48 protein-coding genes (2 of these 48 running past the window's edge) are annotated in these 57,671 nt (G+C 56.5%); 13 read left to right on the top strand and 35 right to left on the bottom strand.

Translation table 11 applies throughout. The features are described 5' to 3' along the window. Positions 1-734, top strand: partial view of a spore photoproduct lyase gene (splB, locus tag NNL35_RS21685; protein ID WP_006676724.1) — the 3' portion only. It extends 334 nt beyond the left edge of the window; only the last 734 of its 1,068 coding nucleotides appear in the window; its start codon lies beyond the left edge, outside the window; the stop codon is at positions 732-734. Between the two features lie 114 nt (positions 735-848). On the opposite strand, the gene NNL35_RS21690 is transcribed toward splB, so the two are convergent. The 4 genes from NNL35_RS21690 to NNL35_RS21705 form a co-directional block, all read right to left on the bottom strand. After that, positions 849-1,565, bottom strand: coding sequence for a cytochrome c biogenesis CcdA family protein (locus tag NNL35_RS21690; RefSeq protein ID WP_006676723.1), 717 nt, complete (start codon positions 1,563-1,565; stop codon positions 849-851). A gap of 80 nt (positions 1,566-1,645) precedes the next feature. Continuing rightward, complete coding sequence (locus NNL35_RS21695; RefSeq protein ID WP_006676722.1) at positions 1,646-2,449, bottom strand: metal ABC transporter permease; 804 nt, start codon at positions 2,447-2,449, stop codon at positions 1,646-1,648. 50 nt (positions 2,450-2,499) lie between these two features. Next, positions 2,500-3,246 (bottom strand): metal ABC transporter ATP-binding protein, encoded by a 747-nt coding sequence (locus NNL35_RS21700; protein ID WP_006676721.1) that lies wholly within the window; start codon positions 3,244-3,246, stop codon positions 2,500-2,502. 85 nt (positions 3,247-3,331) lie between these two features. Next, a complete protein-coding gene (locus tag NNL35_RS21705) occupies positions 3,332-4,336 on the bottom strand; it encodes a metal ABC transporter substrate-binding protein (protein WP_006676720.1) in 1,005 nt (334 codons plus the stop codon). Between the two features lie 209 nt (positions 4,337-4,545). Between NNL35_RS21705 and NNL35_RS21710 the strand changes: the two genes are divergently transcribed. Continuing rightward, the gene (locus tag NNL35_RS21710) at positions 4,546-5,358 is read left to right on the top strand and encodes an undecaprenyl-diphosphate phosphatase (protein WP_006676719.1); all 813 of its coding nucleotides are present in this window, start codon (positions 4,546-4,548) and stop codon (positions 5,356-5,358) included. A gap of 76 nt (positions 5,359-5,434) precedes the next feature. Here the strand turns inward: NNL35_RS21710 and NNL35_RS21715 are convergent, their stop codons facing one another. The 4 genes from NNL35_RS21715 to NNL35_RS21730 all read right to left on the bottom strand — a co-directional run bounded on the left by NNL35_RS21715 (position 5,435) and on the right by NNL35_RS21730 (position 9,214). Beyond that, positions 5,435-5,926: an 8-oxo-dGTP diphosphatase gene (locus NNL35_RS21715; protein ID WP_006676718.1), complete on the bottom strand. Its 492-nt coding sequence runs from the start codon at positions 5,924-5,926 to the stop codon at positions 5,435-5,437. A 134-nt stretch (positions 5,927-6,060) separates the two neighbouring features. Continuing rightward, the gene (gene metG, locus NNL35_RS21720) at positions 6,061-8,061 is read right to left on the bottom strand and encodes a methionine--tRNA ligase (RefSeq protein WP_006676717.1); all 2,001 of its coding nucleotides are present in this window, start codon (positions 8,059-8,061) and stop codon (positions 6,061-6,063) included. Positions 8,062-8,480: 419 nt separating this feature from the next. After that, positions 8,481-8,753 (bottom strand): membrane protein insertion efficiency factor YidD, encoded by a 273-nt coding sequence (yidD, locus tag NNL35_RS21725; RefSeq protein ID WP_006676716.1) that lies wholly within the window; start codon positions 8,751-8,753, stop codon positions 8,481-8,483. Further along, positions 8,750-9,214 carry a Fur family transcriptional regulator gene (locus NNL35_RS21730; RefSeq protein WP_006676715.1) on the bottom strand — a complete coding sequence of 155 codons (465 nt, stop codon included), beginning with the start codon at positions 9,212-9,214 and terminating at the stop codon, positions 8,750-8,752. Before NNL35_RS21730 ends, yidD begins: the two co-directional genes overlap by 4 nt. Positions 9,215-9,424: 210 nt before the next feature. Between NNL35_RS21730 and NNL35_RS21735 the strand changes: the two genes are divergently transcribed. After that, positions 9,425-9,994, top strand: coding sequence for a GNAT family N-acetyltransferase (locus tag NNL35_RS21735; protein WP_006676714.1), 570 nt, complete (start codon positions 9,425-9,427; stop codon positions 9,992-9,994). Positions 9,995-10,124: 130 nt separating this feature from the next. Here the strand turns inward: NNL35_RS21735 and NNL35_RS21740 are convergent, their stop codons facing one another. Then, the gene (locus NNL35_RS21740; RefSeq protein WP_006676713.1) at positions 10,125-11,105 is read right to left on the bottom strand and encodes an ABC transporter substrate-binding protein; all 981 of its coding nucleotides are present in this window, start codon (positions 11,103-11,105) and stop codon (positions 10,125-10,127) included. A gap of 231 nt (positions 11,106-11,336) precedes the next feature. Between NNL35_RS21740 and NNL35_RS21745 the strand changes: the two genes are divergently transcribed. Together NNL35_RS21745 and NNL35_RS21750 are read left to right on the top strand one after the other, a co-directional pair. Then, on the top strand, positions 11,337-12,356 hold the full coding sequence (locus NNL35_RS21745) for a FecCD family ABC transporter permease (RefSeq protein WP_040731118.1): 1,020 nt from the start codon (positions 11,337-11,339) through the stop codon (positions 12,354-12,356). Beyond that, positions 12,353-13,405, top strand: coding sequence for a FecCD family ABC transporter permease (locus NNL35_RS21750; RefSeq protein WP_006676711.1), 1,053 nt, complete (start codon positions 12,353-12,355; stop codon positions 13,403-13,405). The genes NNL35_RS21745 and NNL35_RS21750 overlap by 4 nt, the downstream gene beginning before the upstream one ends. 1,421 nt (positions 13,406-14,826) lie before the next feature. Here the strand turns inward: NNL35_RS21750 and NNL35_RS21755 are convergent. Then, on the bottom strand, positions 14,827-16,932 hold the full coding sequence (locus tag NNL35_RS21755) for a stalk domain-containing protein (protein WP_254553725.1): 2,106 nt from the start codon (positions 16,930-16,932) through the stop codon (positions 14,827-14,829). 349 nt (positions 16,933-17,281) lie between these two features. Between NNL35_RS21755 and NNL35_RS21760 the strand changes: the two genes are divergently transcribed. The 3 genes from NNL35_RS21760 (at position 17,282) to NNL35_RS21770 (ending at position 19,403) form a co-directional block, all read left to right on the top strand. Further along, on the top strand, positions 17,282-17,905 hold the full coding sequence (locus NNL35_RS21760; protein ID WP_006676014.1) for a YhbD family protein: 624 nt from the start codon (positions 17,282-17,284) through the stop codon (positions 17,903-17,905). 15 nt (positions 17,906-17,920) lie between these two features. Then, positions 17,921-18,595, top strand: coding sequence for a hypothetical protein (locus tag NNL35_RS21765; protein WP_006676013.1), 675 nt, complete (start codon positions 17,921-17,923; stop codon positions 18,593-18,595). A 76-nt stretch (positions 18,596-18,671) separates the two neighbouring features. Further along, entirely contained in the window at positions 18,672-19,403 is a 732-nt protein-coding gene (locus tag NNL35_RS21770) for a polymer-forming cytoskeletal protein (protein ID WP_006676012.1), read from the top strand. Here NNL35_RS21770 and NNL35_RS21775 read toward each other — a convergent pair. The 17 genes from NNL35_RS21775 to NNL35_RS21855 all read right to left on the bottom strand — a co-directional run bounded on the left by NNL35_RS21775 (position 19,390) and on the right by NNL35_RS21855 (position 41,786). Continuing rightward, positions 19,390-19,704, bottom strand: coding sequence for a beta propeller repeat protein (locus NNL35_RS21775; protein ID WP_006676011.1), 315 nt, complete (start codon positions 19,702-19,704; stop codon positions 19,390-19,392). The genes NNL35_RS21770 and NNL35_RS21775 overlap by 14 nt on opposite strands. A gap of 298 nt (positions 19,705-20,002) precedes the next feature. Further along, positions 20,003-20,908, bottom strand: a complete 906-nt coding sequence (locus NNL35_RS21780; protein WP_006676010.1) for a lipoate--protein ligase family protein — start codon at positions 20,906-20,908, stop codon at positions 20,003-20,005. A gap of 52 nt (positions 20,909-20,960) precedes the next feature. Continuing rightward, positions 20,961-21,215, bottom strand: a complete 255-nt coding sequence (locus NNL35_RS21785; protein WP_006676009.1) for a YciI family protein — start codon at positions 21,213-21,215, stop codon at positions 20,961-20,963. Between the two features lie 297 nt (positions 21,216-21,512). Beyond that, positions 21,513-23,429: an LTA synthase family protein gene (locus NNL35_RS21790; RefSeq protein WP_040730573.1), complete on the bottom strand. Its 1,917-nt coding sequence runs from the start codon at positions 23,427-23,429 to the stop codon at positions 21,513-21,515. A gap of 62 nt (positions 23,430-23,491) precedes the next feature. Continuing rightward, the gene (locus NNL35_RS21795; protein ID WP_006676007.1) at positions 23,492-24,784 is read right to left on the bottom strand and encodes a DUF6080 domain-containing protein; all 1,293 of its coding nucleotides are present in this window, start codon (positions 24,782-24,784) and stop codon (positions 23,492-23,494) included. Between the two features lie 40 nt (positions 24,785-24,824). Further along, on the bottom strand, positions 24,825-25,142 hold the full coding sequence (locus tag NNL35_RS21800) for an EamA family transporter (RefSeq protein ID WP_040730570.1): 318 nt from the start codon (positions 25,140-25,142) through the stop codon (positions 24,825-24,827). Next, the gene (locus NNL35_RS21805) at positions 25,132-25,461 is read right to left on the bottom strand and encodes an EamA family transporter (protein WP_006676005.1); all 330 of its coding nucleotides are present in this window, start codon (positions 25,459-25,461) and stop codon (positions 25,132-25,134) included. Before NNL35_RS21805 ends, NNL35_RS21800 begins: the two co-directional genes overlap by 11 nt. Then, positions 25,449-26,087 (bottom strand): HAD family hydrolase, encoded by a 639-nt coding sequence (locus NNL35_RS21810; protein ID WP_006676004.1) that lies wholly within the window; start codon positions 26,085-26,087, stop codon positions 25,449-25,451. The genes NNL35_RS21805 and NNL35_RS21810 overlap by 13 nt, the downstream gene beginning before the upstream one ends. Positions 26,088-26,112: 25 nt before the next feature. After that, positions 26,113-27,036: a decaprenyl-phosphate phosphoribosyltransferase gene (locus tag NNL35_RS21815; protein ID WP_006676003.1), complete on the bottom strand. Its 924-nt coding sequence runs from the start codon at positions 27,034-27,036 to the stop codon at positions 26,113-26,115. Between the two features lie 77 nt (positions 27,037-27,113). Next, positions 27,114-27,524: a hypothetical protein gene (locus NNL35_RS21820; protein WP_006676002.1), complete on the bottom strand. Its 411-nt coding sequence runs from the start codon at positions 27,522-27,524 to the stop codon at positions 27,114-27,116. 63 nt (positions 27,525-27,587) lie between these two features. Beyond that, the gene (locus tag NNL35_RS21825; RefSeq protein ID WP_006676001.1) at positions 27,588-30,692 is read right to left on the bottom strand and encodes a GAP1-N2 domain-containing protein; all 3,105 of its coding nucleotides are present in this window, start codon (positions 30,690-30,692) and stop codon (positions 27,588-27,590) included. Beyond that, entirely contained in the window at positions 30,689-31,951 is a 1,263-nt protein-coding gene (locus NNL35_RS21830; protein ID WP_006676000.1) for a TRAFAC clade GTPase domain-containing protein, read from the bottom strand. The genes NNL35_RS21825 and NNL35_RS21830 overlap by 4 nt, the downstream gene beginning before the upstream one ends. Positions 31,952-31,964: 13 nt before the next feature. After that, positions 31,965-32,603 carry a hypothetical protein gene (locus tag NNL35_RS21835; RefSeq protein WP_006675999.1) on the bottom strand — a complete coding sequence of 213 codons (639 nt, stop codon included), beginning with the start codon at positions 32,601-32,603 and terminating at the stop codon, positions 31,965-31,967. 19 nt (positions 32,604-32,622) lie between these two features. Continuing rightward, positions 32,623-33,903 (bottom strand): vWA domain-containing protein, encoded by a 1,281-nt coding sequence (locus NNL35_RS21840; RefSeq protein WP_006675998.1) that lies wholly within the window; start codon positions 33,901-33,903, stop codon positions 32,623-32,625. 240 nt (positions 33,904-34,143) lie between these two features. Further along, positions 34,144-36,585 carry a hypothetical protein gene (locus NNL35_RS21845; RefSeq protein ID WP_006675997.1) on the bottom strand — a complete coding sequence of 814 codons (2,442 nt, stop codon included), beginning with the start codon at positions 36,583-36,585 and terminating at the stop codon, positions 34,144-34,146. Position 36,586: 1 nt separating this feature from the next. Beyond that, entirely contained in the window at positions 36,587-39,976 is a 3,390-nt protein-coding gene (locus tag NNL35_RS21850) for a tubulin-like doman-containing protein (RefSeq protein WP_006675996.1), read from the bottom strand. Positions 39,977-40,031: 55 nt separating this feature from the next. After that, positions 40,032-41,786 carry a VWA domain-containing protein gene (locus NNL35_RS21855; protein ID WP_420832863.1) on the bottom strand — a complete coding sequence of 585 codons (1,755 nt, stop codon included), beginning with the start codon at positions 41,784-41,786 and terminating at the stop codon, positions 40,032-40,034. 416 nt (positions 41,787-42,202) lie between these two features. On the opposite strand from NNL35_RS21855, the gene NNL35_RS21860 reads away from it, so the two are divergent. The 3 genes from NNL35_RS21860 to NNL35_RS21870 are packed head-to-tail and all read left to right on the top strand — an operon-like array spanning position 42,203 to position 45,032. Continuing rightward, the gene (locus NNL35_RS21860) at positions 42,203-42,355 is read left to right on the top strand and encodes a hypothetical protein (RefSeq protein WP_006675994.1); all 153 of its coding nucleotides are present in this window, start codon (positions 42,203-42,205) and stop codon (positions 42,353-42,355) included. Beyond that, on the top strand, positions 42,352-43,293 hold the full coding sequence (locus NNL35_RS21865) for a hypothetical protein (protein ID WP_006675993.1): 942 nt from the start codon (positions 42,352-42,354) through the stop codon (positions 43,291-43,293). The genes NNL35_RS21860 and NNL35_RS21865 overlap by 4 nt, the downstream gene beginning before the upstream one ends. 5 nt (positions 43,294-43,298) lie before the next feature. Beyond that, positions 43,299-45,032: a hypothetical protein gene (locus NNL35_RS21870; RefSeq protein WP_138985616.1), complete on the top strand. Its 1,734-nt coding sequence runs from the start codon at positions 43,299-43,301 to the stop codon at positions 45,030-45,032. 169 nt (positions 45,033-45,201) lie between these two features. On the opposite strand, the gene NNL35_RS21875 is transcribed toward NNL35_RS21870, so the two are convergent. From NNL35_RS21875 to NNL35_RS21905, 7 genes are all read right to left on the bottom strand, one after another. Next, positions 45,202-46,596 carry a tryptophanase gene (locus NNL35_RS21875; protein WP_006675991.1) on the bottom strand — a complete coding sequence of 465 codons (1,395 nt, stop codon included), beginning with the start codon at positions 46,594-46,596 and terminating at the stop codon, positions 45,202-45,204. A gap of 184 nt (positions 46,597-46,780) precedes the next feature. Next, a complete protein-coding gene (locus tag NNL35_RS21880) occupies positions 46,781-47,632 on the bottom strand; it encodes an EcsC family protein (protein WP_006675990.1) in 852 nt (283 codons plus the stop codon). Between the two features lie 63 nt (positions 47,633-47,695). Next, entirely contained in the window at positions 47,696-48,196 is a 501-nt protein-coding gene (locus tag NNL35_RS21885) for a hypothetical protein (RefSeq protein WP_006675989.1), read from the bottom strand. Between the two features lie 199 nt (positions 48,197-48,395). Next, positions 48,396-50,018 (bottom strand): beta-N-acetylhexosaminidase, encoded by a 1,623-nt coding sequence (nagZ, locus tag NNL35_RS21890; RefSeq protein WP_006675988.1) that lies wholly within the window; start codon positions 50,016-50,018, stop codon positions 48,396-48,398. A 56-nt stretch (positions 50,019-50,074) separates the two neighbouring features. Beyond that, a complete protein-coding gene (locus NNL35_RS21895) occupies positions 50,075-51,673 on the bottom strand; it encodes a response regulator transcription factor (RefSeq protein WP_006675986.1) in 1,599 nt (532 codons plus the stop codon). Next, a complete protein-coding gene (locus tag NNL35_RS21900) occupies positions 51,670-53,505 on the bottom strand; it encodes a cache domain-containing sensor histidine kinase (RefSeq protein ID WP_040730589.1) in 1,836 nt (611 codons plus the stop codon). Before NNL35_RS21900 ends, NNL35_RS21895 begins: the two co-directional genes overlap by 4 nt. Positions 53,506-53,555: 50 nt before the next feature. Next, complete coding sequence (locus NNL35_RS21905; protein ID WP_006675984.1) at positions 53,556-54,899, bottom strand: ABC transporter substrate-binding protein; 1,344 nt, start codon at positions 54,897-54,899, stop codon at positions 53,556-53,558. Positions 54,900-55,639: 740 nt separating this feature from the next. Between NNL35_RS21905 and NNL35_RS21910 the strand changes: the two genes are divergently transcribed. Both NNL35_RS21910 and NNL35_RS21915 read left to right on the top strand, forming a co-directional pair. Further along, a complete protein-coding gene (locus tag NNL35_RS21910; protein ID WP_238535303.1) occupies positions 55,640-55,900 on the top strand; it encodes a type II toxin-antitoxin system HicA family toxin in 261 nt (86 codons plus the stop codon). A gap of 43 nt (positions 55,901-55,943) precedes the next feature. Beyond that, on the top strand, positions 55,944-56,342 hold the full coding sequence (locus tag NNL35_RS21915; RefSeq protein WP_006675982.1) for a type II toxin-antitoxin system HicB family antitoxin: 399 nt from the start codon (positions 55,944-55,946) through the stop codon (positions 56,340-56,342). A gap of 216 nt (positions 56,343-56,558) precedes the next feature. On the opposite strand, the gene NNL35_RS21920 is transcribed toward NNL35_RS21915, so the two are convergent. Next, positions 56,559-57,671: the 3' portion of an ABC transporter substrate-binding protein gene (locus NNL35_RS21920; RefSeq protein WP_006675981.1), read on the bottom strand. Its footprint extends 570 nt past the window's final position; 1,113 of the gene's 1,683 nt are visible here — the last part of the coding sequence; the start codon falls outside the window, past its right edge; its stop codon occupies positions 56,559-56,561.

Genomic DNA, 57,671 nt, shown 5'->3' on the forward strand with positions numbered 1-57,671 from the left:
ATCTTCAGACGACGCTTGGCGCCAAGCCCTATATCCGGGTATATGTCAACTCGGATGACATATGGGCAGCGGCCGTACGCTACATCGAAGAGCGGAAGCCGGAGATTACGCGCTTCGAAGCGTCCTGCACCTCGGATCCGCTGAGCATCGAGCATATTACCGGCAGCCTGTCCGACCTGATCGAGCGGATGGCCGATGAGCCGTTCGGGAAGCTCCGCTTCGTCACGAAGTACCATCACGTCGACCCGCTCCTCCCGCTCCGGCATGGCGGCCGCACCGATGTCCGCTTCAGCATTAACAGCGAATATGTCATTCGCCACTTCGAGCCGGCCACCTCGCGCTTCGAGGAGCGGATCGAGGCGGCCCGGCGCATCGCCGCAGCCGGTTATCCGCTTGGCTTCATCATCGCGCCGATTATGTGGCATGACGGCTGGGAGGAAGGGTATGACCAACTGCTCGCGACGTTGTCCGGCGCCTTGCCGCGGGAAGCGAGCGAGCGGATCACGTTCGAGCTGATTCAGCACCGCTTCACGAAGACGGCCAAAGCCGTCATCGAAAAGCGCTACCCGAAGAGCAAGCTGGAGATGAATATCGCGGAGCGCAAGTATAAGTGGGGCCGCTGGGGGCAAGGGAAATATGTCTACCCGGATGAGCGGGCGAACCGGCTGAAGGAATTCATCACCGGGCGCATCGATGAATACTTCCCTGCTTCCCGCGTGCTGTATTTTACGTAAGCCACGGATTCCGAGCGTGAACAACAACAAACCGGGCATGCCCTCTCCATCGGTGGAGAAAGCATGCCCGGTTCTCTGATGGGCAGCATCGCGATCCTTGTTAAGATGCCGCTCCTATGTAAGCCGCCTGAGCCATTCCGGCGTGATCTGCTGCAGCCAAATATTGATCTGGTTCAAATGATCGGTAAACAGCAGCACTCCCATGATGATCATCACCGCGCCGCCGAACTTCATCATGGCGTTCGAATAGCGGAGCAGCCAGCGCGTCGATCCAATGAAGAACGACAAAATAAAGAACGGCAGCCCGAAGCCGATACAGTAGGCGGTCGTCATCACGATGCCCAGGCTCGGCTCAGAAGCCGACAAGGTGAAGATCGCGCCGAGAATCGGGCCGACGCAGGGAGACCATCCAGCCGAGAAGCCCATCCCGAACAAAAACGATCCGAGGTAACCTCCCTTGCGCGACACATCGAACTTCCATTCCTTCATCAGCAGCTGCGGCCGGAAGACACCCATGATGACAAGGCCCATCGCAATAATGATAATCGCCGACACTTGACGGACCGTATCCCGATACTCGGCCAGGAATGATCCGAGGAAGGTCGCGCTTAACCCCAACGTATAAAAGACGACGCTGACCCCGAGAATGAAAAACAATGTATGCGTCATCGTCTTCCAACGAACGACCCGCTTGTTGCGCTCTTCTTTCAATTGATTGACGGACATGCCCGTAATAATTGAAAGGAACGTGGGATACAACGGTAAGCAGCATGGGGAAATAAATGAAATGACTCCTGCCCAAAAGGCAACCCAGACCGTTACATCCGACATGTTGACCGCCTCCTCCCTAGTTCACGCGCCGGGGCGGCGGAACGGCTTCATGCAGCGGAAGTGCCGCCATTCCGACAGACCTATACCTTTACCCCCCGGCGTATCACTAAGGTTAATATTAACATGGCAATCAATAGTAATACAATCGTCGCTCCGGGAGCCAGGTTCCACACGCCTGCCATCAGCAGCCCGGCGATGACGGCGGACTCCGACACGAGCACGGAGATGATGACCGCCTTCTTGAAGCTCTTGGCGAGGAGCAGGCTGGTCGCGACCGGAATCGTCAAGAGCGCCGATACGAGCAAGGCGCCGACGATCTTGATCGCAACGCTGATGACCAGCGCCGTCAGCACGGTTACGGCGATATTCAACCAGCGGACCGGAAGCCCGTTCACCGCGGCCGCATCCTCATCGAAGGTCAGCATGAACATTTCCTTGAAAAAAATAATCATAAAGACGACGACGATGACCGTCACGGCCCCGACAACCGTCAGATCCGTGCCGTTCAGCGTATAGATGCTGCCGAATAAATAATTGGTCACGTTCGCGTTGAAGCTTCGTCCCAGCGTAAAAAAGAGCGAGGCCAACGCGACGCCGCCCGACATGATGACGGCTATCGACAGCTCCGCATACGTCTTATACGCCTTGCGTAGCCGCTCGATCGCCACCGCTCCCAGCAGAGCGAAGACGACCCCCATCGCGAGCGGATAGATCCCGAGCAAAAAGCCGAGCGCCACCCCGGCAATCGTCACATGAGCCAAGGTATCCCCAATCATGGACAGCCGGCGCAGCACGAGAAACATCCCCATCAGCGGTCCGGTAACCCCGATGAGCAGACCGCCGATAAGGGCCCTCTGGAAAAACTCCGAAAATATAATATCCAATCTATACCGACCCCTTCACATCATTTGCTAGCAGCATGCCGCAGCGGCATTCAGACGATGACGCCATGCGTCAAACCCGGCTCCAGACATTCCGCCTCATGGGAATGCTTCACATAGAAGTGGAAATTCCCGCAGGAGCCTGCCGGCTCGTCGCCAAGCCACGAATTCACCAGGTCCAGATCGTGGGAGACCATGACGAAGGTCATCCGGTGATGCTCATGCAAATGCTGCAGCAGACTGAAAAACTCCTTCTGCGTGCCGGCATCGATGCCGACGGTCGGTTCGTCCAAAATCATCAAGTCCGGCTTGTTCACCATCGCCCGGGCCAAAAAGACGCGCTGCTGCTGCCCCCCGGACAGCTGTCCGATTTTTTTGTGAGCCAGATCCTCGATCCGCATCGCGGCCATCGCATCGACGCATTGGCTGATTTCCTGCTTCGACAGCCTGCGGAACAGGCGGCTCCGGTTGTACATCCCGGACTGCACCACCTCCATGACCGTGGCGGGGAACAGCGGATTGAACGAATTTTTTTGCGGAACATACCCTACACGTTCCCACTGCTTGAATCGCTGAATCGGCGTGCCGAACAGCCTCACTTCCCCGGCGGTAGGCCGAAGAAGGCCTACCATTAAGCGCAGCAGCGTCGTCTTGCCTGCCCCGTTCGCCCCGATGACCCCTACGAAGTCCCGTTCTCTCACCGTGAAGTTCACATTATCGAAGACCTTCTGCCCTTCATAGTCAAAACCGACATGATCCAACGTGATGACCTGCCCGTGGCAGGGATCGGTTACGTGCATTGTTCTAGTCATCTCTCTTCCTTATTCTCCCGGCCGGATCGCCGCCCGCGCCGGAATGTATCCTTCTTGCCCGAAAGTATCCTTCTTATTGTAACGCTAGAAGGAGATTTTGCAAGTTGCGCTCCATCAGGGTCACATAATTATCGCCCGCCGCTTCCTGCTCCTGCGTCAAGCCTTCGAGCGGATTCAAGACGAGCGTATCGACCTTCGCTTCCGAAGCCAGCGTCTGGGCCAATTGATCGGATACCAGTTCTTCGAAAAATACATATTTCAGCTGCTTCTCCTGCATCAGCTTCGATAGATTCAGCAGATCCTGCGCGCGCGGCTCCGCATCCGGGGAGATGCCCATAATGGCATGCTGGTGCAGATCGTAATCCCGCGCCAAGTATCCGAAGGCCTGATGCGACACGACGATATCGCGCTTCGCCACGTCCTTCAGCTTCGACGTATATTCCTGGTCGATCGAAGCCAGCTTCGCTTTCAACTGCTCATAGTTCTTCTCGTAGTCGGCGCGATGCTCCGGATCGGCATCCACAAGCGCGTTCTTCACATTCTCCACCATGATGAGTGCAGACTTGGGACTGATCCACGTATGCGGATCGATATCGCCATGGTCATGTCCATGCTCATCCTCATGGGCATGCTCGCCCTCGGCGTGCGCTTCTTCCCCGTGCTCCTCTTCCTCTTCACTCGCCTTTATCAGCGTGATTCCATTGCTGACCTCGACGGTCTTCACCTTCGAGCCGGCTTCAAGCCCCTTTTGGAAATCAGGCAGCCAGCCTTCGAATCCGGCTCCGTTCACGAGCAGCAATTGCGCGTTGGACGCATTTTGCAAATCCCGGCTCTTCGGTGTCCAATCATGCGGCTCGACTCCCGTCGGGATAAGATTGGTCACCTGTACATGGTCCCCTCCAATCTCGCTCGCCATGTAATAGATCGGATAGAAGCTTGTGATTACATTAACCTTGCCGTTGGCCGCTCCTTCCGCGGCCGAATCGTTATTCGCGCATGCATTCAGCAGCAGAAGACCGCAAGCGAGCAGCGCCAGCATGATGAACCGCAGCGACAGACGTCGTTTCCCAAGATTCATATTCCAACTCCCTTTCCTGTCCTTGTTCTTTCTATTTCGTAATTATTACTATTAAGATTATAGCAGGGTCGAAGCACATGTCAATCCCCTCTTTACGGAAAAAAAATAGTTTCATGTTTTGACATCTTTCTACACCGATCATAAGATGATAGAGGGTCATCTGGCATCTGAATCCCGCGGCAAACCTATTTTTATAAGGAGTGAAGAGTTTGGAATGGATAGACTGGCTGAAATACGCCATCCTTGGCCTGGTGCAAGGGGTTACGGAACCCATCCCGGTGTCTTCAAGCGGACATCTTGTTATCGTTGAGAAATTATTCGGCTTACATATCGAAGGGCTTGGATTTGAAGTATTCGTCAATTTCGCCTCTTTATTGGCTATTCTGCTCATTTACCGCCTAGATATTGCGCGGCTGGCCGTCAACACATGCCGCTTTCTGTTCCGCCGCGACCCGGCGGCGAAGGCCGACTTCATGTTCGTCGTCTATCTCGTGCTGGCGACCATCCCGGCCGGCGTCATCGGCGTCCTGTTCAAGGATGTGATCGCGGACACCTTCAAAGGACTGAAAATCATCGGCGTGACCCTGCTGGTAACCGCGCTTGCCCTGTGGCTTATTCGCAACCTGCGCGGCCGCAAAGGCGACAAAGACTTGTCGTTCGGCGAGACGTTCCTGGTCGGTCTGGCGCAATCGGTCGCCTTGATTCCCGGCATCAGCCGGTCCGGCGCGACCATCGTCGCCGCCATGGCCCTCGGATGGAAGCAGGAAACGGCGCTGCGTTTCTCCTTCTTCCTGTACATTCCCGTCAGCTTGGGCGGCATGATTCTCGAAGGGAAGGACATGCTGAAGGATCCGACGCTCGGGGAGTTCATCGGCCCGTATTTGCTGGCCTTCGTCTGTTCCCTCGTCGCCTCCTACTTCGCGCTCCGCTGGTTCATGGGGCTGATGGCGCGGGGCAATCTGAAATGGTTCTCCCTGTACTGCGTGGCAGCCGGCCTCTTCGTGCTGCTGTTCCTGAATTGATCCGTACGGACGAGCAATGTACGCAATACGCAAAAAGCTTGGCTTATCGCCAAGCTTTTTGTATTGTAGCTCGGGTTTAACCGAGCTGCTTCACCTTTTCTTCCAACCTAACTTTCGCATCTTCATCCCAGACGACAGAGATTTCAAATGTCCCCTCTTCGAAAAATAGAGGAAATCTGCGCTTGAACCAAGGCTGCATTGGCAATTCCAGCGCTTCTTGTATGTTAACCCAGACCAGCTCTCCTTCGGGCGGGTTTTGCAGCAGCTCCCCTTCATACCGCTTCGCGAGATAATTAAACACCATATACCGGTATTTCGTCTGCGGCACGACGTACTCATCAATTCCTTTAAAGATCAAATCCTCCGGTTTTACGCGCAGTCCGGTCTCCTCCCACAGCTCTCGCACCGTGCCTTCTGCAATGCTTTCAGGAATTTCAACCTTGCCCCCAGGACCAAGATAGCCTGGAAATCCAAGCTTATCGGGGCGATTCACCAGCAGCACCCGGTCTTCATCCTGCACAAGACACATCGTATATAACCCGCACTCCACCTTTTGCAATCCAGACATATTGCCCTCCCCATTGTCCCATGGATCATTTTCCCATCTTTCTTCAACTATACCACAAACAAACGTTCGTTAATACAAGCCCAAAAATGGCGTTCAAATTGATTTCCAATCTGAACGCCATTTTGCATGCTATCCTACTTCACGACCGCCCCATTCGGCATGCTGTCCGGCACGGTAGCGACCGTCAGCTGCCCGTCCTTGGACGCGGCCAGTATCATGCCTTGCGACAAGACGCCGCGCAGCTTGACCGGCTTCAGGTTCGCGACCACAATCACTTTGCGGCCGATAAGCTCCTCCGGCTTGTAATATTGCGCGATGCCGGAGACGACTTGACGCTGCTCGTAGCCGAGGTCAAGCTCCAGACGAAGCAATTTGTCCGCTTTTGGCACCGGCTCGCAATGCGTCACTTGACCGACGCGGAGCTCGACCTTGCCGAAATCGTCGATATTGATTTCTTCCTTGGCATCGGCAGGGGGCCCTGCCGGAGGCTGCGCTTCCGCCGGCGCAGACGCTGCCGCAGGCGCCTCGGCTGGAGCGGACGCGGCTGCCCCGCCGCTCATGCTCTCCGCGATGAATGCCGTCTCTGCGGCAGCCTCCAGGCGCGGGAAGATCGGCGCGGCCTTGACGACGAGTGTGCCTTCCGGAATGACGCCGAACGTGCGAGCCGCATCCCAGTCGGCGCATGTCTCAGGCTTCAATCCGAGCTGCTCCCAGATCAGGGCAGGCGCCTTTGTCAGGAACGGCTGCAGCAGAATCGAAGCGACGCGCAGGCTCTCCGCCAGATGCGTCATCACCGAAGCCAGTTCGTCGCGTCGCGCTTCGTCCTTCGCGAGCGCCCATGGCTGCGTCTCATCGATATATTTGTTCGTCCGGCTGATGAACTGCCAGATTGCGCTGAGCGCGACGGAGAACTCCATCTTCTCCATAGCCGCTTCCACCTTATCCACCGTCTGGCCTGCCATCGAAGCCAGTTCGCCGTCGAACGGAGTCACCTGCCCTTGGAATGCCGGAATGACGCCATCGAAATATTTTTCGATCATCGCCACGGTACGATTCAGCAAGTTGCCCAAATCATTCGCCAGATCATAATTGATGCGCTCTACGAAGCCTTCCGGCGTGAATGTGCCGTCGGAACCGAACGGCACCTCGCGCAGCAAATAGTAGCGCAGCGCGTCCAGGCCATAGCGGTCGATGAGCATGACCGGATCGACGACATTGCCTTTCGATTTGGACATTTTGCCGTCCTTCATCAGCAGCCAGCCGTGACCGAACACCTTCTTCGGCAGCGGGAGTCCGAGCGCCATCAGCATAATCGGCCAATATATCGTGTGGAAGCGGATAATCTCCTTCCCGACCAGATGCACATCGGCCGGCCAAAACTTCTCATACAGCTCCGAATTGTCGGAACCGTAGCCTAACGCCGTAATATAGTTCGTCAATGCATCGATCCAGACATAGACGACATGCTTCGGATCGCCGGCCACCTTGATGCCCCAGTCGAACGACGTGCGGGAGACCGCCAGATCCTCGAGGCCCGGCTTGATAAAGTTGTTGATCATCTCGTTCTTGCGCGATTCGGGCTGAATGAAGTCCGGGTGCTCCTCATAGTACGCCAGCAGTTGATCGACATACTTGCTCATGCGGAAGAAATAGCTCTCCTCCTTCACGAGTTCCACCGGACGTCCGCAGTCCGGACAGTTGCCGTTGTTCAATTGTCGCTCGGTGAAGAACGCCTCGCACGGCGTGCAGTACCAGCCTTCATAGGTTCCCTTGTAAATGTCGCCCTGCTGTACAAGCTGATCGAATATTTGCTGGACGACCTTCTTGTGGCGCTCCTCGGTCGTGCGGATGAAGTCGTCGTAGGAGATGTCCAGCTTCTTCCACAGCTCTTTAATCCCGACGACAATATCGTCCACAAATTGTTGCGGCGTCTTCCCTGCTTCCGCCGCCTTCCGCTCAATCTTCTGCCCATGCTCGTCCGTTCCCGTCAAGTAGCGGACATCGAAGCCGCGCAGCCGCTTGTAGCGGGCCATCGCATCGCCGGCTACCGTCGTATACGCATGCCCGATATGGAGCTTGTCGCTCGGGTAATAGATCGGGGTCGTAATGTAAAAGGTTTTGTTATTGTTGGCCATCATGCCCATCCTCCTTCATATTCGCTTGCAGCCGCTGGCAGTGAACCCCGGAATGCACGCAAAAAAGCTCTCATCCACTTGGGACGAGAGCTGAACTCACGCGGTACCACCCAAATTCCTGCCGCCTTCCCTTCCTCTTCCGCAGGGCAGTGGCGACAGCTTCATTGCGGCCGATTCAACCGGCCTGGAACATTCGTTATCGGGAATGAGCCGCCGCAGGCTTGCCTTCTCTCGCCATTCGCGTACAGAAGCTCGCAAGCGGATCCTCCGGGACCATGTTCGGAAGGGTTCACATACCGGTTCTCAGCAATCCCGGCTCTCTGCGATGCTCGTCGCTTCCTACTTATCCGTTCATCGGATGATATATGCCATATTGTCTCCAGCTTACCTCCAAATATATCCCAGCCCTCAGCCACATGTCAAGAGCGCTTAAGCGGAACCGGATCATAGCCGCCCGGATGGAACGGATGGCAGCGGCCGATCCGCTTGATCGCGAGCCAGCTCCCTTTGATCGGACCGTGAACCTCGAGCGCTTCCAGCGCATAGGCCGAACAGGTCGGATAGAAGCGGCACGTCGGAGGCTTCAACGGGGAGATGAATTTGCGGTAAAATCTCACCGGCCCCTGGAGCGTCCGCACCGCCCGCGATGGGCGTGAAGCGGCCTGCCGGCCCGGATCTTCGGGCGAGCTCATGGCCGGGCACCGTCCTTGTCCGCGCTGGCCCCCGCTTCGGAACCGGCTGCATGCGAACAGGCTTCGCAATAGCCGAAGACTTCGAATTTATGCTTGACGACCTGGAACTTCTCCGGCACATCGGTCAGCGGCATCGGACAAAAATGTATCGGATACGTCTTCTCGCACTGCAAGCAGATCATATGATGATGGTGGTGCGCCTCAGCGCAATGCACACGGAACTTGACTCCGTCCTCGAAGACGATCTGCTCCAGCACGCCCAATTCATTCATGACGCGGAGATTGCGGTATACCGTATCGAAGCTCAACCCCGAATACCGCTTCCCCATAAAATCATAGACATCCTTCGGTGTCAGGAAGCCGTCCGTATCGGCGAATAATTTGGCTAGCGTGCGACGCTGTTCCGTAATCCGCAGTCCTTGCGCCGCCATTTTGTCCAGTATTTGATCTGTGGTCAGCATCGGTGTCCCTCCCGTAGATTCCGAACCTCTCCTATAATAATGAGCTATTGTCCTTCCGTAGTCAAACATTCTCCCCGCAACCCGCCGCCCCTGTCAATCCCACCGCTCACCCGTCAGTCACTCCGTTCACTCTGTCAGTCACCCCGCTCAACCTTGTCAGTCACCCCACTTCTCCGGACATGGTACAATAAGCACCGAGGTGAATAGATGATGATTCAACTGCTCCGGTTCCGGCAGCAAGACGCTCCATCCGATGTGGCGGAACAGCTTATCTCATTGATGCGTCATGAATGGCCGCAAGCATTTGAAGACGAAGTCATACGCTGGCCGGACAATGCGGACACCAATCCGGTATCATTCGTATACGTATCCAATCTCAGCGTCATAAGCCACGTCGCCGTTCAGAACAAAACGCTTTATCATCAAGGCCAAGCATACCGCGCTTTCGGAATCAGCGAAGTCCTCACTCGCCCCTCCAGCCGGGGGCTTGGCTTCGGCACGAAGCTGATTCAGGAGGCGGCAGCCTATATCCAGACGCAGGATCCGGATATTTCCGTATTTACGTGCCAGCCCGAGCTGACGTCATTCTATACCCGGGGCGGTTGGGAACATATGGAGGGATCATGTCTGGTCGGCGGCACAAGAAGTAAGCCGTTCCGCAGCGATTCGCTGGGGCTGGCCGTCATGCTTCGCCTGCATTCGGCTGCAGCGCGGCAGCGGCGACAAGATTTCGAACAGGCGGATCTTTATCTTGAACTGGGCGAGAACATGTTGTGGTAACGCAATCGCTGGCCGGAATCTTCTTCTCCGCTGCCACACAACCGCTACCTCACAGCCACGCCTCTCAGCAAAAAAGGCTGCCCCTGCCATGCCTTCCGGCATGAGGGACAGCCTATATGAGTTGATGCGATTATTTCTCCAAATTGTACTGCTTGTACAAATCATCGAGCATCAGGTTCGCTGCGCGCACGCCGCCGGCCGTATTCCAGATCGCGTCATCGACGCGGAAGACCTGATTGTTCTTGACGACGTTCAGGTTTTGCCACAGCTTGTCCTTTGTCCATTCTTCCTCCAGCTTCGATGCTTCCTGGTTCCCTGTCTCATAGACGAAGTAGAACATCAAGTCGCCGTCCATTTCCGGAATCCGTTCCTTGGAGACGTCATCTGCGAAGGCGTCTTTTTGCTGGGCAGCCGGACGCTTGATGCCGATCTGGTCAAAAATAATACCCGAGAACGTCTGCTTGTAGTAAATGCGCACCTTGCCTGGCATGAACCGGACAATCGATACTTCCTTGTTGAGCTGATCGCCGGCCTTCGTCCGGAAATCTTCAACCCGCTTGTCGAAGTTCTGTATCAGCTGCTCGCCCTCCGTCTTCTTGTTGACGGCATCGGCCCACAGCAGCAAATTCTCTTTCCATTCTCCGCGCAATGTCTCGGAGAAAACCGTTGGGGCAATATCGCTTAGCTGCTGATAGAGCGCTTCATGGCGCATCTTCGTACCGAGAATGAGATCCGGCTGCAGGCTCAGAATCGCCTCCAGATTCGGCTGGCCTTCCTCGCCGAGGTCGACGACGCCTTCCATATCAGCCTTAATATGATTATACCAAGGATCTCCCGTCCAGGACTTCACCGCTCCGACCGGCTTGATGCCGAGCTCAAGCAGCGCTTCTGTTCCCTCGTTCGTCAGCACGACGACGCGCTTCGGATGCGTTGGAACATTCGAGGTCCCCATCGCATGGTTGACGGCGCGAGTCTGAGCCTCGCTCTCTCCTTCCGCCTTCCCGGCGCCTTTCGTCGCACCGCCTGCGCTCCCATTCGAATTGCCGCCGCAAGCCGACAGCACCAGACCAATCACGAGCACGAGAGACAGCAATGATGTCCACTTCTTCATCGAGTAAATGCCCCTTTCCCATTACCAGAGCCGCCAACCGGCTCTTCCTTAGAATCATTCCAAACATTCAAAAAACGTTCAAAATTAAGCAATAATTTATTGTTGCAATTGAATCGGCCAGTCCTGATAATGATTATCAGTCGCCGAACAAGCTAATCGTATAGAATGTGCTGCGATTTGTCAACAATTGATTTTTATATCATTTACGTCAAAGAAAGGAATACGCCGCGCATGAGAACTTCTTGGCTATCATCCTCGTCCGCCAAATGGATTGGCTGCATCGTTGGCATCTTCGTCCTGCTCGGATGCGTCTGGGCAAGCATCGTCTACGGCGTATTCGATACCAAGCTTCATCACGTATGGGAAGCGCTGACCGATTATCAGCACTATGCGACGAGCAATGAGCATATCGTCATCCGGGAAGTGCGAATTCCGCGGGCGCTCATTGCCGCTGCGGTCGGAGCCAGCCTCGGCATCTCTGGCGTCGTTCTGCAATCGCTGACCAAGAATCCGCTCGCCGATGCCGGGATTTTCGGAATCAACGCGAGCAGTTCCCTGTTTGTCGTGATCGGATTCATCTTTTTCCAGCTCAACTCGCTGCAATCCTTCACTTGGCTCGCGCTCGCCGGCGCCTGCGCCGGCTGCCTGTTCGTCTTCCTGCTCGGCTCGTCAGGCGGAAGACATATTCATCCGATTCGCATGACGCTGGCAGGCTCGGCCATCGCCGCGCTTAGCGGTTCGCTGACCAACGGGCTGCTCATCTCCAATCATCGGGCTATGGAGGAAGTACTGTTCTGGATTGCTGGATCAGTCGAAGGAAGAAAGCTGGAGGTTCTGCTTGACGTACTCCCGTACATGGCCGTCGCCTGGATCGGAGCCTGGGTGCTGGCCAAGCCGATGGATACACTGAACCTCGGGGATGATGTCGCGGTCAGCCTCGGACTGAAGGTCGCCTATATCAAGTGGGGGATGGGACTGCTCATCGTCATGCTTGCCGGATCTTCGGTCGCCGTAGCGGGACCGATCGGATTCCTCGGCCTCGTCGTCCCGCATATCGCCCGCAGCCTGGTCGGCATCGGCATGCGCTGGCTTGTCGTCTACAGCGGCTTGCTCGGCGCGATCGTGCTCCTGCTTGCGGATATCGGCGCCCGCTTCATCGCCGAACCGAAGGAGATTCCGATCGGCGTCATGACCGCGATCATCGGGGTACCGTTCTTCGTATACGCCGCGCGCAAGGGGGTTAGAGGATGAGACAGAATGGAACGCAACGGCAATTTCGCTCCGGCTCGGGCCGCGTCTCCTTCCTGATTGAACGGAAAGGATGGCTTACGCTGGCCCTGCTCTTCCTGCTGCTCCTTGCATGCATGATCGTCAGCGCCGGCATCGGCACGCTGCGCATCGCTCCGCTTGATGCGCTCCTGGCCACCTTCGGCTATGGGGAGCCCGTCCATGTGATGACCGTGCAGAAGCTGCGCATGCCGCGCATCGTGACGGGCGCCTTCGTCGGCGCTTCACTGGCGGCCTCCGGTGCCATCATGCAAGGGCTAATCCGCAATCCGCTCGCATCGCCGGATATTATCGGCATTACGGGCGGCGCATCGGTCGCCGCCACAGCGCTGCTGACGCTGGCACCGTCAGCCAGCATCGCCTGGCTGCCCCCGACGGCATTCGTTGGCGCGGCGCTCATGACCTTCATCGTCTATGGCCTCGCCTGGAAGCAGGGCGTGAAGCCAACGACGCTCGTGCTCATCGGGGTCGGCGTCGGCGCCGCCGCTCAGGCGGTCAATACGATGCTGGTCGTCATGAGCCCGATGTACGTTACCGCCAAAGCATACAATTGGCTGCTCGGCAGTGTATACGGCGCCGGTTGGCCGCAAGCCAAGCAAATATTGATCTGGTTCGCCGTAACTGGGCTCATCGCCTTCATCCTGTCCAGACGCATTAACCTGCTGCAGCTCGGGGACGATGTCGCCCAAGCCGCCGGCAGCAGCGTGCAGCGCGACCGCTTCCTCCTGCTCGGCACCGCGGCCGTCCTTGCCGGGGCCGGAGTGGCTATCGGCGGTCCTATCGGCTTCATCGCCCTGATGGCGCCGCATATCGCCCGCCGCTTCGCCGGCGTGACCTACGGTCTGCTCATCCCTACGAGCGCGCTTGTCGGCGCCATCCTTATCGTGATCGCCGATACGGCCGCCCGCACCGTGATGAGTCCGCTCGATATCCCGGTCGGCGTCTTCACCGCCGCCATCGGGGCTCCCTTCTTTATTATTTTGCTGCTCCGGCGGAAGCGGAGCGGCGACTAACCCCTCAACCTCTAACGGATGGCCCGCCCTGCGCGGGCCACCGAAGCCGGGGCGCAGGGTGGGCACATCTCTTTCTGACTCTTATGGTCGCTATCCCCATAACGCAGGTTGGACATATCCCCTTCTGACTCTTATGCTCAATATCCCCATGGCACAGGTTGGACAAGTCCACTCCTGGCTCTTATGGTCGCTATCCCCGTGGAGCAGGTTGGACATGTCCTCGTCACACTCTTACGTTCGCTATCCCCATAACGCAGGGTGGGCACGTCCCCTCCTGCCTCTTATGGTCGCTATCCCCGTGGCACAGGTTGGGCACATCCCCTTCTGACTCTTTATGTTCGCTATCCCCATGGCGCAGGTTAGGACAAGTCCACTCCTGGCTCTTATGGTCGCTATCCCCGTGGCGCGGGTTGGGCACATCCCCTTCTGACTCTTATGTTCGCTATCCCCGTGGAGCAGGTTGGACACGTCCTCGTCACACTCTTACGTTCGCTATCCCCATGGCGCAGGTTGAGACAAGTCCCACTTCTGGCTCTTATGTTCGCTATCCCCGTGGAGCAGGTTGGACACGTCCTCGTCACACTCTTACGTTCGCTATCCCCATGGCACAGGTTGGGCACATCCCCTTCTGACTCTTATGTTCGCTATCCCCGTGGAGCAGGTTGGACACGTCCTCGTCACACTCTTACGTTCGCTATCCCCATGGCACAGGTTGGGCACATCCCCTTCTGACTCTTATGTTCGCTATCCCCATGGGGCAGGTTGGACACGTCCTTGTTTTGCTCTTGAGCCAAAGTTCCCAAACTGTGAGGATACGGTTATAAGGAGTCAGCAAGGAACATTAACTGAGGTACCTGAAGCGTGTGGATTCTGGTCATAAGGAGTCGGACAGGAACATCATCCTAGACTCCTGAGGCATGGGGATATTGGTCATAAGGAGTCGGATAGGAACATCAACCGAGCCACCTGAGGCGTGGGGATATTGCTCATAAGGAGTCCAATAGGAACATCAACCGAGGCACCTGAAGCGTTGGGATTTTGGTCATAAGGAGTCGGATAGGAACATCAGTCGAGGCACCTGAGGCGTGGGGATATTGGTTATAAAGAGTCAGCAAGGAACATCAACCGAGGCACCTGAGGCGTGGGGATATTGTTATGAGGAGTCAGCAAGGAACATTAACAAAGACTCCTGAGGCGTGGGGATATTGGCCATAAGGAGTCGGACAGGAACATCAACCGAGGCACCTGAGGCGTGGGGATATCGGTTATAAGGAGTCAGCTAGAGACTTTAGCCGAGACTCCTGAGGGACGGGGATACTGGTCATAAGGAGTCAAGTCCAGTCTAGTCAACGCCAAAAAAGAGAGGGAACCGCAACGGTGCCCTCTCTTTTGATCGTTCTTATTAAGGATAGAATGATGGCTTATTCAGCTGGCTTTTCTTTTGGCAATGGGATGAAGAGCAGATTGACCGGCATATTGCTGCCCGCAGCCGGGGTGAACAGGATCTCTACCGTCTCCTCGTAAGCTCCGGTCCGGTAGACGACGCTTGCTTCCCCAGTACTGCTCAATCTTCCGTTATTCGGCGTCGTCACGGTCTGTCCGTTCACAAACAATCCACCTGAGTAGGAGCCGCCGCGCGAGTTGAAGGCGATCAGCGTACGCGGCGCCACATTTTCCAGCTTGACACGGTACAATACGCCGTAGTTGCCGGCGTTCACCTGGTTCTCATATGTCATCATATCCGAACCTTCAATGTAAGTGTCATTTGTCTTGTCGGCAAATACGAGACGGGACGCCACTTCCCCTAGCCGTTCGCCGATCGTGAGGACGCGATCCGCTTTGTTGAACGTGCCTCTGATATGCTTGCCGTCAGGCTTAAGCTCCTTCAGCTTTTTAAGTTCTGTCATAATATCCTTCGAAGCGTCCAGGGCGACGACCGAATATTCCAGCGTATTGTCGCCGAAGAAATCGGCATACATCGTATAGATGTCATCCGGTCTCATCGCGCGTTCATTCAATTCCGGTATGAGCACCCGGGTCTCGTTCGGCTGCAGCACGAGCTCATTGATTTCTCCCCCCTGCTCGAACGATTCCATATATCGAACTGAAGCGAGCTTCCCGGTCTGCTGCGGATAAGGGTTCGGGCCGGCATGGCCGTAATGCTCCACATAGACGGTTGCCGGATCGTCGGATACATTCTTCGCAAGCACGTAGAGCTGCATCTTCTTGTCCGTGCCATTCTTGTGATGCAGGAAAATACGCGCACCGCCTGCGACGCGATCTTTGTACACGATTCCTTCCTCAAGCACGGTCTCCGGAGAATTCGTGCGGTACAATGTCCGGTTCTCTTCCTTCACTTCCGGCTGGAGGAGCTTCATGTCCAATACGGAACGTGCGCCAAGCGGGAACACTTCGCCGTACCCTGTGTAAAGCAGGTTGAATTCATCGAAGGAGTACAGTATTTCATCCGAGATCATGATGGTCTGGGAGTACTCGTCCGTCAGACCGAACTTATTCGTAACCTTGAGCGTAATCGTCTGCGGACCCGGTTGGAAAAAAGCCGGCTCATTGTTGGTCCATACCCGTTCCGTGATGGAATCCTCTTTATCCGTGCTCAAGTCTTCGTAACGGATGTATTCCCCCATTTTGTAGTTGGTCTTAGGTGTCTGAAAGTTCGCCTTCGGCGGCTCCTTCGCCGGCTGGACCGTAATATTGACAGAGTACGGTTCGCTTATGTTGCCGCGCTCGTCGACGACCCGGAGTGTAATGGTGTAAACGCCCGGCGCATCATAATACTCCTGAAGCCCTTCCCACTGCTCATCGACGATCTTCAACCCGGTTGGACTCGTGGATTCGTTCTTGACCGTCACGCGGGTCTGCGTCGCGAAAATTTCCTCTTCATTTATACTGAATTTGGCAATCGGTTGCGTATTCAGCTGAATCACGATCCGCTTGTTCTCGCTGTCCCATGTATATGGATAGCCGAAGGCCTGCATTGCGGACGTGACCGGCACCATGAACGTGTTTTTGACAATATAGGATTCCCCGCTCATCTTCGTCGGAGAACCATTCACCCGGTATTGATCGCTGCCGGCTTTATAGCGCAGCTCCTTGTCTCCGTTCGTAATAATCGTTTCCTTGGTCTTATTGTCGAATCGTGTCTGCAATCCGAACCGATCCACCAAGGATCGGAGAGCTATATAAGAAACGCCCTTTTTGACGGTAATCGGCTGTGGAGAGGTATATTTGACGCCGTTATGATACATCACATTACTGTTCGCCATCAGGATGAGCTCATCCTTGCCCGCTGTTCCGGCGGTTGGATCCGGGGTAACCGTATCCGGCTCTGCAATGTCCGGGTCTGCTGTATCCGGATTGTCCGCGCTTCCATCTCCGTCCGGTTCTTCACTTGTAATGTCGCCTTGCTGTTGGGTTTCAACGGCTGCTTCCGTTCCGCCTGCCGTGCTGCCGTCTCCTTCTGCCGCTGCCATGACGGGAACCATCGTGATAAGTTGTATTGCTGCCAAGCAAGTAACAAATAGCTTTTTCCAAGATTTCATTTCTGTGCGTTCTCCTCACCCATCGTAATCATTGTGCTCATAGAATCCTGACCATTGTATTGAACATAGTCTTAGACGCAAAAGATTACAAAAAGTTTCTATTTTCGTAACCATTCTTACAGACAACAAGCATACGGAAGAATTCCGATGAATAATGAAGAAATAAGAAGAACTGGCAGCCAGGTCCGACAATTCCCTCTAGAATCTCCCCCTCCCCGAAGCAGGTCAACATCAGGATTGCGCTTCAAGAAAAACAATGTTACGATACTAACGTAACACTGTTACGATAATAACGTGAAGGAGGCTTCCGCTTGGCATGGACGAACAATTGATTTCAAAAAAAGAATTGCTCGATCTGACCGGCATCTCTTATGGGCAGCTGTACCGGTGGAAGCGCAAAAATTTGATACCGGAAGCATGGTTTATCCGGAAGTCAACCCACACCGGACAAGAGACTTATTTTCCGAGAGAGAAAATATGGGAGCGCATCGATAAAATCATCAATATGAAAGAGGATCTGTCGCTCGATGAACTGGCGGACATGTTCTCTCCCAATGTCGCCAGCACTGCATTCAGCAAATCCGAGATCATTGGCCGCGGCATCGTGTCGCCGATGGCGCTTCAGGTGTACACCGAGCAAATGGGCGATGCCGAAGCTTTTTCATTCGAGAAGCTGCTGCACATCTATGTGCTCGATCGGCTGCTCCAATCCGGCGATATGAGTCTGGAGGAAGGCATGCTGCTGCTTCAGCTGCTGGGGGATCATTATGGCAAGTTCAAAGGGAAGGATTGCGATCTTGTACTGATCCGGAAGATGGGCATTAGCTCGCTGCTGCTCGTTTCCAGCCCGGAAGAAGTCTGCGTCGACAGCGGCACGAAGCTCGTAACCCGTCTGTCGCTCTCCAGCTGCCTCGAAGAATTGAAACTCAAACTTACTTAACGGGAGGAACCTCTTATGTCTCAAGCAACGGGAGATATTATTATTTCAGGTCTCGGAAGCTCGTCCGGCGGCACATACCAGCGCGTTCGGATAGACGGTGTCGGCGATATCAACGGGGATCTCGTATGCACGTCCTTCGTCTCCAACGGGAAAGGCAAAGTAACGGGCAATCTGGAGGCGGGCACAACCGAAGCTCGTGGGATGCTTACCGTCAAGGGCAACCTCCAGTCGGATCATAGCCGCATCGACGGGACAGCGCGGCTGGATGGTCATTGGTCAGGCGATGCAATCGAACTGAACGGCACTGTCACGGTCGCTTACGATTGTCAGGCCGAGCGCTTCATCTCCCGCGGCGCCTTCCATATTGGCGGACTGCTCAATGCAGGCACGATCGATGTCAAGATGGCCGGCGGCTGCCGGGCTCGAGAAATTGGCTGTGAGCGGATTCAGGTTCGACAGGGCGCCGCGTTATCGATCTTCAACAAGCTGTTCTCCTCGTTCATCAACCGTCCTCAGTTGGAGGCGGACACGATCGAGGGGGATATCGTAGATCTGGAATATACGCGGGCCCGCGTCGTGCGCGGCAATCATGTCAACATCGGCCCCGGATGCCAGATCGATCAAGTCGAGTACCGGCAATCCGTACAGTTGCATGAAGAGGCGCAAGTGAATAGCCATCGGAAGCTGTAATGAACGGGATGCGGGCTGTCTGGGTTTTGTCCCTTGCGGCACCGTCAAGCCCGAAAAAGGAGGAATCAGCATCAACATGGAACAGCGGCGCGATCTGAAAATTATGGGCTCCTCACGCGCGGGCGGAGGAGTATATGACAAAGTAAGCATTATGGGAGACGGCTCCGTGCACGGCGATGTGGACTGCAGCCAATTCAGCTGCGCGGGATCCGCCCATATCGAAGGCAGCGTGAAGGCTGGCGAAATGAAAATTCGGGGAACCTCCCAAGTGAACGGAAACGTGAACGCGAACAAGCTCTCTATCCAGGGGCAGGGCGAGATTCGCGGCAGCCTGCGCGCCGGGGAAGCCAATATTGGCGGCATGGCGAACATCGGCCGCAATCTGCAGGGCGATCGGCTGAGCTTGAAGGGCTCTGCGACGGTGCAGGGCGATTGCGAATTCGAATCCATCACCGCCAACGGCTCGCTCCAAGTCGAAGGCCTGCTCAATGCGGGCAGCCTGGACCTTCGTCTTCAGTGGCCCTGCCGTGCCCGCGAGATTGGCGGCGACACGATCAAGATCCGCCGCGGCAGCGGACTCGGCAATCTGCTTGGCTTCCTCCCCAGCCTGTTCCACACGGCGCCGGATGCGCGCATGAGCGCCGACCTCATCGAAGGCGATCATATAGAGTTGGAACATACGACGGCACGCATCGTCCGCGGGAACGATGTCGTCATCGGTCCGGGCTGCGATATCGGTCAGGTCGAGTACCGCCGGCAGCTGCACCGCCATCCGGATTGCACCGTTCATCATATTATTCAATTGTAGCCGGGCATTTGCTGCCGAGTCGCACCTCCGGCAACGGCCCGGAACAGCAGCAAGAGCATCCTCTGTCTGAGGGGATGCTCTTGCGGTTGTTCATTGCGATTAAAAGAGAAGAATCACTTCGGGCTGCCGTGCCCCCGGTTCCAACGATAATGAACTGCTTGCCATCCCAGACAATGTCTTCGAGATCCTCGGCGGAGATTGAATCTTTCTCCTCCCAATGTACCCCATCCTTGGATATTAGCAGCTTACCGCCCCTGCAGACGACCACATACATTCCTTTGCCATAGGCGATAGCGTTCATGCCGTAGGACGTGTGAACCTCTTGCCAATCAGCTCCATTCGCGGACGTTATAATCGAATACGAATTGCTGCTTAGCCCGACGAACTGGCGTCCGTCCGAGGCTATCTCGTCTGCGCTGCTAGTAACATAGTGAGCTGAGCCTTGCTCCGGACCACCATACTAGTACTTGAGAACCAATTCTATCGACCCAGTTCCTCTATTCTTCATCAGGGAGAAAATTTCCTCTTTTGGATCGTTCATTACGCTTACCCCTCAACAACAAAAGGACGGGATGAGAGCATCCCGTCCTTTTGTTCATTTAGTAGCCCTGCACCCCGTACCGGCGGCGCAGTTCGGCTGCGGCCGCCCGCACCTCGTCCGGCTGCGGCAGCCGCAGCTTCGCCGCCGCGGCCGCGATACCCTGCTCCGTCTGCCGCTCGCGGATAACCCGCTTCACGGCCGCGGTGAAGGCCTCCGCCGCATCGGCTTCGCGGCCAAGCCCGGCCGCTTCCTCGAGGCTGGCCGTGCTCTCCTCCGTCACGCGCGGATAATCCCGCTCCGTGCCGCCAGCGGTCGCCCGCGCGTAGAATTCCCGCACGAGCCCGGCGCTGTCGCGGCCGGAGCCGCCGGCGATGACGAACGCCTGCACGATGAAGGCGTTCGCCTGCCGGCGCTGGGCGATGCCGCAAAATTTGCGGCCGCCGATGCTGAGGTCGAAGTCGCCGGGGCAGTAGGCCCCTTCGACCTCGCCTTTGTCGACGCGGCAGCCGGTATGCTGCAGCGCGCGTCGAATCAAGCGGTACATCCGCTCGAAGTCGCCGTGGAAATGCTTGTCGCCTCCCTCCTGCTTCGGCAGGATGAGCGACAGATTGACCACGCCGGTATCGAGCGGCACCGCCGCGCCGCCGGTATTGCGCACTGCCGTCGCATAGCCAAGCGACTCGAGCCAGCGCAGCGCCTCGGCGGCTTGGGGCAGCCGGCTGTCGCGCTGCCCGAGGATGAAGGCCCGCGGATGGCGCCACAGATGGCAGAGCGGCGGGCCGCCGCGGCCGGTCTGTCTGCACAGCAGCTCATCCAGCGCGAACGGATAGAGCGGATCCGCCTCCGTCCAGTCGTTCGTGCGGTCCAGCAGCAGCACATCGTTCAGCCCGCCGAGAACAAGCTCGTCAAGGGCCTCGTCCTCCGGTTGCTGGCCGCCGCTGGCCGTCTCTGATCGGTGATTCATGTCGCCGCCTCCTGCACGGAAAGGGGGCACCAACGGCCCCCTTCCCACCATTCTATATTTTCCACTCGCGAAGGTTCAGATGCCGAACCCCTTCCACGACGTACGGATCGTTCTCCGCCAGCTGCCGCGCTTCTTCCATGGAATCGGCCACATAAATGACCATGCCGCCCGATCCATCGCCGAAGGCGCCCTTGGCGAACACCTTGCCCTGCTCCTTCAGCTTGTCCAAATAATCCAAGTGCGCCTGGCGGTACGTTTGGTTTTTGGAGGCATCCTTCATTTCCAATAAAGCCGCATAATGAGCCATTGTCGATTATCTCCTTTTCCCTGATCAGTTAGTGAATACGGCAACGCCGGACGAAGCGGCTCCCGCCCAGGCAGATCGCAGCCTGCGGACGGCAGTTCCTGCGAACGCATGCCGTTATGTCCGTTCGCCGGACAGCCAGCTTCTGCGAGGCGCATGCCCTATCTTGATCTCTAGCGTACAACAGAAGGCTTCATCTGAAAAGCCGGAACTCGCGGTCGGCTCCCTGCTCGAGAGCGCTGACCGGGCCGTGCGAGCCCTGCCGGGACAACCCGCGAAGCAGAGCGGAGCGCCCGGCCGCTACCGCTTGGGCAGCAGTTGGACATACTCATCCGACAGCTTCATTAACGATAAAATATACTCATAATCGCGGCGGTAAGGCTCAAGATCATGCATCGGCTCCAGTGTGCGGAGCGAGATCGCCTCGCCGTCTTCGAAGCCCGTTCCCGGCACGAATAAAATATCATTCGTAAAAAACGACCCGGTCGGCAAATAATAGCGCATGCCGATGACATTGTTGTCCGTGTTCAGCAGATCCCGCCCGAATGCGGTGAACTGCTGCTCCTTCAGGGAGATGCCAAGCAAATTGGCCACCGTCGGCATAATATCGACCTGGCCCCCGGTAAGCTCCACCGTCTTGCCGCTCTTCTGCCCCGGCACGTGAATAATGAGCGGGATATTGAAGCGGCTTACCTTATTATCATAAGGGATGCCCAATTGGGCGGTAATCTCTTTCCCGTCGGTCTCCGCCGGATTGACGCCAGAATGATCCCCATAGGCAACCAGCACCGTGTTGTCCCATACGCCTTCGGCTTTGAGCTGGTCGATGAAGCGGCCCAACGCATAATCGGTGTAATTGATGGCCGTCAAATAATGCCCAAGCTGCGTATTCTCCATCTCGGGAGGCAGCTTCAGCCGGCGGCGATCCGGAGGGACCACGAACGGAGCGTGGCTGGACGTCGTCACGAACTGGGCATAGAACGGATCGCCGGTGGCGGCCATCTCCGCCAGCTTCTCGCTGCCGACGCGGTATAATTCCTCATCCGAAGCGCCGAAATCATTGAAATGATCGTTCTCGTAATAAGGCTGATCGAAATAACGATCAAAGCCGAGACCGGGATACAACAGGTTGCGGCTCCAGAAGTGGACATCATTGATATGGAACGTCGCCGATTGATACTGAAGCTTGTTCAACAGGCGCGGCAGGCTGGGAAGCTCCCTGCCGCCGAAACCTGTCGACATCGCAACCGTGCCAGTCGGGTAAATCGACGTATTGGACATAAATTCCGCGTCCGAAGTATTGCCCTGGCCGATCTGCTGATACACATGAGGAAAATAATAGCCTTCTTTCGCGAGCCGATTCAACACCGGCGTTATCTCTTGGTCGCCGAGCTTTAAATGAATCGGGAAATTTTGAAAGGCTTCCATCTGCACGACAATGACGTTCATGCCCTTCGCCTCGCCGAAATGCGCCGGCTTCGCGCCCTTCTTTTCTTCCTTGCGGTAAGGATATGTCGATTGCAGCTCGTTCACCCGCCGGATCGTGTCCTGGAGGTTGCCTTGGGCAATCATATCATTCTCCCGCTTGCTCTTGATGGCCGACGCGACCTGGTAATTCAGGAAGCCAAGGCGCTCCGCCTGCACCAGTTCATTGTCGATACGGCTGCCGTCGGCAATAAACTGCAGGGAGACCGCCGCGCTGATGACGAGCGCGAGCGCGGCGGCGATTTTGCCCCGCAGCGTGCCGGTTCGCGGCCGCTCCCGCTGCAGTCCCGCAAGCTCCCGCTTGGACGACCGGCTGAACAAGCGCACACCTCCGATCGCCAAGGCGATCGCGATATCCGCAAAAAAGAGAAAATGATACGGCTGAATCAATACGGTAATGCTGCCCCGGATTTGCGGCACTTGCCCCAATCCGCCAAGCGCCGTATACGTCGGCACCGTATTGAAATGAATCCGGTACAAGGTAGCAGCGAACAGCATCAGCGAAAAGACGGCGTTGATCGCCCAATAGACGCCGCGCTTCCCCCGGCGCGGCAGGGCCAACTCCAGCAAGCTCATAATGGCGAGCAAGGACAAAACGTCGCTGAGCAGCCCCAGTCCCGTAATCCCTCCGAAAAAGAAAATGCGGAGCAAGGCCAGCTTCGCCAGTAGCAAGAGAGAGATGCCAACTATGGGCTGTATTCGAATATGGCGCTTGCGCATTACTCTATTCATCGCAACAATCAGCTTCTTTCTATTCAATATGTTGCCTGCGGCATACGTTCAGATACGGGCAGCTAAGGTTGAAGCGAAGCCGAGCCGATCTGAATATAGACTTGCTGAATCGTGTCCAGCGCGGCCGCATGGCCAATGATATTGTGGACCAAGGTTACCGCCGCGCAGGCGATGATGGCCCCAGTCAGAATCCGGCGCGCGCTGCCGCCGCAGCGGTGGACCCCCCACGCGCTTAACAGGAATAACGCAAATAAATAGTGTCCGGCATACAGATACATATCATAATTGAATGCCGCCAAGCCGAAGCCGACGACAATATGCAGCAAAAGCCCGAACAGCGGATAGATGGCGAGAGATTGTACCTCTCGCGATCGATATCCTGTGACGAGAGCCAGCAAGGTCAGGACGATGACAACAATGCCGATGAGATGTCCATACAGCGGGAACGGGTTCGACAGATCCGTGACGAACGCCATCACAGAGTCGTCGATCATCGCCAAGTGCGGCGTAATAATCGGGCTCTCGATCATCGAATACAACGCTTTCCAATGATGGGCGAAGGAGAATGGCGCCACATAGCTGAATCCGCCGGCTTGAATATTATGCTGCCACGTCGTAATCCAGGAGCTGCCGGGAAACAAAACGAACTGCAATCCCGAAAGCAGAGCGACGAGCAGCAAAGAGACGCCTGCGATTTTGAGACAGGCCATCAAGTATGTTCGGCTCTTGCGCAGCGTGCTGATCAAAAGCGATCCGACGGCGGTTGCGACGTTAGTGACGGTCACCCCGAAGCTCAGCGTCAGCAGGAGCGAGACCGGCCATACTCCGAGCTTCTGCTGGTGCCGGCAATACTGCGCGTATAGCACCGTCAGCAAAATGATCAGGACCGCGTACGGATAAGAATCCGGGATCAGCGCCGAAAAGATCTGATAGGAGCTTGCGCCAAAAAAGGCGGCCGTTCCGATAGACAAGGCGTTGCCATAGGAATTGCGGCGCAAATAATAATACATAAGGACGACGCCACACGCGTTCATGGCGCTCTGTATCCCCAAAAACAAGCCGTTGCCCCACGTCATGGAGGCAGCCTGCTTCAACGGCGCCGACAAATAATTAATAAGCGGGTGAATTACGGAAGCTTGCGGCGCATAATAAATCGACGGATCGAAATTGAACAGATTCAATGTGAACGGCGCCCCGTAAAAAGGGCTGTGCTCGAGCAGCACTGCCTGATTCCGCTCCATATACGTAATAAACGGAAGATTCAACCAAAAGTACAAAAGAAAGAAACCCAAAAACAAAAGCAGCGCTTTGCGGTTATCCTGCTTCACGCCAAAAACCGATTTCCAAAACTGCATGACCCCATGCCTCCATACGATAATTTCTATATCTAAACCATCATCCTGCGAGAAGCAGCATACCCGCAAAAATAAAGGCAATGCCGGCCAACTTCGGCAAGCCTATCGATTCCTTGAATATCCATCTCGCCAGCACCATCGTCCAGATGAAGGTCAGCGCATTGGCCGGAAGGACGACAGTATAAGGCAGAAAGCGAAGCAAATAAATATTGAGCAGCGCCCCGGCTCCATAGCACAGGAACCCGAGGAGAAGCATGCTCCGCTGCTTGCGCGCGGACGATAACTTGAAGCAGGCGCTGCCAAGCGACCCGAACCATGTCATCACCACGAGGAGGAACCAGAGCCATTCATTTCTCATAGCTGATGCACGCGACGCCGAGAATGAGCAGCAGGACGGCGATTCCTTTCTGCAGATTGACCGTCTCGCCCAAGAGCAGGCCGCCATACAGCAGGGCAAAAATATAGCTGCATGCCATGAGCGGATAAGCGACGGACAGCTTTTCCAGCGACAGCGACTTAATCATGAGAATGGCCCCGATGCCGTAGAACACAAAGCCAATCCCCAAATAGAGCAGGTTCGCAAGGCCCCATTTCCAGAACAACTGCCCCGTCGCGGTGCACCAGGCTGACATGATCATGAGCGCCTTGCCGGCGTGCTTCGACTTCAAGAGCTCCATCTCATGACCTCCAGACCCTCCTGCTTGATCGGAGCGTTCCGGATCAAATACCGCTGCCCCGCCAGCTCCAGCATTGGCAGATCACTGGTGCAATCGGAATACGCGCACGAAGCTGCGTAATCGATCTCAAGCTGATGGCGCTCCAAATAATCGCGGATGCGCGCTACCTTCTCTTCCGCTTTGCAATTCTTGCCCTCGATCAGATGCGTATATCGGCCATTCCGCCGCTGGAGCTCCGTCCCCAGCACCTCGTCCACGCATCCCAGCTTCTTGAAATATTTCATATAGGCGACAGGAGAAGCGGTCACGAGAAGGACGCGATAGCCCCCCTTCTTCCGGCTCTGCATCTCGGCGAGAGCATCCTGATACATTTCCGGCACCAGGACCCGGTCGTAGAAAGCTTCCAGATCGGCCTCGTCCATATAAGCAATGGATCGGAAAAAGAACTGCTTGGCCTTCTCGGCCGGCACGATGCCAAGCTTATACAACAGCAAGTTCCAGGCCAAAGCGGGCAAATGGATAGCAGACCGCGGCTTGGCCGAAAGGCCGTACTTCAAAAACAAGAACATGGAATCGCGCCGAATAATCGTTTTATCGATATCGAAAAGTGCTACTTTGGCCAGCATGATGTCTGATGTTCCTCCCTTTTCCCTATTCAAACAGGATGAATATCGCCAGCACGCTAATCACGTACAAGATGACGGTAACGAAAATATGTTTGTCTTCAAACAGCAGCCGGTCGGGCGCTCCGCCCTTCTTCTCCACATGGATCAAATATAAGTAACGGAAGATGCCATATATGACAAAAGGAATCGTCCACATCAAATACGTCGTCCGCCCGGCGGTAAATGTGAACAGCGAATAGCTGATGACGGTCGCCGTAGCCACGATGCTGATCAGTTGATCCAGCAGGGCGAAGGAATAGTTGTCAAGCACCTTGCGGTGCGTCCCTTTTTGATCTTCCAGCAAAAACAATTCATGCCTCCGCTTGCCAATCGCCAGAAAAAGAGAGAGCAGCATCGTGCACAGCAGGAACCATGGCGTCAAATTAACGTGAATGGCCAGACCGCCCGCGATGGCCCGCAGCACGAACCCCGCGGCAATCGTCATAATGTCGAGAATGACGACATGCTTCAATTTGAACGAATAAGCCACATTCAACGCAAAATAAACGGCCAGCACCGCCGTCAATAGCGGATGAATAAAGTAAGAAACGGCCAGCGAGCCGGTTAGCAGCACCGCGCCGGTTCCGAGGGCGACAGCCGGATTCAACGCACCGGATGCCATCGGACGATGCCGCTTCACCGGGTGGACGCGATCCGCTTCCCGGTCCGAGTAATCATTAATAATGTAGACGCAGCCGGATACGAAGCAAAAGAGAAAAAATACAGTTAACGAATGATACACGGCCGACAGCTCCACACGCTTCAACGAAAAGAGGAGCGCGGCGAACACGAGCAGGTTTTTGGTCCACTGCTTCGGCCGCAGCTGCCTCCACATCAGCGCGATCACATGACCGGAACTTGCTGCGGCTGGCGCGGCAGGCTGCGGTGAGTGCTTGAGTTTGATATTCACAATGCGAAATCCCCCTAATAACCTAGCAATCTATGTTTATTCGAATCTATCTTCCTATCGGTATCTTTCCATTTCTATCATTTAACATCTCGTCGACGCTGAATCCAATGATAGATCGCCGAGACCGTCTCGGCAAGTACCCCGCATCCATAACCGATACCGAATAAATACAAAAAAACGAGGACGCCAATCAGATCCTCCCATCCGCCATGCCCCCGATCAAGGGTGACGATGAACATCGCCGCCAGGCCGACTGCCGCTCCGATGCTGCCCAGCAGCCAGATCCAGCGCCCGCCCAGCCAACCGGACACGTTGAGGATCGTCGCGATCGCCACGGCCGCCGCCGCCATCCGCAGCGCGGTATCCCATGCCGGCTCCGCTCCTGCCGCCACATAGCGGACGCCCCACAATCCGATCGTCAGCACGAGCGCATGCCACAGCTCCCATCGAATCCATTTGCGGCTCCAGCGTGCCGGTATCCAGCGCATGGCTCTCAGCCTCCTCTATCATCCGGTGCGGGATGACAAAAAATAGAGGCTGATTGTCAGCCTCTATTTCTCAATATATTCGACTATCTTCTGATTCACAAGTACTTCACTTATTTTTCCAATCTCGATTTCTTCGCCTAAAGAAACAATCGCTTGATAGGCTCGCTCCCGGGCAGGCTGGACAGAATCCGCGCCAGCGCTGCCATCTGCGCCTCCGGCCGGTGGCGCCGTTTCTCCCGGCGGCGTGTCTGCTGGAGACGTGTCTGCTGGAGACGTGTCTCCCGAAGGCTTGTCTTCTGAGGGCGCGTCTCCCGCCTTCTCGTCCGGCTGCGCGCTGTCCTCTCCGCCTATCGAGCCTGCCTTGCTATCAGAAGAATCGCCTGGTTCTGCGTTGCCGCCGCCATTCTGGTCCTGCTGCTCGTCGCTTGTCGAAGTAGAATCGGCATCGCCTGCATCCGTCGTTCCTGTGGATCCGACGGAGTCGGTTCCCGCTCCGGAAGAGCTGCCCGGCGGCGTTCCTTCCGTACCGGCCCCCGAAGAGGTCCCTGGAGAACAGAGATGCTGCACGGAACGCTCCGTATACGTGTGCTCCGTGCCGCCCTCCAGCTTCACCGTAATCGTGCCCGCCTGGAATGCGGCGCATTCCGCCTCCGTCCCGAACTCGAACACAAGCTCTGTCGTCGGCTTCAATTCGCCGTCCACGAAATCCTCGTTCTGTCGCGCATAGACTTGCGGCTCCAGCTTCTCGGCCGGCTGCTGCGTCGCCGGCGCCGGATCGGCAGCGGTATTATCCACCACCGCAGGCTTGCCGCTGTCGAAGACGCCGGAGGCCGCCAAGCCCCCGCCAATGCCGCCGATGACCAGGAGAATGGCCACGAACCACACCATCGCTTTCCGGTTGCGCCGCAGCCATCTGACGATGGGCGGCGACAGCTCGCTGCGGGCCTTAACGTATACAGCCTGAAGCGGCGCGCCCGCCTGCTCGAAATAGAGCTTGCGGTTCGTCCGGTTTTTGAACGCGTCCTGGTCGTATTTTTTGAAATAAGCGACCACCGCTGCGGCATATCCCGGCTCAAGCTTCCTTCCTCGCGAGAAAAAGCGCTGCTTCTCGGACCAGTTCATGAACTGATAGACGGTCTCCCTGTCCGGCGCATGCTGATGCAAATAATGGAGCAGCGCCCCGTATTCGATCAAGCCTTTATCGGCATCCCGGCAGAACGCCAGCACCAGCCGGGCGAAGCGGGACGGCCCCAGATCCTTCTGCAGCCAGCGTCGTCCAAGCTGCTGCAGCCGATCCAGCTCGGCAGGCGATAAGCCGTCGAAGATCGATTCATCCGGTTCGGCGTCGCGGAACCAGCGGTAGGCAGACAGCATGACATTGGCCGTGGACTGCACCTGAGACGGATAGCGGGCGGCCCATTCCCTCACCTCTTCCGGATGCGCCAGGAATCCAATCTGCAGGAACGCTTCCTGGCGCGTCTGCTCCAGATTCAGCTCCGTCAGCAGGAACACATTCGCCGAATAAGACAACTGCTCCATAAAGAGCAGCATATGTTCGCGGGCAGGCCGCCCCTCCTCCGCGAGCAGGCGGTCGACCGTATCCAGCACCGCGTTCACGGCAGACACCGGCTCCGCATCATGCCGCAGCTTCTCGGCGAGCTGCCCGGCGGCCAGCTCGGTGAACTCGGTCTTGCTCAGCAGAACCGGGTGCTGGCTGGACCAATGATGAGCCAGCTTCACAAGCTCCTCGGCCCGGACGATCTCCTGGAATTTCTGCCGCATATACGGGAAGAAAAGATCCACCGTCTTGCCGCCCCGCAGCAGCGTGTCGAAGAAGGGCCGGCTGACGCTGTCGCTGCCCTCGATGAGAGCATAGTAGGCTTCCATTCGCTCGCGGCCCTTCACCTGACTGGCTTCATACAAGCTGCGGATCAAGTACCCGATCAGATCGCTGCCCAGCGCTGCCCCGGCAAGCGCTTCGAAATCCATGAAACATTTTACGATAGCCGGATCGGGTGTCTCTCCCTGCTTGACGAGCTCATACTCGCGCTGGAAGCATCCTCGGAACAGCTCCGCCAGCCGCTGCTTCGACTGGACAGCCCCTTCCGGCGTCAAGTAATCGAGCATCGAGCGCAGCGCGCCGACCCGGTTCTGCATATAGTAAGAATCGCTGCCTTCCTCGATCTGGTACAGTACTGCCAGCTCGTGGCAGCTCGCGATCGCGGTATGCCGCTGCGAGTCCATGCCCTCCAGCATCTGATCCGCGAAGACATAGAAGGCTTCCGCCCGCTCCGGCTGCTCCAGATTGGTCCAGGCGAAGCTCAAGTAGGGCTGCTTCCCCAGATCGATATCGACATTCGTCACCCGCTTGGACGCGAGATCGAAGGTATAGTCCTTATCGATGTTGCGATCATTCGGCCGCAAGCTCCCTTGCTCGACGAACGTCAGATGAATGCCCTTCCGGCTCTGCGGCTCCTTGGAGAACGTCAGGAAGCCGAGCGCGCGGCGGTACGCATACGGCAGGCTGCCGTACAGCACGCCGACCAGCTGCAAGGCGGTCTCCGACACCTCCTCTACCGCGACATCGAGCGCCACGAACACTTTGCGTCTCGTGACAATGGACGACATGACGGCGAACAGCAGCTGCTTGAACATCTTCTCGTCGATGCCGAGGCTGGCGAGCAGGGCGGTCGGCGAAGCCGGACGGCGGGCTTCCGCCGCGGCGGGAATCTTCTCCAGCTCGGGCAGCTCCGTGCCCTGCTCGATATCATAGCTGCTGGCGAAGCCCGCGTTCAGCAGCGATGGGTAATCCTTCACCGCTTCGGCCGCCCGTTCGGCAGGCACGATGAAGTTGTGGGTGAAGAAGGCGCTGCGCAAGCCCGTGAAATCGGCCGCCTGATAGATGCTGCGGCCCAGGACGAGCTGCCCCATATCAGCGTGGAACAGGTGCAGCGCTTGCGGATAGCGCGCTTCGTCCTTCTCGCCGCGCGCGGCGAGCTCCGCCGGAGCGTCATAGATGCAGAACGGATGCAGCACTTTTTTGATAAATCCGGTATCAAGCCCGCCGGAGGCCGCAATCGTGTCGAAGCCTTCATTGGAGCGGAATATCCCGCGCCGCTCCCGCGTATACATTTGCTGCTGGATGCGAGAGGCTCTGTTCGATGTCAATGCTGCTCTCTCCCCTCGATATAATTCAATTGATGCAACAGCCAGATGAACGGCTCATCCACCCGAATCGGACTGACAACCCCCTCAAGCTTCTGATTGACCGGGTTGCTGCCCAATGCCGACACGGCGAAGTAGGCCGTATTGGAGAAATAGACGTCCATCGTTCCTTTGAACGGACGGTCCACCTTCTCGATGAAGCGCCGGATCTCGCCGTCGATATTATGGAATTCCGTCAGATCGAGATATTTGCGATGAACCATATTATGGAAAATATTACTATTCGGCTTGATATAGTCGCCATCCTCATCCTTCAACGCATGGAGCATGTCGCTCTTCGTCAGCACGACCGCCGTCGGGATGTCGGTCTTGTTCTTATCCTGATAGGCGATGAAATCGCCGAACAGCGTCAGCACGACATCGCGCGGCTCGTCATATTGCGGCACCCATTCGTCGGAAGCTCCGCCGTATTGCATGCGGATTTTTTCACGAATCGATCGAATTTGCAGCGGATCGATCATGAACAGGATGCCGGCCGAATTTTTGATATGCTGGCCGTGCAGGCCGAGATAATCCTGATCGACCATCCCTTCCCCCGCGACATCAAAAAACACCAGCGTGAGCGGCGGCTTCGTCTCATCCTTGAAGACGAATTGAAAAATGAACGGCTCCTGCATCTTCTCCTTCTGCGTCGACGCGAGCAGATCGCCGCGTTCGAACAGCGGCTCCTCGTACATCGTCCGGAACTTGCGGCTTATCTCCGCATTGAGCGGCATGCAGGCGGCATCGAAATGATCGGCCGTCGTATGCTGGAGCGTATGGATAAGCGAAGTCATGTAGACCGATTTGCCGACCTGGGAAGCCCCGATAATGGAAATGATATTGCTCGGCACCTTCCCTGCCGTCACGGGCAGCTCATTATGGCAGTGCGGGCACAGCCTTCTGCGCGTGACGACGCCATAGCGGTCGTTCAGCCCGATTAGCACATGATCGGAATACAGATGATGCTCTTCGGGAATGTCACGCGGATCGATGACCGCCTCCATATCATAGACAGTGTCCAGACCGAAGCGGTCCCGGTATTTGTTCAGCTTCTCATCCTCCTGCAGCGCATAATTCTCGTCATCCTCGCGGTGGTGCGCCGCACGGAACACCACCTCCTCCGGCGAGAATTTGCTGAAGCAGTACGGGCATACGATATCATAGAACAGCGGCCGTGAGGCCGGCTGCGGCTTGCGCTTCAAAAAATCAAAAATCCCCAATGTCTTCCCCTCCTCATTCCGGTATCAGCTCGTATAGCTGGCCGTATTGGCGGCCGTCGGTGAAGAAGAGCCGAATATAATCGTCCTTCCCAATCTCGATCTCCGGCAGCACGTTCCGGCCCGGGGCGAACGGCTCGACGAACGGGTAGACCGTTCCGTCGTCCTTGCTGGCGGGAGAGCCGCCGTGCTTCTTCACATAGCACAGCACATCCGCAGGCAGCGGCACCTCTGCCGTCACCTGGATTTGCGCCGTTTTGAATTTTTTGAACCAGCCGCCTTTATAGCGGATCGAGTAATAGATTCTCGCCCGGCCGGTGCTCAGCGCGATCCGGTTCCCGCCATCCGGCTGGATGATCAGCTGCTGCTGTCCGTCCTCCTGGAGCAGACAGGCGTAGATGGTATAGACGAGCCGTCCGATCCCTTCAATCCGGTCATGGTACCCGTTGTTGGCTTTGTACTCGTCTCTCGTGTACAGCTTCAGCTCCGCGGCCGGCGGACGCTCGGCCGCCGGGCGATCGGCAGCCGCCTTGTGCACATAGACGGCCTGGATCGTATCGGGCCACAGCCATCGCAGCGTACACCGCGCCTCGTCAATATGATGTGTCAGTCCGCGGATGACCGGCGTCTCCGGGCCCGCTTCCGTATAATGCATCTGTCATGGCCTCCCCACACTAGAATCCGCGGCTGCTCCGATCGGTCTGCCGTCCGGACAGGCTGCTGCCTTCATTCTCCGCCGGTCCTCTCCGCCGGCGGCCATCCCGCTGCCGCTGGCTCTCCTGCACAGGCACGACCAGCGAGAACAGCGCGATGACGCCCGCCAGCACCAGATCGGCGCCCAGGCGCACGGCACCGTCCGTGAGCGGACGTCCGGACAAGCCGGCCTCCAGCAGGAGACCGGCAAGCAGCCCCGCCGCCGCGCCGCCGATGGCGAAGCTCTTGGCAAGATAGCGGTTGTCGAACACGAGACCAAGCGACAAGCCGAGCGCCGTGCCGATAAGCGCCAGGGCAATCACATGCAGCGCCATATAATAGCCGCTGTCCTTGAGCGGCCCGGAACGCTCCGTCACCAGCGTCCGATCGCCGATGCTGCTGTAGATCTTCTCAAAGACGAACGACAGCTCGTTCGCTTTGGACACATCGTAATACTGGCCGCCGGTCTCGTCCGCGATCCGGCGCAGCAGGCCCGAGCCTTCCGCTTCGACCAGACTGAGGCCGATCGTGTGAACGGCGATGTGCTGCGCCTTATAATCGGCGAGCGCTTCGTTCGTATTCACTTCGCTGAAGCCGTCCGACAGCAGCACGACCATCGTGCCGCGCGAATCATCCTGATTGTCCTTGATATGCTTCATCGCTTCGGATAGAGACAGGCCGATATCCGTACCGCCCTGTGTCGGCTGGAGCGCATCGATCTTGGCGAACAGCTCATCCTTGACAGCCTGATCCTTCAATTGCACGAAAGGCTGGAGCAGGTCCACGCTGTCGTGAAATACAAACACAGCTACCCGCTTGTCCCGATCCATCTCTTCGATCATTCGTTTGGCCGCTTCATACCGATCCTGGTTCGGATCCGTCTGCTCCATGCTGCCCGAATTGTCGATCACGAGCACGATATTTTTGACCGTCTTGACGCCGCCCGCCTCGATCTGATACGCCGCTTCGAGCGCCAGGCCCGCGATGAACAGCATGACGAGCGTCGCGGGCACGAGCGCCAGCCACGATGTGCCCGCATACCGCTGCCGCCATGATTGGCCGTTGAGCCGGGGCGAGATCATCTCGGCCGTCAGGCAGGCCAGGCCGATGAATAGGGCGATGAGCCCGAAGTAGAGCCCGCTCACCACGACATCCGGCCATTGGCCAAGCAGACGGCCCAGCAGCCACTCCCCGGCGGCCCAGCCGACGGCGCCTCCGATCAGGCTGAACAGCACCATGAGCCAATTCACTTTTCGCTGCATAAATATAGCATCCTCTCACATAGAATACGTGTTCATTAATGCCGGTTTTTACGTGTTCGTTAAGGTCTTCGTCATGACCTGATCCATGCCAGTGCGCGGCGCTTGACGCCTCTGCTGCCCTTCGGATGGATGTGCAAGCAATCTGCTTCCCCGCCATCCCCCTGGGAACGGCAGCAGTCCGAACGGAACGTCCGCGGTCCCGCACGGACGCCTGACAGACGTTCACCCGGCAAGCCCGGCTTAACGGACAGGCGGCAGAAGCTCAGGATCGAGGCTGTGGAAGGTGTACCCGTTCTGCACATAGCTCTCGTAGTACATTTTGCCGTTCCGGTAATACATGAGATCCTCGACGCGGAAGCCGCCCATAATGTTCAGCTTCTCCACCCCGCTGCTTCGCTTCTCGTGCACGCAGCCGAGCTTGTAGATGCGGGATGTCTCCTCCTCGTTCAGCGCATACCGCATAAATTCGCTCGTCGCGTCGCCGAAGAAATATTTTTCCTCGTAGCGGTGCTTATGCGTATAATCGAGCAGGCGGATATGAATGCCGGCATGCTCTTCCAGCGTTCGGTACAGCTTCTTGAACAGCTCGTCTCGCGACAGCACCTCCTGGTTGCTGTAGTCGATCGTCACGTTCGCCCGCCGCAGCAGCTCTTCCTCGAACGTCTGCTGGAACGGAGCCGCGGTCAAAATATGATCCCGGCACACCTCGCACAGCCGTGCGGCCAACGCTTCCGTTCCCTGCTCCAGCAGGCGGGAAATGCTGCCCATATACCGCTCTTCGCCGAAGGCGCCCGGCCCCCGCTTCGCCTCGATATCCCGCATGACGTCTGCTGTCACCCGTTCGTAATACTCCATAATATTTTGGCCGATATAATCATCGGCCTGACGGATGCTGGCAAGCGCCGCTTCCCGGAGCGTCCGCTCCAGCGACTCCATCTGCTGCACGTACTGCTTGTAGATCGCGTGCAGCCGTTCCAGCTCCGCTTCATATTTCCGGTACAGCCGCAGCTCCGTCTCCAGCCGCAGCACCTCGAGCTTCTGACGGTACACGGTGTCGAAGAAGGTGCGGATGAAGCTGCGCACATTATGCTTATCCATCAGCGGCAGCCGCTGGAACGATTGCTCCTCCACCGTCTCGCCATACTTCTGCTCCAGCTCCGCCCGTGCCGCTTCGAGCGCTCTTCCCGCATCGCGGATGCGGCCGTGCAGAAGCGGCCAGATGCTGTCCGCCTCCTCCGCCTCGTTCGTCCAGGCGTACACATGATAGAAGCCGGTATCCGCCTGAGCGGCCAGCCGCTGCCGGACCGTATATTGCAGCTCGTCGTCCGGCAGCTGCCGGATCGCGCTCTCCGCGGCCCGTTCATAATTATCCCGGAAAAAAGCGATGCAGCCGCTGCCGAACAGCGCTTCCTCGGCTTCGCGCAGCGTCATGCGCTTCAATTGGCTGAAGCTGACCCCATGCGTCATCATGCCGTTCATGTCACGGAGCCGCTCCTCGTCCGGAACCGCTTGATCGACCCGGGCCCCTATCGCTTCCGGGTCGAGCCCGAACCAGGCCAGCTTCTCCGCCGGCGTCCGTTCGGGCCCGCCCTTCATCCGCTCCGTCAGCTCCCGGCAGAAATGGTACAGCACGGCGAGCGCTATCGAATGATTCGGGCGCTTCACCTTCGAGAATCCCGCCGAGACGAACCCGATCCGGCCGGATTCGGTCATCAGATTGTTGCGCAGGGAGGTATTATTGTAGCTGTCCATTCCATGCGCCTCGGCCGAGTCGATCCGCTTCCGGTTTTTCAACAGGTTCATATGGCAAATGATCTCGTAATTGTCTTCCTCGTCGAACGACGACATGCCGCGTTCATTTTTGTCCGTCAGCACATAGACGAGATCGAATAACGGCGAAGCGGGATGCGTCACCTCGATCGCAATCCCGTCTTCCGTTACATGCAGCGGGGCCGAGAACGAATAGTCCGGACTCTGCATATAATCGAGCTCGCGCAGGAACGCGACTCCCGCCGAGCTGGCGTACCCGAAGGCTTCGGCCTGTTCCCGCTCGTTGATGAGCGCGTACAGATCCGTCTGCACCGACTTGAACGATTGTTGAAAAATCGCTTCCGCCAGCATCGTAATTTCCGGAACCAGCACATTGAGCGGATCATCGGCCCGCGTAATGACCGCCAGATGAATCCGGTCGAAGGAGGCATAGAGGCGGCCGTACTCCGCGATATCGCTGCTCACCTTCCGCAAGATGCGGTTGAGCTCAAGCAGGCCGCTCTCCTCCTCGTAGAACTGGCGGTGCACATCGCGGCGCATCGTCTTGCGGCTCTCGCTGTCGCCGCTTCCGCCGATCGGAAGCACGAGCCGGGCGACTCTGCCGCCGGGTTCTGCGCCATGCCGTGCGGATGCGGCGCTGCGGGCGGCAGGAGTACCTTCCCCTTCCCCGCCGGAAGCTTCCGCTCCTTCGCTCCGGGTCGTCGCGTGCATGTACATGACGCCGGCGCTGTTATCCCACTTCCGCTCATTGATCCGAATCATCGGCTCAATAGCGTCCCCCGCCTTGTCACCGATGAAGAGGAACACTGTCGGATAATGAATGCTGCTCTGGTTGTCGTCCCGGCCGGTGAGCCGATCCTCATCGCGCGCATATTCGGTTGCGAACCTTTCCACCATGGTCTGCGTCATCATCTTATTTCAACTTTCTCCGAATGGCGTTCAGTTTGGTCGTCAATTGCTTGTAGAACTGGTACGTGTCCTCGCCGTTCGCCAGCTCGATTTTCTCGTATTCCAACCGCTCGCGCGCCTCCAGGAAGTCCCCGTACAGCTCATCCAGCTTCGCCAGCAGCGGAGCGACATCCTCCGTCGCCGTCATCTCTGCGGCGCGGCGGGCCGATTTGCGCAGCAGCGTGCCGCGATGCTTCTCATCCAGGCCGCGGAAATGCTCGTATACCTCGTACTCGACATAATCCCGGCTCTTCATCAGATTGGCGAACGGCTCCCACGCTTCCTCTTCCTCGTCGCGGTCATACACATAGAGCGCGCCTTTTTTGCTGATCGTTCCGGTGTACAGCGCCTCGATGAATTGATCCTGCCACTTCTCCTCATCCTGATGCTGGCTGAGGATCTGCTCGAACTCGGCCATCTTCGCCTCGATCGCCTCATACTTGGCCAGTTCCTCGCGCATGCGCGCGATCAGCTCCGGCGAACGAATCAGATTGTCCTTCGCCAGATCCTCATTGATGCTGCCAAAAATATCTTTGGTCTCCATCGGCTCCAGCCCCTCTTCCATCAGCCGCTTCAGATCCAGGTAAGCGCGCTTCACTTCCCCGAGATTCGGCTTTGCGGCCTGGAGCTGCAGATCGTAGCTTTTCAGCATGTCCGCGAGGTTGAACGGCTTCGTGAAGATGACCGCATAGCGGTTGCTCGTATTCTCATCCATTCCCTTCTCGACCACGGCCTTGAAGCGGAAGCCCCGCTCGAACTCGGCGCGGACGCGGGCGTTGTATTTCTGCACCCGTTCATTCCGGTACGTATCTCCCCACGATTGCTCCGGTATCGGCGAAGGAAGATAAGTCCAGTTCGCTTTGTCCGTCTGCACGAGATGGCGGCCGATCCCTTCCTTGTCGAGAATCGTGCGCTCGTAGCTTTCTTCGTATACTTTGAGCGGCGTATAGACGAAGAGAGGCACCCCGTTATGCGTATTCAACCAGAAGATGCGGTTCTTCACCTCGCTTTCCTTGACGGTGAAGTTCGACTTGCCGACCGCATTGTTCTGATAATTGCGGATCCCTTTGAGAATGCTCGGCGCCTTGACGGGCACCGACACGAAGCCCCAGCGCGGAAAATGCAGATTGCCCGAGCTGTTGCTCAGATGGAACACCGGAACCGCCTCGTCATCCAGCTTGCTCGCGATCTTGCGCTCGACGAATTTGTCGATCGACTCGTCGTTGCCGAACTTCATGACGAGGAACTCCTCCATCGATTGCGTAATCAGATCGCCGAACTTGTCCGACAGGAAGTCCGAGATCGAGCTGACGATATCGAGCTCCTGCTCCTTGATCCACTGGTTCGAGTGATTCAGCAGTTCCAGCGAGAAATCGCGGATCAGGTCGTCGACTTCCTTCTGATCCATAATGTTGCTGATGACTTTCGAGATGTCCGGCACGCTGACGATGTTCCAGTAGTAAGTCCGGTTCCCTTTATGGTCGGCCTGCTCTTCGCCGTTGATCAGAATGTCGCCGTTTTTCTCGAAGATCGAGTTGAGCGCGTTCAATATTTCGGTAAATACGCTATAAATGCGGTTGTTCTCCTGGTTCAGCAGCTGGTACAAATCCTCGTAGAATTCGATCATCTGCTCCGTGCGCTCCACATCGGCATGCAGCCAATATTCCTGGATTTTGGCTTCGATGTACATATTTTTCTTTTTGTCTTTGGAAATAAAGGCGCTCTTTGCATCGCCGAGGCGCTCATTCGCCTGCTCCTGGGCCGCTTCGATGTCGCGCGGAATATGGTGCAGATTCTCGCGCAGCGTCTCGATGTAAGAGAGCAGCATTTTCAACAGGCAGAAGCCCTTTTCCGTGTAGATAAGTCGGGACACATAGAACGGCCCCTGCTCCGGATGGAGGAACATCCGCCGGATCTGATCGGTGAAGCTGCCGACGATCTCGCCGGGAAGCTGCTTCTTCGCCTTGATGTATTCCTCGCGCGCCCGCGCCAGGAACGTCTGCTCCAGCTCCGTATCCATATTGACGACTTGCATTTTGATGACATTGTTATAGCTCAGGCGCTCGCTGTTCTCGAAGCCCGGCAGCGGCTCCGGCACGCGGGATTCGAATGTCTTCACCATCGTGTCGAGATCGACGCCCAGCTTGCGGGCGAACTTCTCGACCTCCTCCTGGGTCGGCGCCTTCTGGAACATCTTCTCCATCTTCTGGAACAGACGGTATCCGAGATAGGTCGTCATCTCTTCGATCGGCAGGACGGCCGACGAGGCGCCGATGATGTTATATTCGTAATTGGCCGGATACGCCCGGTTCATCTGGGCGATATTCGTACGGATATTGCTGATGTAATCGTGAATCGCGAATTCCTCGCCGGACTGCTTCTCCTCGCTCGCCATGAAGTTCGTGATGTTCTCCGCCGTCACGTTCATGCAGTAGTCATACGCGTTCTCCAGCAGCTTCCCTTCCGTGTTCGTCGCCGAGATCAGATGGCACAGGTTGAACGGCGGCAGCGGAGAATTGACCGTCAGGATGTTGCCGTACTTCTGCCGGAAGCGCTCGCCGCGGCTGTCGACGTTCATCCAGTAATCGAGCTCCTTGAGGGCGGCATAGCCGTTCTTCTTGATATATTCGCGCGTATGCTCGCTCAGGCTCTTGTTCGACAGGTTCACGTCCGGAGTGAACAGATAGCCGAGCGTATTGACGCGGTCGATGCCCGCCGAGCCGTAATCCCGCTCGATAATGCCCCGCACGATATAGGAAATGTCCAGGAAGCAGCCGCTGCCGGTCCCTCCGGACAAGCCGGACAGCAGAAATACCATCAGCTTCTTGTTCGTGCCGACGGACAGGGTCTTAATCTTCTTGTCAATCGCCTGCACCACCTGATTGATCTTGGTGAACAGCAGCAGGCGGCCCGCCTGGCGCACGCCGGCAGCGCCGTTCATTCCGTCGGTGATGCTCAGCTCAGGGGACAGCCACTCGGTAATGTACGGCTCCAGGATGCTGCGGTTCTGCAGCAGCCCGCCGATCTCGGCGTTCGACAGCAGCACGAATTCATTGAGCGGATCGAGTCCGATGCCGCGGTATTTTTTGTTGCGATCCTGTTCGTTCGTCTCGAATGCCAGGAACTCTACATTGTCCGGCTTCTCGCGCTTCTTCTTCGAGATCGGATCCTCCGGCAGCTTGAATCTGCGGTTGATCTGATACTTCAAGCGCAGCAGCGCGTCGATGCCGGTCCCTCCCAAGCCGATGATCAGGATCGGATTGTCGATCGTGTCGACGCGGATTTTATCGCTGACGATTCCTCCGCCCAGCGATACGTCCAATTGTTGAATATGTTCTCTGACGATTGGTTTCATAAATGGATGTTCCTCCCTATAAGTTCGAGTTCAAAAACGGGCGTACGGAACGGGTCTATACAATGTATTCAATCCAGACCGTTTTATCAACCTGCTGCAGCGGCACCGTAATCCGATCGCCGCTCTTCAGCTCCAGCCCTCTGCTCGCATCGACGGCGCGGCCCGATTTCTCAACCGTCCCGGCCGAGCCGTTCTTGAGCAGGATGCGGTCGCTCTTGCCCGGCATAAAGACCATCTTCTCGGTCTCCTTGAACTCGGGCGCCAGCTGCAGCAGCTGATGGAGCGTGAATTTGCCCTTGAAGGCAGTCAGCTTCTTATATTGCGGATAGGTTTTCTCTCCTGTATTCTCATCGCGGATCTCAATGACCATCTGGCCGACGAAGCCGCGGCTCGCCTTCTTCCATGCCGCAAGGAGGAACCCGGCGGCCAGCGCGAGGACGATGAGGCCGATGCCCGCATAGACGATCCACATCGGGAACGGCTTGTCCGCTTCTCCATCGCCTGCGCCCGCTTGAGCGGACGCTCCGGCGCCCGCCGGCTTGGCGCTCACCTTGACAGGCTCTGTCTCCCGGTAGAAGCTCTTCTCCTCCGCTCTTACTTTGATCTCGTAATCATGCTGTTCCTTCACCTCGAATTCCCCTTCGAAGCGGTCACCCGCCTGGGCGAGGGGCAGATCGACCGTATCGCCGGTGTCGAGGTCCTTGACATTCAGCACGGCGCTCATGTTCCGGTACAGCGCATCATTCTGCAGCTGCTGGCCATTGCTGGTCAAGTAAGCGCCGATTTTGATTTTATCGCCCTTTTTATAGGTTTTGGCCGGAATCGGGTCCATCGTCAGCTCCAGATCGTAGTTGAAGACAAGGTTAATATCGATCTTGTCCTTGTCCGCCCCCTTGACCTGCAGCTTCCAGTCGCCCTGGCCCGGTTGGAGCAGCTTCAGGAGCGAATAGCTCTTGGAACGGGACAACTGGACGTCATCCGAAGGAATCGCGACCTCCCGGCCGGACGGATCGTACAGCTTCAACTCGACCGGCTTCGAGGACATGATGGAAATATTGGCCTCCATGACGTTCGCGTTCGGCACGTTCACCGTCACGTCCTGATAGCTCCCGTTCCCGGTGATCGACTGGACCGGAACGATCTTCAGCTTCTGATGGCTGGCGAAAATTTCGCTCAATATTTGCGGCAGGTCGTCCGCGGACGAAGTGACGAACGATTTGCCGTTCGTCTGCTTCGACAAGTCCGCCAGCGCTTCCTTGTTCAGCTGCCCGTCGGCGTTCAGCCCGATCGTGTAAATCGGGATGCCCTTTTGCTTCGCGTCTTCTACCGCTGCGCTCAGCTCCTGATCCGACTCTGCCTGCGTGCGGCCGCCATTCTTATTCAAGTAGTTATTGCCGTCTGCCAGCAGCACGATCATCGGCTCATGGGCCGGGTCGGCTCCCTGCTGGAGCACCTTGACGGCTTCCTTCACCCCGACCGCGATATCCGTATAGGCCCCGCGGTTCAGTTGGTCGATGAACTGCTTCAGATCCTCCTTGTCCGCCTGGGACTGAATCTCCAGCAGCGCTTTCTCGCGTTCGATTCTATCGGTATAAGCGACAATGCCGACTTTGTCGCCTGAGGAAGACAGCATATCGACGAACATCTTCATCGCTTCGTTGCCGATCTTGTCTTTATCGCTCGTATCCATCGAATTGCTCACGTCGATGACGAGCATGGCATCGATCTTCGAGGCCGCCTGGGCAGCCTGCGCCGCAGGCACCTTCCCGAGCCAGGGCAGCAAGCCGAGTGCCAGAGTGAACAACATCATGTAAGCAGCTAATTTTCTCCGAAGCATAGTTGTACTCCTTTATCATAAAATGATAGGTTAATGGCAGGCACACAAGCGCCACGGAAGACGGCACTATATTGTTATACCTGATAGTTCTTAAGATTAGATGAAAATTTTCTGAATTTCCTTGGTATCCCCCGCCATGATATTGTCTGAAATGACAATATATTTACTGATTCTACCACCAATCTGTCATTATGATATAATCAGTGACTATAAAGTTCAACCTCATTCGACACAATGCAATAGGGACAAAGTCATTCGAATGAAGGATATCCTTGTCGAAATTTGTCTAATCAGTATACGATACAATGATACGCAGCCTTGATAGATGGCTATGGGCTTGCGGAGCATATCCTATTACTCTAGTTCGCAGTTAAAGGAAGGGACTCTCTATGTTAGCATACGGTTGCATCGCAGTTTTGTTTCTCTTTGTCGCCAGCCAGGCCGTCCTTTATTGGGTTCGGCGGAAGGCGACGCCTTCGCCGGCGGATATTGACGCCCGGCTTGTCTCCATCGTAAATGGCGAGAGCGGGAGAACGCCATGAAAAAAATACCTGTCTACTTCAGACCGTACAGCAAGCCGAAGCAGCTCTATCATCTCGTACATCGATGCGCCTCATGCCAGGCCTTCACCGCGCTGGAGGAAGAAGTCTGTCCGGTCTGCGGCAAAGCCTCGCTTCGTCCGATCGAACGGCACGCGGCCTCGCGGGTGAGACGATCGATGCAGACGAAGCGGCTCTTCGCGCTGCTGCTCGGGCTCATCGGCATCCTGCTCAGCGATACGTTCGGGCAGATGGCGCTCTGCGCCGTGGCGTCCATCCTCTTGATCGGCCTGCTCTGGTTCGTCCAGCGGAAGGCGATGTCCGCCGAAGCCAGCCGCGAGCTGGATCAATTGCTGCAGCGCGAGCAGGAGCAACTGGCCCAGGATATATACCGCGACTGGGAGCATGCCTTCTCCCATTGGGATGACGACAAGCAGCTCACCTACGAGCTGCTGCGCGAGCTTCGGCCGTTGATCCGCAACGATACGATTCGGCTGCAGCAGCTGGCGCTGCTTCATTACTTCGCGCTGCGCAAAGATATGGAGCTGGAGCTGGAACCGCTCTTGCTGCAGCAATATGATCCGCTGTTGGCCGATTACATTGGCGAGATCGCCAAAATCAAGCGGGATCTGATTAAGGACCGCACGTTCCAGTTCGTCATCCATTACGAGCCGGAAATTCTCGGGCTGGACAACGGCCAGGACATTCTGGCGGGCGTGGCCGGCGCAGCCGTGCGCATGAAGCGATACGTGCTCGCCTATCCCGGATTGGTGCGGCGCTACGCCCATCGTCTGCCGAAGGAGCGCTTGCTCCGGCTGCACCGGATGATCCGGCAGCACCCGCATGAGAATTGGGACCGCGTCGCCGATGAGGTGAACCGGATTGTGCGTGAGAAATACGAATGGGATCCTGACTTTCAGGACTCGGCCGAGAGAGGCTGATGTATATGACGATCCGAGATGTCCTGAACCCGCGCAATTTGATGATCTTGTTATGCGCTGCCGCGGTGGTAATGATTGGATTCAAGGGGATTCATATGAAAGAGAAGATCGATGCCGTCAAGGAGGCGGACCGGCTGTATGCCGCTCATGATCTCGTCGCCGCGGAAGAAGCGTACCGTCAAGCCCGGAATAATCGCTCGATACGTTATGAGGAAGACAAGGTTGCCGAGAGACTGCGCGAGCTGGCGCCGATTACCGAGATGAAGCGCCAACTGGACGAGGTCATGCGGGAGGCGGACGCAGCGGCGGCATCGCTCCGCTTCGAGACGTTTTTGAAGGTACATAGCCGCTATCAGCAATTGCGTTCGACCTATTTGAAGTCAGGCGGCTCATATGCCGGAGAGTTCAAGCAAATGCTGGCCTCCGTGCGGGCCGCAGACTGGATGCAGGAGCATTTCGACCGGTTCAAGGCTCATTTCGAGGCGCAGCTGGAAGAAGGCAAGCAGGAGGGCGGAGGCGATGAATCGTTCAAGGCGAATCTGCTGGCCATTCCGGCCTCCCTCTTCGGCGGGGCCGACGAGAAGACGAAGCAATTGACCCGCCTGTTCCGATCCTATGACGAAGCTAAGCTGGCCCGCCTGGCCGGCCAAGGAGAGTTCCGGCTTATGCTGGACGAGGTCCTGGCCATGCGCCAAGCGTACCGGAAGCTTGACATCGAGGCCGAGTGGCTGCAGAGCAAATCGGAGGAGCTTGCCGAGGCGATGCTGCGGAAGGATGTGGAGAAGAATAATGCGAAGGCGTTCGCCCTCCACGCTTCCGCCTATGCGGCCTATGTGGACGCTTCCCGCATCCCCTCGCGCCTAACCGGCTATCTGGAACGGGAGATGGAGAATTGGATGCGGAAGGCGGACCGCCATGTGGCGGCCGGGGAATACGAAGCGGCGATCAGCCTCTATGAGGCGCTTGCCGGCTTCCGCGATACGTCCGCGAACATCGAGGCCGTCCGCCTCGCCTGGGCCGCGGCGGATCCGTCCCGTCTGCTGCCGGAAGGGAACTATCCGCTCGTCAGCGGCGGCCGGGACCGGTTCGGCGCCAAAGTCTACGCCATGGCGATCGATTCGGAGCGGCGCGTGTACTATGCGGCTTGGGACGGCCAATCACGGCCGACGGTGCTGCGCAGCCAGCCGCTTCCGACCGGAGCCGCCGTGCGGAGCCTGACCGTCGAGGAACGGTTGAGCAGCAGCGATCAGCCTGTCCTGGTCGTCGAAGCCGATTCCGATTCGCGCGCAGCCTTGTACATCGCCTATACCGCCGCGAATAACCAGCTGCAGCCGCTGTTCGCATTCGAGGCGGACGGCTACGAGGTCGGAGGCGGCGCGACCTTGGTCGTACGTAACCCGAACATAGCGGAAGCCGAGGGCAGAGCGGCCACCTACGAGCGTCAAGGCGACAGATACCAATTTGCAGGATTCATTCCAGGTTCCGATTATGTCGATATCCGCGTGGAGCAGCTGCCGGAGCATCCGCGCGAGAAGGTCCGCTTCACCTGCGAGATCACCGCTGTCAGCGAAATAGGAGCTTACGCCCGCATGGGAGACCGCTATATTCTGCTGAAGGGCGATTTCTCCTTCGAGGAAGGCCCAGTTACGGTCATTGGCACCTATTACTACTATACGAGCTTATATATCGGCAGCGAGGACGAGACCATTCTGGTCTTCATGGTCGAAGCTGTCGAATAGCGGGGTCATGACCGGGGCCTTTCCCCGCTTCCCTTCGCCTGCTTGGGAACCGGGAAGGAGGGGGCTCCTCGCCCCCTCCTGCTCCCATCAACGTACATGCCATTCGTTGCCGTTCGGTAAACGGTACCCTTGCGATTACTCCGTCCCTGTTCAGGCTGGACAGCATAGGTCAGCGGGACGGGACTTCTGTCTTGATCGGCCGAAGGCGCGCAGTGAAATGCCGCAATATCGGCGGTTCGTACGTGAACTCCAATCCTGCCAATGTGCTTGCCCGATCCTTGATTGCAATCAGGGCATCCGCAATGACATCCATATGATTATTCGTATAGACGCGGCGCGGAATCGTCAAGCGCAGCAATTCAAGCTTGCTCTCCAACTGCTCACCCGTCGCAGCGTCACGTCCCAGCAGAAAAGAACCGATCTCGACCCCGCGTATCCCCGCTTCTATGTAGAGCTCGTTCGCCAGCACCTGGGCCGGGAATTGCGCCGCAGGAATATGCGGAAGCATCTTCTTCGCGTCTACGAAGACGGCATGGCCGCCGGTTGGCGTCTGGAAAGGGATTCCGCCCTCCTCAAGACGACTGCCGAGATATTCGATCTGGCCGATGCGATAAGCCAGATACTGCTCGTCGACGCCTTCGCGCAGCCCGCGGGCAAGCGCTTCCATATCGCGGCCGGTCAAGCCGCCGTAGGTCGGAAAGCCCTCCATCGGCACGGTCATCGAACGCGCTTGCGTAAATAATGCTTCATCCTCTTTAAAGGCCAGCAAGCCGCCAATATTGACAAGCCCGTCCTTTTTGGCGCTCATCGTGAACCCTTCGCCATAAGAGAACATTTCACGGACGATATCAACGATATCCTTATGCTCATAGCCTTGCTCGCGCTTCTTGATAAAGTACGCATTCTCGGCATAACGCGCGGCATCGAAAAAAACGCGAATCCCGTTCTGCTTCGCAATGGATGATACTTCGCGAATATTTTCCATGGATACGGGCTGGCCGCCGGCACTGTTGTTCGTAACGGTAATTAATATAAATGCGATGTTCTCCGTTCCTTTTTCAGCGATCGCATGACGCAGCTTCTCCGTATCGAAGTTTCCTTTGAACGGGTAAGGCATGGTGGTATCATAGGCTTGTTCGGTGACAAGATCAACCGCAATCCCCCCGGCCAGATCGACATGCGCGCGCGTTGTATCGAAATGCCAATTGCTCAGGACATACTGCCCTTTTTGAATAAGCAGCGGAAACAGCACCTTCTCGGCGCCCCGCCCCTGGTGCATCGGAATCACATGCTGATAACCTGTAATCTGCTGCACCGTGTCGCACAGATGATAATAGTTGCGGCTGCCCGCATAAGATTCGTCGCCCAGCATCATGCCGGCCCATTGGTTGTCGCTCATCGCGCTCGTGCCGCTATCTGTCAACAGATCGATATACACTTCTTCCCCGCGCAGCAGGAATGGATTATACCCCGCCCGTTCCAGCGCCTTCTCCCGTTCTTCCCGTGAGATCATGGTCAGCGGCTCCACCATTTTGATTTTAAAAGGCTCCGCGAATCGCGCCATTCCAACACCCCCGTTATTTATTGAAAAATTTTTCAAACGCCAAGCTTTAAAGTATTTCCTTGCAGATCCAATATTTTGAAGACGATTTCATTATACTGGAAAAATATAACGGTTTCAATAAAGGGATCCCACACCGTTCTGCATTCATTTACCGCATCGCAGCAATCTCGCAAAAAAAGACGGGCTACTCTTCGGCAGCCTCGTTGTTCACCGCTTGCAGGCGCGCGAGAATGGCCCGCTTGCGGTACAAGTATTGTCCGGTCTCCGCCATATCATGAATCATCGAGCGGTTGCTGAAGGAGCCGAATACCATCCCGACGACCGGAATCGTCTGGAACAGCTTCTTCCAACCGAAGCTGTCCGTGAAGGAAGCCATTGTCTCCCGCCAGCCCTGCATCTCCGACAAGCCCGCGCGCTCGCGTTCCGGATTGTCATAATCGGCCACATCCTTCAGGATCGCCTGCTTGCCTACGACATCCGAAGTCGTGAACTGCATGCATTTGACGATAAAAACCCGCTCGCGCGGATCATCCGGATCGAAGCCATAGCAGATGGCTGTCTCCTGCAGCGCCTTCAAGGCCAAGCCGAGCACGGCCGGGATATCGACCGCCAGCGTGAACAGCCCGCCGAAGCCTGTCGTTGCTCCTTGGGCGAACGCCATCTTCTTGTTCGCCTCCATGACTTCGGCCGCGACGGCGTCGCATACGGCAAGCGGCAGCGATCGGGCGAGCGCAACTTCCGGTTCGGCCCGCTGCCCGGCGGCCGCCGGGTCCATCTCTGCCCGCTTCCCCTGCAGCTTGTTCAGCACATGTTTTTTCTGAACCAAATATTTGCCGCCCGTTTGCAGATAGGCTCCAAGCTCATCCAGCAGCTCGGATATTTTCCGTTGGAGCCCTGCAGGCGTGAACCGCTCCAGCAAGGTAAAGGGCAGGCGGCCGATTTTATCGAAGAAGGACAGATCCTTCTGCTCCCGTTCCCACTTCTCTAATTCCTGCAGCGCCTGCTCCAGCTCCGCATATGGTTCCTGATTCTTCATCCAACAGCCTCCCGTCCCATTGATGTTGTCCTTGCTTCTATGGCAATCGTGACATTACCAGAGCTATAGCGGCTTACCGTAAATCAATTCCTTCAGCGACTGCGCATCTGCCTTCTCCCGTTCATCGAGCAGACCGTCGAACTCATAGACGTAAGCGCCGTTATCGGCGATTTTCAGAATCGCCGCCTTCTCCTTCACGAAGTGCTCCAGCAACGCGCGCGCCTTCTGCACGTCGATGCGGGCATCCATGGCCAATTCGGCCGCCGTCAAGCGTCCTCCCTTCCGGGCAGCGAGCGATAACGCCGTATTTTCCAACTCCGCCAGCTTCCGCTTTCTCTTCCTTTTCCATGACAAATAGCACAGCCAGCACCCTGCAGCGATCGGCAAAAGGGAGAACAGCGTTAGCAGCACAATATCGTTCCCTCCTGCCGACTCGCGCTTCTCTGACACAAGAAAGCCCAACATCATAACTAACCCGAACAAGCCGACGATAATTCCGGCCGCCATGAACAGCGTTTCCGTAATAAGCTTGCCGTAACGAGCCGGAGGCACATTCTCTCTCATAAGCAGCTTCTCTCCTAATCGGTACAATTCTTATTCCAATATAGCGGGATCCGCCTCATAAATCCATCGGATATTTTCACTGCGGCGGAACCGCTCTCACAGCAAGCAAAAAGGCCGTTCCCGGCGCCATGATAGACGACCGGGTAACAGCCTTCTGATGGAAGCATCGGCCCGTATACCTTGCCGATGCTATCGGCTTCTATGCCTGATGCCCGAACGGATAGTCCGGCGAGATCGTGACCGGCAGCTTGCCGCGCGCTTCCTGCTTGCCTGCCAGCACGGCGGCCAGCGCCTTCATCGTCGCTGGACGATTTTCATAGCAGCACAGATAGACCGGCGCTTCCGGGAACTGGTTCAAATCATACGGATTGCGCGTCGATGCGACGATAACATGCGCATCCGGGCGGCCAATCAGGCCCTGTACAATCTCGACCTGGCCGGGATGGAGCGTGGATACCGCATTATAGGTCAGCACGACAATCTGCTTGAAGGATGCGGCCTTCGCCAAGGTCGCCTCCACTTCCTCCGCCTCCGGGTACGTGCCGATCCGCCATTCCTCCACATGGTCTACGTACGGCGACAGCGCCGTCGCCAATGTGTAGGACTGTTCGATCGGCTCATCGACCTCCGTGCGCTGGCGCACTTCCGGCCAGATGACGAGCGTCGGCTCCTCCTTGCGTAGCGGAATGGACCCGCCTTCATTTTTGACCAGCGTAATGCTGTTCTCGCAGATGCGGTCGACGACGGCCTTGGAAGCGTCGGAACCGAACATCGCCGCGAATTGAGGCGTCACTTCCGGCAGCGCGTCCATGCTGCGCTTCGACTTCAGCGTCAACAGCCGATCGACAGAGTCGTCGATCTGCGACTCCGGAATCCGTCCGCTGCGCACCGCCTCGACCAGTGCCTCGATCGCCGCTACCTGCTCTTCGTACGTATGACTGACGAGCACCAGATCGGCGCCGGCTTCCACCGAGCGCACAGTCCCTTCGGGAATGCCGAACTCCTTGGAGATCGCATGCATCTCCAGGCAGTCGGTGACGATGACGCCGTTATAGCCAAGCCGCTTGCGCAGCAGATTCGTCAGCACATTGCGCGACAGCGTCGCCGGAATCGGGTTCGGCTCGAAGGCCGGGAACATGACATGTGCGGTCATAATCAGATCGACGCCTTCGCGGATGGCGCGAATGAACGGGGCCAGCTCGATCGCGAGCAGCCGCTCCTCGTCATGATTGACCGCCGCCAGCCCGTGGTGGGAATCGACCGCCGTGTCCCCATGTCCCGGGAAATGCTTCGCCGTCGCCGCGACGTTCGCCTCCTGCAGACCGCGAATCTGAGCCGCTCCAAGCTCTGCCACGAGGTCCGGGCGCTCGCCGTACGAACGCACCCCGATGACCGGGTTCAGCGCATTGTTGTTCACGTCCACGCTTGGCGCAAAGTTCATATTGATGCCCATATGGAGCAGCTCTTCGCCGCAGATTCGGGCCGCTTCATACGCGTCTTCGGCGCTGCGCGCCGCCCCGATCGCCATATTGCCGGGAATGAGCGTAATATCGTCCCAATCGATGCGGGCGACCATGCCCCCTTCCTGGTCGATGCAGATAAAGAGCGGAATATCGGTATGCTTGCGCGAGATAAGCTGCAGCTCCCGGGACAACTCGCATACCTGCTCCTTGCTTTGCACGTTGCGGCGGAAATAAATGATGCCGCCAACATGATGCCTCTCAATCAGCGTGCGGATATTGTCGTTGACAACCGGGCCCTGGAAGCCGCACATGACCATTTGGCCGATTTTCTGTTCCAATGTCAGTTGCTGTTTACCCATGCCTCTCGTTCCATCCTCTCTGTCGTTAAATTGATGCGCAGGCGCCGCCGCGCTGTCTATTCGGCCGTTACCCGGGACTCCCTGTACTCGGAAGGAGTCATGCCCGTATACTTCTGAAATACTCTCGAGAAGTAACGGCGCTCGGTGTAGCCGGCGAGCATGCCGATCTGCGCGATGCTCTTGTCGGTCATGCGCAGCATCGACATCGCGAGCTCCATGCGCTGTCTTGTGACGTATTCAACGAACGTCTCCCCGAAATAATTTTTGAACAGCATGCTGAAGTAGCTGCAGCTGATGCCAAGGTGATCGGCAAGCTCCTCGATGCCGATATCCGAGCCCAGATGCCGATGAATGTAGTCCTTCGCCGAAATCATAAGCAATTCGCCCGATTTCTTGTTCATCGCGTGTTCCTTCGTATTGCCGACCAGATCCGTGATGACATTCATCAGGTCCTTCACGCTCAAGCTGTGCTGCAGCTTGTTCCACACTTCCTCTTCCTGCTGCGCCTGGATGAATTCCAGTTCCCGCATTTCACGCAGCAGATGAATAACGACATAATGCAGGAATTTCTCGACCCGCATAATCGACTGCTCTGACATGCAGGACAGGCTCGTCTGCAAGGAATGAAGCCCTTGCTCGACATTGCGCTTGTCGTTCTGCTTCATCCCGGACACGATCTCTTCGACGAGATGCCATTCCGAGACCGACGCGACTTGGCGGGCCATCGAGCCTTCATCGACCGAGAGCAGCTGCTCGTCTTCCGATGCCCATATCAGCACGCGCTGCAGCCGTTTGTAAGTGTGGGAGAGCGCGGCCATCGGCACCGGTCCCTGATCCCAGGCGAGGCTTACGGTCATTTTGACATGCTCCCGCACCGCCTGTTGAATATCTTGGGCCCAGCATACCATCTCCGAAGTCGTCGCCTCCGCGCGGTCCGGGCCGAACTGAATGAGAACCGCCCATTCCCCTTCCCGCATTTGCAGGACGGCATAGGTCAGTCCTTCCTCCTGGATGGCATCCTGGAGCACATTGCGAACGGCGAAGTTCCACAGCTTGCGCTCGCTATCTCCCCATGATACGGTACGCTGGGCATATCCGTCCAGATCGACGAGCAGCACCGCATAGGTCAACCGCTCGGCCGGAATGTCCCCTTCCTGCATCACCAGCGGGGAAGGACCCGATGAGAAGCCCATCAACACATCGAACATCATCTTCTCGAAGGCGAGGCGGATGACCTTCCCCCAGCGCCGCTCCTCCTGTTTTTTCTTTTGCTTGCGGGATCGGACCTCATCGGCCAGCTTGCTTACGGTCTGCTGCAGCTCTTCATAATTAATCGGCTTCACAATATAATCTCGCACCCCGTGCTGCAGGGCGATGCGGGCATATTCGAATTCCTGGTAGCCCGTCAGCATCAGCACTTCGGCTTCGACGCCCATTTTACGGATTTCCCGCAAAAATTCCATACCGTCCATCACAGGCATGCGAATATCGCACAAAATAATATCGGGCTCATGCGCTCGCACCGCATCAAGCCCCTCGGCGCCGTTGCGCGCGGTCCCGACAATATCGATCTGCATCTCATTCCAGGGGATGACGATCTTCAGATTGTTCACAATCGGCGCTTCATCGTCAATGAGCAACACCTTCACGTTCATTTCGCTTCCCCCTGTTCAAATTTGGGTATCGTTATCTGGATCACCGTTCCCATCTGCGGCGCAGAGCAGATGAACAAGCCGTAGCGCGGGCCGTACCGGATGCGAACCCGGTCGGCTACGCTGCGCACGCCGAGGCCGCGGCGCTCTGCATTGTAGCTGTCGGGCAGCTCCGGATTCGACGGCTGACACTCATCGGATTGCATATACTGGAAGCGGCTGAGCTGCTTGTTCGACATCCCGACTCCGTTATCCTTCACCCGCAAATAAATGCACTCGGCATCCTCGGAGGCGGTGATCCGGATAACCCCGGGATGCATGATGCCGTCGAAGCCGTGCTGAATGCAGTTCTCGACGAGCGGCTGCAGGGTCAGCTTCAATATTTTGGCGTTCATGATTTCATCCGGGACATTGATTTCGAAGTTGAACACATCCTCGAACCGGAACTTCTGGATTTCCAAATAACTGCGCGTATACTCCAGCTCCTCGCGGATCGTTATCTCTTCCTTGTCCTGGATGCTTGTGCGCAGGATATTGCCCAGTCTGATCACCATCTGGCTTACTTTGCGCCCTTCGTTCTGCACGGCGAGCACATTGATCGATTCCAGCGTATTGAACAGGAAATGCGGCTTGATCTGCGCTTCAAGGACACGCATCTCCGCCTTGTTCTTCTGCTGCTGTTCCCGCTTCACCTGCTGCAGGAGCACGCATACCTGATCGATAAGGCGGTTGAACCCGACAGCGAGCGCCCCCAGTTCATCCCGATCCTTCTCGTCGACCCGGGCGTTCATCTCGCCGGACTCCACGCGGCGCATGAAGCGGACGATCCGGTTGATGGAATGAGTAATCCGGTTCACGAACAGCAGATTGAACAGCACGGCGGCGGCCACGCACACGAGCAAAATAATCGCGACCCACATGCCAAAGCTGATCATCTCTTTGGTCAGCATTTTCCAGGAAGTCACCGAGACGATATGCCAATCATAATCCTTCAGCTTATACATCGAGACGATGCTCTCCTGCCCGTTGAACGACGTCTTGAAGCTCTGGTAGCGCGAGGTATCCGACAGCTTGGCGGAATCGATCATCCCGGTCAACGAGTCCCCGTTCGCCAGCTTGTCGCTGTCATACAGAATCATGCCCGCATTATTGACGAGCAGGAAGCGCGTGTCATCCTCTTCCTCTCCTTGGTTGCGGCGGAAATCATTGAATATCGATTCGATCTCCCAGTTCTTGATTTGCACGACAAGAATGCCGATATTGCGCAGGCTGCTTAATTCCTTGACGACCCGGATCTGGGTAAAAACCGGTTCGTGGCCGGTCACCTCGGGGTATTCATACGGTCCCACCCATTTCGGGGCGCCGTTCGACTTCAGGACTTGCTCGTAAAGCGGGTGCTTTTTGAACTGGTCGAACGGAAGCGCCATAAAGCCTTCTTTGTTAAAAATCGAGATGACCTGATTTTGCGGCAAGGTGCTCCGGTAATTATAAAGAAATGCGTATCCGATAGACGGATGGCTGTATAAGAGCAGGCGGAAATTGCGCTGATTCTCGTTCAGCTGCAAATAATTCGCGTTGGCCAGATTTTCGCTCGATCCGGCCGTCAGCGCGTTCTGGAAGACGGAGTTGCTGATTCCGGTATCCGTCACCCGGTTCATCTCCGAGAAGAAATAGCTGACGCTCTGCCCGATCGCTTTGAGCGAAAATTCCGCCTGCTCGCTATACTTCTGGGCGAACAATTGAAAGGTGATATAGAACACGAGCGACCCCAGCAAAAGGAGGGGAATTATGATCAACGTTACGAATCCAGCCAACATTTTAAACCGCAAGTTCATTCCCGTTCCCAGCTCCGTCCGTATATATTGCGCCAACGAGGGAACATTCCTTATCTCAAGGCCATGTTCGCTTCGTCCTGCATCTTCTGCACGGCGGCAAGCATAGCGGCCGGCTCGAGATCGCCTTCCATGACGCGCTGAATGCCGATGCGCAGCTCGGTGTCGACCTCGGCCTGGATTAATGCGTCGAACGCCGGCCATCTGTACCGAACTTCATTGGTGCGCTGGATAATCTCAAGAATAAGGCCGCTGTCGACCACCTGCTCCATCTTCGACTGCTCCATCTTCAGAGACGGCAGCACGCCGTCTTCCATCAGGCCCAGCAATTGAATCTCTTCATTATAAAAATTGAGGATGAACGACTTGACCGCCTCCAGCTTGCGCGGATCCTCCGCCACCTTGGCCGAGAACGCATACCCGTTGTTCGTATCCACCATTGCGCTTATGCCATCGCCTTCCTTGAGCGGCGGCATCAGAAAGAAGCCGAATTTGCTCTTGCCGTCAGCCGTCTTCTCCTCCGTCAGACCGGAAGATCCCCAGGTCCCGTCGAACATCATGATCGCTTCTCCAGTCAGAAGCTGAGTGCGCTGATCCGCATACTCCAATCCGAGCTCGCCACGCTTAAAATAACCTTTGTTCACCCATTCCTGATGCTTCGAGATCGCTTCCACCATCCGCGGGTCGGTCCACTTCGATTCGCCGGTCTTGAAGCCTGCGGTGAACTGAGGGCCGGTATAGTACGACCACAGATTGTTAATTGTCATGAGCGGAACCCAGGCATCCTTGGAAGCCCGGGCGAACGGGATTTTACCGTCGGCTTTGATCTTGTCCGCGATGGACTCCAGATCAGCCAGCGTCTTCGGCAATTCCAGCTCCTTTTCCACAAAATACTGTTTATTATAAAAATAGCCTTCAATGGATCCGCCGTTCGGCAAGCCATAAATCTTCCCGTCATGCGTCCACGGTTCCAGGTTGAGGAACTTGTCCTTCAAACCGAGCTCCTGCAGAATCGGCGCAATATCCAGCACAAGGCCTTCCTTGGCATACAGACCGACATCCGGACTGCCGAATGTATCGAAAATGTCCGGCGGATTGCCGGCCGCCATCTCGCTTCTCAGCTTATCCTTGCGGTTCACCTCGCTGTCGACCCCATCCAGCCTGATCGTAAGACCCGGATGCTGCTCCTGCGTCTTCTTCACGACCGCTTCAAGACGAGCGAGACGGTTCTTATTCGCGTCTCCGAGCTGAATATGCCGCAGCTTCAGATCGAACGGTTCACTATTTAATGATTGATCGGACTTGGAACCGTCTTCGCCGCCAATCTTGCCACAGGCGGCAATCACGGACGCCGCCGCCACGATCAGCGTGAGAAGAAGAACAGCCTTTCTTCTCATGGCAAGACCTCCCCAAGGTAAATAATAGTGTAGTCCATACATAATCAATTATAGGTCTATCGTCCGTATCCGTTAAGGACGAATATCTACGATCGGGGGATAAAATCCTCTAATCCCGATTATATGATTGTATCCCTGCCAATTGGGTATAAGCCTATACTCTCAGCAGATAAATCCGATCCGTCGCCCATCTGCCTTTTACGGCACTCTCCCATTGAGTCAGGCAGGATCAGTGCACCTCTTCGCGAGCCCTTTTGACCATGATCCCAATTAGTCAGGCAAATCTTCGGCAAATCTCCCCTTTCCGCTACTCTCCCATCGACTCAGGCATGATCCGGTCCGCTTTTCACAAGTCCTTTTGACCATTATCCCATTCAATCAGCCCCTGCCTTATCCAAACATATCAAAGGCTGCTGAACAAATTCTTCACACCGCATAACATTAGAGGGGCTCTTGCCCGAGTCAATTTTCAAGAAGACACATATATGATGACCTCCTGACTGGTTGGGAGAGTGCATGTAAGAGACACGGATACAAATATGGAAAGTCAATACTAAATCAGAAAGATGGCTTTCACAACCACATTGTCAACCACTTTTTGGACTTCCTCCTGTTGAAACTTACGGTTCTTGCAGCGACTCGCTGATGACGATTCATTCTCGTCTCATCCCAAGGGGTGTTTTTAGGCGATACCATAACACGCGTATTTTATGCGCGCCAATCATTTACACGCATTAATTATGCGTGTTATCATAGATTGTGAAGGGAGGGAGAAACAGTTGGGGAAGCAACGTACCGTCAGGGAAGTCTTACAAGCGCTCAAAGCCGCGGGGTTCTACAAATCCCCCACTCACGGTAAGGGCACGAGCCACCGTCGGTACATACACAAGGACGACCCTACGCGGTACGCCGATGTCAGTTACCATTCAAGCGGCGAGGTTTTAGCGAAGGGCACGTTAAAAAGTATTGAGAGAACATCAGGGGTTAAATTTTGCCCCTGATAACCCCCTACTCTCTCCCTTTTAATAAGAAGGAGGTTCTATGATGCCGAATTACATCTATCCTGTTGTTGTCGAAGAGACGCCTACTGGTGTAAGCATATACTTTCCGGATTTCCCGGGCACCGCTGTAACAGCCCCGTCCGTCGTCACTGGTATTAAAGATGCCAAGGTTATGCTTATGCATCGTATCGAAGAAATGAACGACAACAATGAACCTGTGCCAGAGCCTTCCGAGATTAGTGCTATCCAACTGGAAGAGCCGAGCGACCGGATTATCTATGTTGATGTCTTCGTGATCCCACCTGCGGACGACAAGACAGTAACCAAAAACTGTACCCTGCCGAAATGGCTCCGTGATGCTGGAGAGGAGGCGAATCTTAACTTTTCGCAATTACTCCAGCAATCGGTTCGCGAAGCTCTAGGCATAGAAAAGCGGCCATGACTAGGCCGCTTACTTTTTATCTGGCTTTCTCCGGTAAATAAACATCCACGTCCCGTAGGCGGAACGGCTTCCTACATTCCTGACCAATGGGGAGACTGCTCGTAAGAGGCACGAAATAACACTTTCCAAATAAAAAGCTACCCGGGATCACACCCCGGATAGCTTCTTTTGTATGCTTTGACGATGGGAAAATGAATGCGGGACCACGCCTGCGGTTTATTTTTTGCTGTCGTAGGCGGTCTGGAATATCTCCAGGAAGCGCGGCAGGTTCATCCCTTCGAGGGTCTGGAGATAGGTATCCCAGTCTTTCTCCAGATCCGCGTCGCCGATGACGAAGCGGGCCATCATTTCGTCGACATAGTCGTTGATCGTCTTCGACAGGTCGGACAGCTCTGCGGCCTGCTCATCGGTGAAGAACAGCTGCGGCACGGCCATATCCGCGCTTGGCTTGTATGGATCGTAATTATTTTTCGTTTCATTATAAAGGATCACTTCTAGACTCGGCTCGCCGTTATTAGGAACGGCCGAGCTCAAGCGAAGCTCGTTCGAGCGGTTCGTCGGCGCCGTCTGCTCCCAGTGGACGTTCTGAATTTGCCCGTATTCCTTCAGCTTCGCCCACTTGGCCGGCTTGCCGTTGATGCCGATTTCGCCTTCCTTCGCTTCGCGCCACTCCTCGCCCGGACGTCCAATCGTTGTGCGCAGCGATACTTCTTCATCATAAAAGCCGTCCGCCCAACGGAAGGCGACATCCGGGTGCTTCGCGTTTTTCGTAATGAGATACGATCCGACCGAGTACCCGAATGGGTCATAGGCGGCATACTGGACGCCGTTCGGTCCCTTCAATGGCGGCACGGTCACATAGTCGAGCCAGCGGCCGCTCTCCCCGGCAATCTGGGTGAAGACGCCCTGATGTCCCCCAAAGGCCGCCCCGACAATCGGATCGCCGGACGTTTCGCCCAGCTTCAGCAGTTGATCGCTGTCCTGCGTGAAGATTTGCGGATCGATCAAGCCTTCCTTGTACAGCTTGTTCATATAGGCGAGACCGTCACGCCAGCCCGGCTTGTCGAAGGCGACTTGAATGCGTCCGTCTTCCACGTACATATGACTGCGCGATTCGCTGAATACCGGGTTCAGCACGAAGGAGTTCATCAGGAACGCGTCGATGGACGAATACCAGCCGCTGCCGCGCGGAGCTCCCGTAAGCGGCACTTCATCGGCCTTGCCGTTCCCGTTCGGATCCTTTTCCTTGAACGCCTTCAATACGGTATACAGCTCATCCGTCGTCGTCGGCACGTCCAGGCCCAGCTTGTCGAGCCACGGCTTGTAGAT

This window comes from Paenibacillus dendritiformis, assembly GCF_945605565.1.
GTDB lineage: Bacteria > Bacillota > Bacilli > Paenibacillales > Paenibacillaceae > Paenibacillus_B > Paenibacillus_B dendritiformis_A.

Excerpts from the sequence above, each read along its gene's own strand:
- NNL35_RS21855 (WP_420832863.1), bottom strand. The coding sequence starts at position 41,786 with ATGATGTTGTTCACTCTGGCACTCGGCTTGCTGCCCTGGCTCGGGAAG.
- NNL35_RS21800 (WP_040730570.1), bottom strand. The coding sequence starts at position 25,142 with ATGAGAAATGAATGGCTCTGGTTCCTCCTCGTGGTGATGACATGGTTC.
- yidD (WP_006676716.1), bottom strand. The coding sequence starts at position 8,753 with ATGAGCTCGCCCGAAGATCCGGGCCGGCAGGCCGCTTCACGCCCATCG.
- NNL35_RS21865 (WP_006675993.1), top strand. The coding sequence starts at position 42,352 with ATGAAAAAAATACCTGTCTACTTCAGACCGTACAGCAAGCCGAAGCAG.
- NNL35_RS21805 (WP_006676005.1), bottom strand. The coding sequence starts at position 25,461 with ATGGAGCTCTTGAAGTCGAAGCACGCCGGCAAGGCGCTCATGATCATG.
- NNL35_RS21850 (WP_006675996.1), bottom strand. The coding sequence starts at position 39,976 with ATGAAACCAATCGTCAGAGAACATATTCAACAATTGGACGTATCGCTG.
- NNL35_RS21705 (WP_006676720.1), bottom strand. The coding sequence starts at position 4,336 with ATGAATCTTGGGAAACGACGTCTGTCGCTGCGGTTCATCATGCTGGCG.
- metG (WP_006676717.1), bottom strand. The coding sequence starts at position 8,061 with ATGGCCAACAATAACAAAACCTTTTACATTACGACCCCGATCTATTAC.
- NNL35_RS21840 (WP_006675998.1), bottom strand. The coding sequence starts at position 33,903 with ATGCAGCGAAAAGTGAATTGGCTCATGGTGCTGTTCAGCCTGATCGGA.
- NNL35_RS21690 (WP_006676723.1), bottom strand. The coding sequence starts at position 1,565 with ATGTCGGATGTAACGGTCTGGGTTGCCTTTTGGGCAGGAGTCATTTCA.
- NNL35_RS21750 (WP_006676711.1), top strand. The coding sequence starts at position 12,353 with ATGAGACAGAATGGAACGCAACGGCAATTTCGCTCCGGCTCGGGCCGC.
- nagZ (WP_006675988.1), bottom strand. The coding sequence starts at position 50,018 with ATGGGTAAACAGCAACTGACATTGGAACAGAAAATCGGCCAAATGGTC.
- NNL35_RS21900 (WP_040730589.1), bottom strand. The coding sequence starts at position 53,505 with ATGAACTTGCGGTTTAAAATGTTGGCTGGATTCGTAACGTTGATCATA.
- NNL35_RS21740 (WP_006676713.1), bottom strand. The coding sequence starts at position 11,105 with ATGAAGAAGTGGACATCATTGCTGTCTCTCGTGCTCGTGATTGGTCTG.
- NNL35_RS21730 (WP_006676715.1), bottom strand. The coding sequence starts at position 9,214 with ATGCTGACCACAGATCAAATACTGGACAAAATGGCGGCGCAAGGACTG.
- NNL35_RS21885 (WP_006675989.1), bottom strand. The coding sequence starts at position 48,196 with ATGAGAGAGAATGTGCCTCCGGCTCGTTACGGCAAGCTTATTACGGAA.
- NNL35_RS21770 (WP_006676012.1), top strand. The coding sequence starts at position 18,672 with ATGGAACAGCGGCGCGATCTGAAAATTATGGGCTCCTCACGCGCGGGC.
- NNL35_RS21870 (WP_138985616.1), top strand. The coding sequence starts at position 43,299 with ATGACGATCCGAGATGTCCTGAACCCGCGCAATTTGATGATCTTGTTA.
- NNL35_RS21895 (WP_006675986.1), bottom strand. The coding sequence starts at position 51,673 with ATGAACGTGAAGGTGTTGCTCATTGACGATGAAGCGCCGATTGTGAAC.
- NNL35_RS21765 (WP_006676013.1), top strand. The coding sequence starts at position 17,921 with ATGTCTCAAGCAACGGGAGATATTATTATTTCAGGTCTCGGAAGCTCG.
- NNL35_RS21785 (WP_006676009.1), bottom strand. The coding sequence starts at position 21,215 with ATGGCTCATTATGCGGCTTTATTGGAAATGAAGGATGCCTCCAAAAAC.
- NNL35_RS21795 (WP_006676007.1), bottom strand. The coding sequence starts at position 24,784 with ATGCAGTTTTGGAAATCGGTTTTTGGCGTGAAGCAGGATAACCGCAAA.
- NNL35_RS21810 (WP_006676004.1), bottom strand. The coding sequence starts at position 26,087 with ATGCTGGCCAAAGTAGCACTTTTCGATATCGATAAAACGATTATTCGG.
- NNL35_RS21860 (WP_006675994.1), top strand. The coding sequence starts at position 42,203 with ATGTTAGCATACGGTTGCATCGCAGTTTTGTTTCTCTTTGTCGCCAGC.
- NNL35_RS21715 (WP_006676718.1), bottom strand. The coding sequence starts at position 5,926 with ATGTCTGGATTGCAAAAGGTGGAGTGCGGGTTATATACGATGTGTCTT.
- NNL35_RS21875 (WP_006675991.1), bottom strand. The coding sequence starts at position 46,596 with ATGGCGCGATTCGCGGAGCCTTTTAAAATCAAAATGGTGGAGCCGCTG.
- NNL35_RS21775 (WP_006676011.1), bottom strand. The coding sequence starts at position 19,704 with ATGAACGCTATCGCCTATGGCAAAGGAATGTATGTGGTCGTCTGCAGG.
- NNL35_RS21760 (WP_006676014.1), top strand. The coding sequence starts at position 17,282 with ATGGACGAACAATTGATTTCAAAAAAAGAATTGCTCGATCTGACCGGC.
- NNL35_RS21880 (WP_006675990.1), bottom strand. The coding sequence starts at position 47,632 with ATGAAGAATCAGGAACCATATGCGGAGCTGGAGCAGGCGCTGCAGGAA.
- NNL35_RS21905 (WP_006675984.1), bottom strand. The coding sequence starts at position 54,899 with ATGAGAAGAAAGGCTGTTCTTCTTCTCACGCTGATCGTGGCGGCGGCG.
- NNL35_RS21700 (WP_006676721.1), bottom strand. The coding sequence starts at position 3,246 with ATGCACGTAACCGATCCCTGCCACGGGCAGGTCATCACGTTGGATCAT.
- NNL35_RS21835 (WP_006675999.1), bottom strand. The coding sequence starts at position 32,603 with ATGCATTATACGGAAGCGGGCCCGGAGACGCCGGTCATCCGCGGACTG.
- NNL35_RS21745 (WP_040731118.1), top strand. The coding sequence starts at position 11,337 with ATGAGAACTTCTTGGCTATCATCCTCGTCCGCCAAATGGATTGGCTGC.
- NNL35_RS21790 (WP_040730573.1), bottom strand. The coding sequence starts at position 23,429 with ATGAATAGAGTAATGCGCAAGCGCCATATTCGAATACAGCCCATAGTT.
- NNL35_RS21780 (WP_006676010.1), bottom strand. The coding sequence starts at position 20,908 with ATGAATCACCGATCAGAGACGGCCAGCGGCGGCCAGCAACCGGAGGAC.
- NNL35_RS21915 (WP_006675982.1), top strand. The coding sequence starts at position 55,944 with ATGCCGAATTACATCTATCCTGTTGTTGTCGAAGAGACGCCTACTGGT.
- NNL35_RS21735 (WP_006676714.1), top strand. The coding sequence starts at position 9,425 with ATGATTCAACTGCTCCGGTTCCGGCAGCAAGACGCTCCATCCGATGTG.
- NNL35_RS21910 (WP_238535303.1), top strand. The coding sequence starts at position 55,640 with ATGCGTGTTATCATAGATTGTGAAGGGAGGGAGAAACAGTTGGGGAAG.
- NNL35_RS21845 (WP_006675997.1), bottom strand. The coding sequence starts at position 36,585 with ATGATGACGCAGACCATGGTGGAAAGGTTCGCAACCGAATATGCGCGC.
- NNL35_RS21820 (WP_006676002.1), bottom strand. The coding sequence starts at position 27,524 with ATGCGCTGGATACCGGCACGCTGGAGCCGCAAATGGATTCGATGGGAG.